Raw genomic sequence first — 41,746 nt, 5'->3', positions numbered from 1 at the left:
AGTGATGCCAATAATTACAACAAACTTTACCCCATGTTTTTGGGCTATCCGTGGTACATGCACGGGCTTTGGGGCAGAGCATTGAGTACGCAGACTTCGACCTTATCTTTAAGTGAAGAGCAACTCAAAGGCTCGCAAATGGGATTGGCAAATTTTGAAATAAGATTACCTTTTACAGGTGCAAAAAAACTATCATTGATAAACTTTCAGGATGTGCCTTCGGACCTCAATATATTTTTTGATATGGGCATAGCTTGGGACGATAAAAAGGCAATTGGCAAAGAATCGCAATATAGTTTTAGTGATGGTAGCAAACAAACGCTTAAACTCAATCCTATCATTAGTACGGGGATTAGCTTGCGGATAAATGCTTTAGGTTATTTGATTATTGAGCCTTATTTGGCATTTCCTATTTATAATGGTAAGCGACAATCAGCTGTAACAGGAATTAATTTTATGGTGCCTGGATGGTAAATAATGGTAAATGTCGAATGAACAATTAAGAATGGCTATCTATTATAAATTATGGTTTTAAGAATTCTACTCGCCGACGACCACCAAATGCTACTCGAAAGCCTTGCTGACTCCATTAATCAAAGTGCTGCTTTTGAAGTGATAGCGACGGCATATAATGGAACAGAAGTGCTTCAAAAATTGGAGATTTACACCATTGATGTGTTGGTTTGTGATGTTCAAATGCCTATTTTAGATGGAATCAGTACGATTTTACAAGTTCGCCAGCTTTATCCCGATATAAAAATACTAATGCTTTCGATGCTCGAAGATGCTCCGAAAATAACAATGGCGATTCAAGCTGGGGCAAATGGTTATATTTTAAAAAAAGCTAAAAAAGCAGAATTAGAAAACGCAATTTTGACTATTGCAAGAGGAGAAAAATATTTTGCCGATGAAATATTGCAAATACTCAAAATTCAAGAGCCAATCCAAGAAAATCTACCTTCAGGAATTACACAACGAGAAATTGAAATCTTAAAATTGATTGCCAATGAGTTTTCGAGCCAACAAATTGCTTCTCAACTCAATATTTCGTTGAATACAGTCGAATCTCACTGAAAAAATATCTACCAAAAACTCAATATCAAAAATCTGGCAGGAGCTATTCGCTTTGCCCTTCAAAATCATTTAATTGAATAGCAAATATCACGGCATACCGTGATTGACAACGACATGTAGGTGGTATAACTTTGCAAGAAAAATATACCATGAAAACCATTGAAAACATACATGTGGGGTCCAGAACCTATGTCCCTCCTGAAACAATCGTCATGATTCAATCAGATGCAAATTACTCTTTGATTTATCTTGTTAATGGGCAGAAATTTATCGTTTCAACCTGCCTCAAAATCCTCGAAAAACGATTCGCTGTTATTAATTCTTTTGCCAGAGTTCACAAATCTTTTTTAGTCAATCTTGATTATTTTAAATCTTATCAAGAAGGTCATTTTCTGCTCGAAAACGATTTAATATGTATTGTTTCGAGGCGAAAATTCAAAAGACTACGAGAAGATAACCGAGTAAATTTATTAAACGATTAATTATCAACCAATAAAACTCAACATACCATGAAAAAATTATTTATTTCAACAATTATTTTATGCTTGCTTGTAGCTGTAGGAGCTTTTTCTCAATCGGTACAGCTTACTCCTATCAATGATGAAATATTAGTAACCAAATATGGTGGTACCCCTCCTAATTTAGCGGGAAGGCGAACTGGTGGTTCAGTAGCTTCACCTACTGCAACAACTGCCAGTGGAGGTTTAGTTACTTTTAGTGGTAGAGGTTATACTGGAAGTAGTTTTACATCTGATAAAGCTCAAATTTCGATGACTGCCGACGAACTATTTTCACCTACTGCTAATGGTACAAGGATCACTTTTTCAACTACTTTGAACGGAACAACAAGTTTGACTGAACGAATGAGAATTGACAATAATGGCAAAGTGGGCATTGGTGCAACCAATCCTTTGGCAAGATTGCAAATTACGCATGATGGAACAGATAGTGACCCTCATTTAAGGTTACATACTACTGGTTCATTTTCAAGAATAAATTGGACTACTGCAACTAATGTCCATCTCTGGACAGCACAAAGTTATCTTGAAAGTGCCACTGCTGCAAGCAATTATTGGACATTAGAATATGATGGAATTCGACATTTATATGTTAAAGGTGATGGCAATGTTGGAATCGGGACAAGTACGCCTGATACGAAACTTCAAGTAGTTGGCAATGAAAATGATGGAATAGATGCTTCGCTAAAAATTACGAGTGGTGCACAAAGTATGTTATTTGATGGAAACGAAATTGATGCTTTGTCAACGGGTTTATATTTAAATAATAATACTGCTCTTAACGTGATTCTTGCCCAAGGTGGCGGAAACGTTGGTATTGGTACTACTACCCCTAACAATAAATTAGATGTTTTGGGAATTATAAGAGCAAATGAAGTAATTGTGGAAACAGGTTGGGCCGATTATGTTTTCAACGAAGATTATAATCTAAAACCTTTGGATGAAGTTGAGGCATTTATCAAGGCTAACAAACATTTACCTTCTGTGCCTTCGGCGGCAAGTATTCAAGACAAAGGAGCTCATGTAGCAGAATTAATGACCAAAATGATGGAAAAAATAGAAGAACTAACACTTTATTCGATTCAACAAAAGAAAGAAATTGATGCTTTGAAGAAACGTTTAGACGAAAAAAAGTAGTTTTTTTGAGTATTTTTCTAACATTTAATCATTTCTTGACATGAAAAAGATTTTAATTTTATTCTCCTTCTTAATATTTGGAAGTTTGTCTTTGAAAGCCCAAAAAGTTGAATGTACTACAAGAGCTGGAAATATTCCGTATATGTTTTCAAAAGAAAAACAAGACAGTATTAATACTATTTTGGCAATCAATTCTCCCTATTGCATCAGGGCTTATATTACCGTATTTGCCGATGATAATGGTTCAAACAGAGCCGACACCGATGCGAATATTCTTGCTAATTTTCAGTTTATGGTCAATTCTTTTCAAACTCATAGTATTTGTTTTATGCTCATAAACATTCGACAAATTAATAATACTGATTTGAATAACCATGATTCTGATACCGAAGAAGCAGAACTTAATCCGTTTAGAATAACCGATTGTTTGAACATTTTTATTCACCGTTCATTACCAGGTAACGGAACTGCTTACGCAATACCTAACACTTATTGTAGCTTAGATGGCGTAAGTTATAATATCGCAACTATGGGACATGAAGTGGGGCATTGTTTGGGTCTTTACCACACATTTCAAAAATTTGGAAACCCTTCAGTTCAAGAGAATGTTACAAGAAATAGTGGAAATGCCTGTTATAACTGTACAACTCAGGGCGATTTGCTCTGCGATACACCTGCCGATAATGATGGAGGAGTTAATGGCTCTTGTGTTTATACTGGCGGAGGAACCGACCCTTGCAATGGTTCATCATTTGCTCCAATGACTTCTAATATGATGGCTTATGGTAATTTTCTTTGTAGAAATGCCTTTACAACTGGGCAAGGTAGCCGCATGCGTTCAACTATCGTTGGCAATGCTACCATCAACGATTTAGCTACCAATGACATCGTTTATAGGCCTTCCTCAAGTAATAGTACGATTACTTGGACTATTAACGAAGGTTTTGAAACAGCAAGAGACGAATTATACATTAGTAATTATGTAAATGACGCTTATAATGTTTCGGGGTCGGCAGTGCGGCGGTTTGTATCTAAGAAAGTATATTTAAGACCTGGTACGCATTTTTATCCTACTACGGGAAGAGTTCATATCAAAACAAATCCTTACTGTAATTAATTGAAATTTAAAAAGTTTTGACAACGTCTTTTTTCAAATCCAAAAGCACTGAAACGACCAATTTAGTGCCTTTGGATTTTTCAGAATCAATATAAAACTCACCATCCATAGTTTCTAATCGGTCTTGAATATTTTTAAAACCAATACCCTTTTCGTTATTTTTATTTATTCCCGTACCCTTATCTACTACTTCCAACCAAAGGATATTTGCTTTTTCAAAAAGTGAAATAGTGGCATTTGTTGCCTTTGAATGTTTGATAATATTCTGAATTAATTCTAAACAAATAGCATAAATATTTAAATCAATGGCTTTGTTTTGATAAGCTAAATTATTGATTATCAGACTAAATCTAATTTTTTGATTGGTATTCATTTTTCCAATCATCATTCGCAAAGCATTCTCTAAGCCTTCTTTTTCTAATTCTTCAGGCATCAAATTATGAGATAAAATTCTGACTTCATCGTACGAATTTTCGGTCATAGAAAGGATATTAGCATAAATTTTTCGTTCACGCTCAGTCAATTGTTCAGTATTGATATTATCTAGTGAAATATTGATTGCTGTCAGCAAACTTTCCAAATTATCATGCAAATCTGCCGCCATGCGTTTACGCTCAATACTTTGTCCTCGTTGCATGGCTTCCTTACTTTCGTTGTATGATTTTTGCAATTCCGCCGTACGAGTTCTTACTTTTTCCTCCAATTGCTCGTTCAATAATTCGGTCTGTTTTTTTCGTTTTTGAATATTCCTAAAATTTAGTGTCAACGATAATAATAGAAGCCCCAACATCCCTAAGACAATCCAAAGAAATTGTTGCGTTTGTTGCTTTCTTTCTGCTTAAACATTTAGCGAATTTATATGGTTTTGCTGCAAAAGTTGCGTTTTTTCAGAAGTAGTTCTTAATTGTTCAATTTGGAGTTTTCGAGCCAATTCATCATTTTTATTTTTCTCAAAAAGAGCTTTTTTCTCAACTTCATTGTTCTCGGCTTTCAACAATAAAATCTCATTGGCTCGTTGTGATGAATCAATAATGACTTTTTGCAACAGTTGCCGCTTATCAAATTCAGCTTTTTCTTTTTCCGTTTCTAGCTTTCGTTGAAGATTCAACACTTGCGTTAATTTTCGTCGATTAGTAATCGAATCATTCAAAGTCATGTAATTTTCGTAGGCAATTAGTGCCAAATCGTACCTTTTTAGTTTTTTTAAAGACAAATATTGAATTTCTAAATTATCCATTTCATGCTTTATAGCCATCGAAGTCTGAGCCAAAAACTCCGATTTTTTGGCATAATTATAAGCTAATTGATAATACTTTAAAGCTTCCGAAAAGTTCTTTTGCTCGGCATAAATCACCCCAATATCATCGTATTTGTAGGCAAATGAGGTATTCGCTATTCTAAGTTTTTCTTTAGTAATACCCGTTTTAAAGTCGTTTTTTTTGCATAATTCAATAATATCTAAGGCTTTTAGATGAAAAATCAAGGAATTATCATAATCACGAAGCAGTTGATAACTACTCGCAATTCGAGTAAGCGAATAGGTTGTCAGAATCAAATCAGCACCCTCCAAATTTGCTGTCAGCTTATATGCCTCCAGACTAATATCGAGGGCTTTTTGGTAGTCCGTTTTGATAGCATAAACTGTTGCAATATAATCATAAGCCCTAAAAATATTTATGGTATAACCGCAATGTTTGGCATATTTGAGCAATTTTTGAGAATAAACCAGCATCGGATCGGGATTTTTCTGCGGGATTCGGGTACTATAATATAAATAGGCCAAACGCTCCGAAGCCAAAACAAGAAGAGTATCTTCTCTCTTGTTTCTCTGTTTTTTTTCGAGAGAAAAAAGCAGGTTTTTTGTAGCCATCAAAATACTATCGGCATTGACGGGTTTATGTGCCAAATCAGCCGCTTTGAAAGTATCATTCAGATTGGGCAGACGAACCTATTGTGCAAAAACAATATTAAAAGTGCCAATAAGAAGAAGTGAAAAATATGTAATTTTATTTTTCATATTTTGAATGAATTTCAAAAGTAATATGTAAAAATAGAAGATAAATTTTGGATATAACTTTTTCTCATTGCTATTTGCATTAAAATTTACTGAATGGTAAATTCGGGGGTGTAGCTCAGTTGGTTAGAGTGTCTGCATGGCATGCAGGAAGTCGTGGGTTCGAATCCCATCTCCTCCACAAACATTTCGAAAGAACTGCACAAAAAAGCCTTTGAATATCGCTAATAGCATTGTTCGAGGGCTTTTTTATTATAATTTATCGTTTTTTCTACATTGTATTGTGGCATTTATGTATTGTTTACATCTACCAAAATGAAAACACATTTTCATTTTTATGTGAATATTTCAAATTAAAAGTGGCAGAAAAAAGGCAATAAATCTTTTGTATATTTAACGTTAGCATTAGTCGAGAAACATTAACCATAACCAGCCGTAGCTTTAAAATTTGAAAGACAAAAATGAAAATTAAACTAACAATCGTAGCTCTATTCATTAATCTTTTAGCTTTTTCGCAAGCAAAACTAATCAAAGAAGAATTTATTAATCCTTCTCCCGAAGAAAAATCTTGCCACGCTTCCACTATTGTTGAGCTTTCAAAATCAAATTTGATGGCAGCATGGTTTGCGGGTGAACATGAAAATCATTATAAAGTTGGTATTTGGGCTTCTACTTTTAGTAATGGAATTTGGAGCAAAGCAGCCAAAATAGCCGATGGCATTGTGAATGGAAAGCAATACGCTTGTTGGAATCCTGTGCTTTTTAAAAATAAAGAAGGAAAATTGTTTTTGTTTTATAAAGTAGGCGTAACTCCAAGAGAATGGTGGGGAATGATGAAAACCTCAATAAATGACGGAGAAACGTGGTCGGAAGCTACAAAACTACCTAATAATATTCTTGGGCCAATCAAAAACAAGCCCATTCAACTGACATCGGGCGAAATTCTACATCCCTCAAGCACCGAAAGTTTAGATAGTAAAATATGGAAAACTCACGTCGAAATATCAGATTCCGACGCTAAAAATTGGAAGAAAATAGAAATTGAATGCGGAGACTATGGTGTAATTCAACCCACTTTTTTAACTCATGCTGATGGAAAAATTCAAATGCTTTTGAGAAGTCGGCAGAATCAAATTGTTCAATCGTGGTCGGTAGATAGTGGACAATCATGGAGCAAACTCTCCCCTATCAATTTACCAAATCCAAACTCAGGAATAGATGCTGTCACACTCGCAGATGGTTCGCATATATTAATTTATAACCCATTACCGTCGGGCAATAGGTGGTCGAACGGCAGAAATATATTAAAAGTAGCTATTTCAAAAGACGGCAATAATTGGAAAGATATTTACGAATTAGAAAATATTGATAAAAGCGAATTTAGCTATCCAGCAGTCATTCAAACCCAAGATGGGCTGATACACATCACCTATACTTTTGATCGAAAATTGATTAAACATGTTGTTCTGAAATATTAATTTGTAAAAAATTATAGCATGTTAAACCTCAAAAATTAATACTGTTTTTTCCAAATAAATGTTTGAAATTAGTAATTTTGTCATTTAACTAAAAATATTTATGCAAACCAAATACTATAAATACTTCATCATTTACATCTCGCTGACTTTGGTTACTTGGTCATGCGGAAAAGTAGCCACTCCAGACCCCGAACCAGTAGTTTTAGTAAGTTCAACTTTGGTAAAAGAATTAACTAAAGAACAATTAATAGCCTCACTTAGCTTAACATTAGGTTCACAAGTTTCATTATTTGTACAAGGAGGCGTAAAACAATATAAAATTGTTTACAAAACAAAAAATACTGATGGCACCGAAATCCAAGCATCAGGTGCTGTTATTATTCCAGTTGGTGCAACTCTATCCGGACCATTGCCTTTACTGAGCTACCAACACGGTACAATTTTTGACGATAAACAAGCACCTTCCTATTTATCAACAGACGGTGAAGGAGCAATTGCATCTTTTTTGTCAACGTTGGGTTATATCGTAGCCGCTCCCGATTATATTGGCTATGGAGCATCAAACAATTTGCCACATACATACGAACATCGCAACGGATTAGCCACTGCTGGTTTAGATATGCTTCGTGCCACAAAAGAGTTTATCACAAAAGAAAAAGCCAATTGGAATCAAAGTTTATATATTGCTGGCTATTCGGAAGGAGGCTATGCTACAATGTCGTTGCAAAAGAAAATTGAGGAAGAAGCACCAACAGAATTTAACTTAAAAGCATCAAGTTGTGGTGCTGGAGCTTATAATAAAACTTCAAGTTTCAAGACCTTAGTCTCGACAAAATCAAGTGGAGATTCACAACATAATGCTTCTTACATCTGGGTACTTTTAACTTATGACAGGATTTATAAACTTAATCGTCCGATGTCAGCGTATTTTATTGAGCCTTTTGCTACACAAATACAAAAAGAGCAACAAAATGCACGAATTTCAGGCAATTTCCTTACAATTTTAAATGATGCCGTAAAAAAGGGAATTACAGACGGAACTGATACCGCTTTACTAACCGCCGTAAAAGACAACGATGTATTTGATTGGAAACCTAAAACTCCTACTCGTTTGTATCACGGTACTGCTGATACTTATGTGCCTTTTATCAATTCACAAACAGCCTTTGATGCCATGCAAAAACGTGGTGCAACCAATGTAGCTTTATTTCCGGTTGCTGGTGGCGACCACGGCTCTACTATTCAATCATTTTTGTTGGGAACACTCGAGTTTTTTAGCAACACAAAGTAAGGCTACAATTCGCTGTTAGAAATCTCCAATTTTGATTAAATTATTGAATTGTGACGAATTGGAAGTAATTTCTGACAGAAAAAAAAATTATTTATTCTATCATTCACTAAATAAAAATTAATATTCAATGGCAAATTTAAGCACTGGGGTTGTTCACACAGTTTTTTTCTGGTTAAAAGAAAAAGACAACGAAGCACATCAAGCTGCCCTTCTCGCAGGTTTGAAAGAACTTTCAAAAATTGATTTAATTAAAACTGCTTATGTTGGCAAGGCAGCTAATACAAACAGATCAGTAATTGACTCTTCTTATAGTTTTTCTTTGACATTTGTATTTGACAATCCTGCCGACCAAGATACTTACCAAACACACCCTGACCACCTTGTATTTGTTGCTAATTGCTCTCATTTGTGGGAAAAAGTGCAGGTTTATGATGCCGAAAGTTAATTTTTAGCAAAATATTTCCAAAATCAGCTAATTTTTTAAAAAATTAGCTGATTAAAACTGCAAACGAAAGTTTGCCACGCCCCTTTCCCCATGAAAAAACTTCTAATTTCGATATTTTTTATAGTAAGTATTAATACATTTTCTCAAAAATTATCGTTCGATGCCAAAGCAATCATTACTATTTCTGATGCTGATATGGCTGCCTCTGCATACATTGACGGTAAATTCTTAAAAGAAAAAGGCACAAAAGATGCTCTTTCAGTAGTGAAATTTCCACTTGAGAAGTATTCCGAGGAAGTCAAAACTATTGGTGTATCTAATTCAGTATTGAATTGGACAAAAGGAATGGTGCTTTCTCCAAATAATCATATTGCTTATGTAGTTGAAACGAGAGGTACGCCACAAGATAATATAAGCGAACTTAAAAATGTCAATGCTGACTTTCCAGCAGGTGGCTTTATTTCAGTAGTTGATATTAGTGATTTAGCTCAGCCAAAGGTTTTATATAAATTTCCGACAGGCAAAAATCCAATTGCCGTTGAAATTAGTCCTGATGGTGAATATTTAGTCATTTGCAGTGAAGAATACGAGAAAGAATTACAGGTTTTGGAATTGGATACCACCGGAAAACCCATACGTATTATTAATAAGCCAAAAGACTTTCCAAGTGGGCGAATTACCGATGTAAGTTGGCACCCTAACAATAATTACATTGCTTTTACCTTAGAAGATTCAAAAGAGGTTGGACTAATAAAAATAGCACGTGATGGACCAACGGGTAAAATTATCCGTATGGACTTGTTAGGTCATCCCCTTAAAGTAGGGAATTTCCCCGGTGCGGGACAGTTTACTCCTGATGGAAAATATTACCTTGTACCTGACTTAAAGTGGGGAGCAGATGCAAAATCAGAGCAAGGTTATGATGGAAAAGGCGATATGTTTGTTCTAAAATTCAATTTAGAAGGAACAAGCGATCATTTCTTGATTACTAAAACTAAAGTAGGTGAAAGTCCAGAGGGTTTTGCAATTAGCCCTGATGGAAATATGGTTATAGTTGCCAATATGAAAAAAAGCTATTATCCGTGGGAAAGTCTTGAATTTTCGAAAAATTCTTCATTGTCTTTATTGACACTTACCACTGACGGTACACTTACAAATATTGGAGAATATGAATTTGAAGGAATATTACCTCAAAATATAGCTTTTGATAAAAGTGGTAATAACATTGCTGTAACAGTTTTTGACTACTTCAATTTTGGAAAGCATTTTGGTGGAATTGAATTTTGGAAAGTAATTAAAGGCACAAAACCAACATTGCAAAAACAAGATTTTAAACTATTTCTGCCTCGTGGCTGCCATGCACTCAGAATTGTAAAATAATATTTGTGTTTGACTAAAATAGCTTAATTTTAAAACCATTTCTATAATTCAAAAATTGTAGAACTATAACCCACTAAAACCATTGGATTCAACGAACAAAGTAGGTTTAAAAAGAGAAATCGGCGTATTAGGCTTGGCAGCCAATACTTTAAATAGAACCATTGGAGCAGGAATCTTTGTTTTGCCTGCTCTAGTTGCCAATATTTTGGGCGGTGCAAGCATACTCGCTTATCTACTTTGCGGACTGCTTATGATGACAATTATGCTGTGTTTTTCTGAAATTGGAAGCCAAATTACTACTACTGGTGGTGCTTATGCTTATATTCATTCTGCTTTCGGGCCTTTTGCTGGTTTTATTGCTAACTCAATGTTTTGGTTTGTCGGAGTTCTAGCCGATGCTGCGGTTGCCAATGCTATGGTCGATATGTTAACCATTCAGTTTCAGGTATTGTCAAACCCAATTTATCGAGGTATTTTCTTTTTTATTATTTTTGGAGGTTTTGCTTTCATCAATGTGCTTGGCGTAAAGCATGGCGATAATGTAGTCAAAATCAATACACTCATCAAATTAATTCCCTTAACAATTCTTATTGTTGCAGGATTTCTGGGCACTTCAACAGAAAACCTTCGCTGGGACTCTATTCCATCTTTAGAGAAATTAGGGGAAGCATCACTTCTATTATTTTTTGCTTTTGCAGGTGGTGAAGCATCGCTCAATGTTAGTGGCGAGGTAAAAAACCCAAAACGTGTTGTGCCTTTGGGCGTATTATCAGGCATGGCTGCGGTTGTGCTTATTTATATCCTTATCCAAACCATTTCGCAGGGCGTACTTGGTGCAGATTTAGCTTTGCAAAAAGAAGCTCCGCTTGCCGCCGTTGCAAACAAAGTTTTAGGGGAATTCGGTTCAACACTTATCATTGCGGGAGCAGCTTTCTCAATGTTTGCCGCTTTAAGTGGTTCAATTTTATCGTATCCAAGAGTAATTTTTGCAGGAGCAAATAAAGGTTGGATGCCCGCATTTATTGCTAAAATTCACCCCAAATTTGCTACACCCTATTGGGCTATTATAGTTTATGCACTTTTTGATTTTATTTTCTCAATTTCAGGCGGATTTAAAGAGTTAGCAATTATTGCAAGTGCCTCATTATTAAGTATTTACATGGGCGTTGTGTTGGCAACTATTAAATTACGATTGAAAAATAAAGCCACCAAAACTGACTCTTTCAAACTCCCTGGAGGCATTATTATTCCTGTTTTTGCCGCTATTGCTATTTTTTGGTTTCTTTCGCATTTAGCTCAAAAAGAATTTATCGCACTTGGGCTTTTTCTATTAGTGCTGTCAATCATTTATTTTTTGATAAATACTTTTGGAAAGAATAAAAATCAGGGTTCATCAATCTAAGTAGGTATGAATATACGTTAATATGTGTATCTATAACATAACTCTTATTTCCATGAAATACCTCATAATTTCATTATTTTTACTCGTTTTTTCATGCAAATCAAATTCTCAACCTACTGCAATGACAAATGGATTAACCTATTTAGCTTTAGGCGATAGCTATACAATTGGCGAAAGTGTTGCCGAAAGCAACCGTTGGTCTGTACAATTGGCAAAAAGTTTAAGTAATGCAGGAGTGGTAGTTGCCGAACCAAAAATAATTGCCCGAACTGGTTGGACAACCGATGAACTGAAAGCAAAAATAGTTTCTGAAAATATTACCCAAACATACGACCTCGTTTCTCTTTTAATTGGTGTAAATAACCAATATCGTGGACGAAGTGTGGAGCAATTTCGCATCGAATTTATTGACTTACTTGAAACTTCCCTCAAATTTTCACGAAATAATCCTGCTCACGTGCTAGTAGTTTCGATTCCAGATTGGGGAGTTACACCTTTTGCTTCAGACAGAAATCAAAAAGAAATTGCCGCTCAAATCGACCTTTTTAATGCTGTAAAGAAAGAAGAAACCGAAAAAAAAGGCATTTTATTTGTTGATATTACTCCTATTTCACGTCAGGCAGTAAATGATAAAAGCCTCATTGCCAATGATGGTTTACATCCTTCAGGAAAAATGTATCAATTATGGGTGGAAAAAATTACGCCAGAATTGTTGAAAAAGTTAAAATAAGTAGTCGATGGTCAATGGACAACAGTCAATATTTCTATAAACGACTTTTACAAAATTAAATATTACCAACTACTTAAATGAATTTCGAAGAATATTACCAAAAAGCACTCGAATTTGACAAAAATGATTCACTTGCTTCGTTCAAAAATCAATTTGAGTCGCACGACGAGATTTATTTAGACGGAAATTCTTTGGGGAAGCTTCCCAAACGGACAATGGAACTAACAACCGATTTGATTCAAAATCAATGGGGAAAACGTCTGATAAGAAGCTGGAACGAACATTGGATGGCACTTCCCAATAAAATTGCAGCCAAAATTGCCAAAATAGTTGGAGCAAGGGAAGACGAGATTTTTGTGGGGGAAAGCACTTCTATTAACTTTTATAAATTGGCTTATGCTGCACTAAATTTTGATCCTTCTCGTACCAAAATCATTAGTGATTCTCTCAATTTTCCTACTGATTTATATGTTTTGCAAGGTTTAATTGAACAACAATTTCAATCTCATTCTTTGAAAATCATCGAAAGTAAAGATGAAATTAGCATAACCGAAGAACAAATCGCTGCCCAATTAGACCAAAACACTGCTTTTCTTACACTAAGTCATGTTGTTTTCAAAAGTGCATTTATGTACGATATGAAAAAAATCAATGCTTTAGCTCATCAAAAAGGTGCCTTTGTTATTTGGGATTTAAGCCACGCAGCAGGTGCTGTTCCTATTCATTTGAACGAGGCAAATGCAGATATGGCGGTTGGTTGTACGTATAAATACCTCAATGGTGGGCCAGGTTCTCCTGCTTTTTTGTACGTACGAAAAGATTTACAAGAAAAACTTCTAAACCCCATTTGGGCTTGGTTTAGTCACCAAAAGCCTTTTGAGTTTAGTTTAGACTATGAAGCAAAAAATGATATTCAACGTTTTTCGACAGGTACACCATCAGTGATTTCGTTGGCAGCAATTGAACCAGGTTTAGATTTATTAATTGAAGCTGGAATATCAAATCTTCGTCAAAAAAGTATTTTACAAAGCAATTTTTTAGTTGCAATGATTCAAAATTGCTTAGTTCCACTCGGTTTTACTATTGCTTCTCCATTAAATATAAATGAACGAGGTTCGCATATTTCAATCCAACACGCCGAAGGTTATCGAATCAATCGTGCAATGATTGAGCCTTTTGATGGCTCAAAAAGTATTATTCCTGATTTTAGACCACCCAATAATATTCGCTTAGGCATTGCTCCGCTTTACAATACTTTTCAAGAATTATATGAAACAGTTACAAGAATCAAGCAAATTGTTGAAGAAAAACAGTTTGAAAAATATAGTGCAGAAAAATTGAATGTAACCTAAAAATTAAACCTTTGTAAAGTAGAGACGTTGCAATGCAACGTCTCTACCAACGTCTCTACCAAAATACTATTTCTTGGTTTTGTCTTTTATTACTGCCTGAATCACGTCCCACATTTCACTTGGAATTTGATTCAAATGATTGAATTCTCCTGCACCATTTATCCATTCGCCGCCATCAATAGTAACCACTTCGCCATTGATATAAGAAGAAAAATCGGACATTAAATAAGCTGCTAAATTAGCCAATTCTTGATGTTCCCCTACTCTTTTCAGAGGTACATTTCCGAAATCAGAGAAACGCTCACGTAAATGTTCAGGAAAAGCATCAACAGGAAAAAGTCTGTCCCAAGCACCTTTGGTTGGAAATGGGCCTGGAGCAATCGCATTGAAACGAATACCATATTTTGCCCATTCAACCGCCAAACTGCGAGTCATTGCCAAAACACCAGCCTTTGCCATTGCCGAAGGCACAACAAAAGCCGAGCCGGTCCAAGCATAAGTTGTCACAATGCTTAATACCGTAGCTTTCTGTTTTTGCTCAATCCAATGTTTGCCAAAAGCCAAAGTTGAATAATAACTTCCTTTCAAAACAATGTCCACAATCGTATCAATGGCTCGATGAGAAAGTCGCTCGGTTGGAGAAATAAAATTTCCTGCTGCATTATTTAATAAACCATTTACCTGACCAAATTCTGCCAAAGCCTTATCTTTCATTGCCTCAATTGCACCATAATCACGCACATCGCAAGCAATTGGCAGCACTTTTCCACCAGTTTCTTTTTCTAATTCATGAGCTGTTTCTTCCAAAACTGCCAGTTTTCTACTCGTAATAACCACATTTGCACCGAGTTCGAGAAAATATTTCGACATTGCTTTACCAAGACCCGTTCCGCCACCCGTAACCACAAAAGTTTTACCATCTAGCGATCCTTCTTTTAACATTGGTTGATTATACGCCATTTTATTTAATTTTTAGTGTTGAGTATTTTGTTGAATTAGTTGATTGTCAATAGACGATAGTCCAGAGAAATTTACTAATCCGCAAATTAAAGCAAAAAGCCACAAATGATTGATTCATTTGTGGCTTTTTTAACAAAAACTATCACTAAAATTATTTTGAAGCAACAATTTTAACATCAACTTGAAAATTATCGTTAATCATTTTGTCACCGATAGTATCAAAAAATGATTTTGAATTGTATTTACTACCAAATTTTGTACGATCAACTTCAAACTTTGCGGTTGCAGTTGTTGCACCTTTAGCAATTGTTACAACCGCTGGAAATGTAATTGATTGCGTAACACCGTTGATTGTCAAATCGCCGGTAATGTCATAATTAGTAGCCGTTTTTGCTATTGCTTTCTTGATTTTTAAAGTAGCTGTTGGATATTTTGCTACGTCGAAGAAATCAGGAGAAGTCAGATGACCAATCAATTTTGCATTATAACCTGCATCTGTCAAATCCAAACATTTAATAGATTTCATATCAATCGTAAACTCGCCGCCTGACAATTTACCACCGTTTACAACCAAACTACCATTTTGAACACCGATTGTGCCATTGTGTTCGCCCGTAAATTTCTTACCCAACCAGTTGAATGTACTCGCTTTTGCATCAACTTTTAATGCAACTGGAGCAACTGCTTTACCACCATCAGCCATTGCTGAAACACTTACCAATGCAGCTAAAGCTACAATCATCAAATTTTTTACAACTTTCATTTTTTACTTAATTTTGGTTTAATATTAAAAAACATAAATACTTACAAAAATCAATCGTTACTTCCTCTCAATTTATCTAATAAACAACTCAACGATTCAGCTTCTACTTCGGTGATTTTTTTCATGGCCTGCTCCCATTCAGATTGATGGCTATCTATCATTCCCAAAACTTCTTTCCCTTTTTCAGTAATTCTAATATCACACGCTCGTCTATCTTCAGCATTATCACATCTTGAAACAAAACCTTTCAATAAAAGTTTGTCAACCAAGCGAGAAGCATTCGACATTTTATCCAACATTCGTTCAATAATACCATTGACAGTGATTGGATTGGGGTATTGTCCCCTCAAAATCCTTAAAACATTATACTGCTGCGATGATAAATCGTAAGGTTTCAATAAACCTTGCTGCTCAAAATTCATCCAGTTTGATGTATAAATAATGTTTACCACCAATTTTTGGTACGGACTTTTAAATGGTTTTTGTTGCTTTATATCTTTTTCGATCGACATTCTTATATTAATTTTAAAACGCAATGCAAATATAATACATTAACAATAAATGTTGTTACATATATTACAAAAGTTTTTTTATTAAGTTCATTTTGTATTCAACAAAAATAGTGCTTGTGGTAAAAGTTCTCTTTATGTCTTATAATCCTTAAAATCAAGTTTCAGACAATTTACCTCAAAGGAACAATTGAAGGTGCTGAAATATCAAAATCTCTTAATCTTAACGGTTGAGAGCCATCAAAAGCAAATCTAAAAACTGAAGAAATATCTGGAATATTTGGATAATAACCCAAGCGAATCTGGAAAGTATTGATAGTCAAATTTTCATTTCTCAAGCGAAAACCAATTCCATAACCTTGATACAACTTACTATCTATTAAACTATTACCTTTTAAACTAACCATTCCGAAATTAGCAAATGCAAAATAGGCAACTCTAAAACCAATAATACTTTTGTGCGAAAACAAAACCGATTCAAAGCCTAAGGTTAATCTTTTATCTCCTCTTAAACCTTCACTATTTACACCCAAAATTCCATCACTACCACTAATATTTAGGTAGTCTAAAGCATCACGATTGAGTCCATAAGTAAAGCCTAAATTAACAAACTGTCGACCGTGCGATTTCCCAAGTTTCATTAATTTACTAAAATAAAAACTTTGCAAGCCTATCGTTCCCTGCTGAATTTCTTTTTGTTTAAGATAGCTACCTGCATTTGCCAAAACATAAAAATATCCTTGGTTTTTGGGCAAATATTTACCTTTAGCGAACTGAATTCCTGCATAATTTCGGTTACCAAATTCAGTATTCTCAGTGCCAAAAGTCAGAGAAAACAAATTTCCGACAGGTACATCTTCTGTCCGACCAAAGCCATAAACCAAAATATCACGCCGATAATTACGATTTGAATAGCCAATACTTCCTAACCAAGTAGTACGATTCCAATAAATCTTGTTGGTATCGGCTCTCACTTCTGGGCGTTTTGTATGATCAAAACTACTTCTGCGAACAGCCAAAATAACTCGTTTATTCCGATTTAAAGCATCAATTATGAACGAATGTCCATACCATATATCTGAATAAAAACTTCCAACTTGATAAACCAACGAACTATCTATCTTATTGATTATCAATCGTTTATATTCTCTTATTTTGATATAGCCCAATTCAAAAGAGCCAGCATTTCTGGTTTCAGCAGTCAGAAAAGGGCGATTTATTTTGGCAGCAAATTGTGTCAAATCTCGTTCGTCAATGGCTTTAATTTGCCCACTAATAAAGCTCCGCCCAATATAAGGAATTGTATAAATACTTCGGAAACCAAATTTTTGATAGGGGTCTTCGGCTCGCCATGAAACTTTGTTAAGAAACGAATGTCCACGACCTTGAAAATTTCTATCCTCTACGCCAAAAACAAAATTATTCAGTCCACTTGCCGAAACATCAAAATTGATTGACCAAACATCTTGAATCAGTATCAAAATATCCACCATCCAAGCAGCATCTTTTCGCTCAATAACTAAAATCCTTGCATCATGAATGATGGTGTTTGCCCTTAGTAATCGCTCATTATCTTTTAGGGTTTGTGGGTTAAGGTGGTCGCCTTCTTTGAAAAGCAGCAAAGATTGACGAACAACACGTTCTCGTGTATTATAATGAAATGTTTTACTTGCAAAATGCTCAATTTTATTTCCTTTTCTGGTCGTATCATTGACACTTGGACCAAAAATTTCGAGTCTTTTGATGGTAATTTTACCAATCACTTTACCATCATATTGCTCAAAAGGGTTAGTTTCTAATTTACTAATTTCAGTTTTCTGGGCATTAGAATTGTACACATCTCTAAACAACGCTCCATAAACTTTTCGTCCAATACGGCTTTTATTCATTCTTTGTTTCAAGTGAGCATACATCACGCTATCCTCAACAGATTTTCCACTGTCGAGGCTATCAGCTCTACTTTTTTGTCCAAAAATTAATTGTGGAAGAAACAATAATATGATAATGACAAACTTCATTCCGAAATTTACTTAATTTTTTGCATGAATCTATCCACTTTTAGACATATACGAAATTTAACTGTAAATCAGAATCAACATTTGTAATCATTTATTGACTAAAAATGGTTTATTTCGCCTTTTACAAAACAAATTATTACAAATGAAATTATCTAAACCCTTAGTTTTAGCATCCAATTCACCACGCCGCAAAGAAATCATGCACAATGCAGGATATGATTTTTCGGTGAAAGTTATACCAACCGATGAAAGTTTTTCGAGCGAAATGCCTGTTGAAGAAGTCCCTGTTTTCTTGGCAAAAGTGAAAGCCGAGTGCTTTAGAAAAGATATTAATGACGAGATTGTTTTGTGTGCAGACACAGTTGTAATTATTGATGCGGAACGCCGCCCGAATGAAATACTTAACAAGCCAATCAATGCGGTTGAAGCGACAGTAATGTTAAAATTATTAAGTGGTAAAATACATAAAGTAGTAACCGGTGTTTGTATTATGACAAAAGAAGAAACGATAACTTTTTCGGACACTACTTTTGTACATTTTAAAGAATTGAGTGATTGGGAAATTGATTATTATATCGAAAAATGTAAACCTTTCGACAAAGCAGGAAGCTATGGTGTACAAGATTTCATTGGTATGATTGGTATTCCACGCATCGAAGGGTCATTTTATACTGTCATGGGTTTGCCAATTCATCGAGTTTATGAGGCTTTAGAAAAGTACCTTGTCAGAAATTAGTAGTAAATTTGTAAATATACTTTAATCATACAAATTGGTGAAACGCATTTCTCTACAATGTTTGTTGCTATTTTTTATTCTACAAAACGCTTATAGTCAACTCATTACAACTGATTCTTACTTTCCAAATGGAGACAAGGAATTCACTATCGTATGTGATTTGAAAGAAGCAAAAGATATCCGTGCGGCTGGACTTTTGGGTAAAACTTCGGATGTTTATTTGTGGTCAGGTGCTGGAACTGGCGATAATGCCTTTGAATTTCAACCAACAGGACAAACAAATTTTAATGCTCCTTTTGAAATGGGACGAATGATTTCATTGGGCAATAATCGATGGAGTATTAAACTCAAGCCACGAGATTATTTTAAAGTTCCTGCTGATAAAATGATAAAAAAAATGGGTTTATTGCTAAAAAGTGGTGATGGAAAAGCTCAAACCGAAGATTTTATTTTGAATTTGTATGACGACAAATTGTATTATAAAGTGATTGAACCAGACTTAAATAAAGTTTTTGAAGAAAATCAAACGATAAATATCAAAATCAAGACTTCTAAAAAAGTGGACAAAATTATATTTAATAATGGCAAAACTCAAGAGTTTAATAATGTAGATTCTGCATCTACAAATACAAGTGTTAGTGTTATGCTACTTACAATTATTAGTGGAAATGAAACAATAACCGAAAAACTTCAATTTATCATCAAACCTAAAAATACAATTTTGAATATCCCTCTAAATACCAAAGACGGCATCAATTATATCAATGATAATACTGTTACGTTCTCATTTTATGTTCCTCAAAAAAGTTTTGTTTATCTTATCGGAGATTTTAACAATTGGCAAGCCGAATCAAAATATTTAATGAATCAAACGCCTGATGGCAACCGTTATTGGCTGACTATAAACAATTTAGAAAAAGGAAAAGAATATGCATTTCAATATTTGATTGATGGTAAAACTGCTGTAGGCGACCCTTTTTGTGAGAAAATTCTTGACCCAAAGTTTGACAATGCGATTTCGTCAACAACATATCCCAATCTAAAATCTTATCCTGCCAATAATTCTTATGGTGGAACAGTCTCTGTTCTACAAACTGCACAACCCAGCTACGACTGGAAAACAAAAGATTTTAAGCGTCCTGCTAAAGAAAAACTAGTCATTTATGAGCTTTTAGTTCGAGATTTTATTAATTCTAGAAAGTACAGAGAAGTGGCAGATTCGATTACTTACTTTAAGCGTTTGGGCATTAATTCTATAGAACTCATGCCTATTAATGAGTTTACGGCAAATGATTCGTGGGGCTATAACCCAACTTATTATACTGCTCCCGATAAAGCTTACGGCACAAAAGATGATTTGAAATATCTGATTGATAAATGTCACGAAAATGGTATTGCGGTAATATTTGATGTGGTTTTCAACCATGCTGACCTTGAATTTCCTTATGCAAAAGCCTATTGGAATGGTTCACAGCCTTCGGTCGATAGTCCGTTTTTGAATCCAAAAGCTACCCATCCTTATTCAGTATTTTTTGATTTTAACCATGAAAGCACTGCTACTCAAGCCTATTTTGACAAGGTTTTAGAGTTTTGGCTAAAAGAATACAAAATTGATGGTTATCGTTTCGATTTATCAAAGGGTTTTACACAGAAACTAAGCGACCCAAACGTCGGTCTTTGGGGTCAATATGATGCAAGTCGTATTAAACTTTTAAAGCGTTTTTATGATATAATTCGTACTTATGACAAAGATTGTTACTTGATTTTAGAGCATTTTGCAGAAAATAATGAAGAAATGGAATTAGCTGATTATGGTTTCATGCTTTGGGGCAACATGAATGGAAATATCAGAAATATTATCAAAGGGACTAACAATAGTCTAACTGGTTTAAGTTTTATTGACAGAGCTTGGAAAGAACCCAACTTGATAGGATACATGGAAAGCCACGATGAGGAGCGTATCGTTTATGATGCTTTGAATAATGGCAAAAATGAAGTAAAAAATCTAAACACCATACTTGAACGAGCAAAAGCCGCCGCAGCCTTGTTTTTTGCCTTTCCTGGGCCAAAAATGCTTTGGCAATTTGGTGAATTTGGCTACGACATAAATATAGATTTCAATGGCAGAACAGGCATAAAACCACAAAAGTGGGAATATTTGAAAAACGAAAATCGACTAAAACTATTTAAAGTTTATGCCGAATTGATTAAATTAAAGACAACTCAAGCAGCTTTTTTGTCGAAAGATTTTAAAGAATCGAGTAGCGGTGTGGTGAAACAAGTAGCATTGAATCATAATTCAATGAATGTTCGCATTATTGCAAACTTTGGCATAGGCTCTGAAAAAGGTATCATTAACTTTGAATCTACTGGGAAATGGTATGATTATTTTACAGGACAAGAAATTATTATAAGTGAAACAAATCCAGAAATAAGTTTGTCAGCAGGGGAATTTCACGTTTACACAAATATAAAACTACCAACTCCCGAAGCAAATTTAGTTCCTTGGCAAGGAATGGCAATAATTACAGCCAATGAGATTTCGGCAGATAATTCAAGATTTCATGTGTACCCAAATCCAACGACTGAACGAGTAACTTTGAAACTCAACGGAGAAAAAACGCAAATTTCATTGGAAGATTTATGGGGAAAAACATTGTTTTCGATCCAAACCAGAGAATTTGAACCAAGCATGGACTTATCAAATTTTTCGGCTGGAATGTATTTGATTAAGACTACCCAAAAAGGAAGAACAAGAACCACAAAAGTAATTAAACAATAAAATGAGCAAAGACGAATTAGTGATATATTATAACGAACCCGACGAAAAGGTATATGTAAAAGTACCGGCTGGGTTAGAAACACATTACCAGCTTTCTAATTTATCAGGTAAAATTTTGCAAGAAGCCATCCACGAAAAAGCCCTGCACGATTTTGATTTAGCAGGTCTTCCCGAAGGCATTTACTTCGTAATTGTCAATCAAGATGATGTGATTCGGTCGAAGAAGATTATTAAGGAATCTTGATTAGTTTTACTAAAAAAATCATACATTTGGTTTAAAATATTAAGATTATGACAGCAATAAGCGAACTTGAAAATCAAATTTCGGTCGGGCAGCGTCCTGTCGAGCAGCGTTCTGCATTGCCAAAAACCTTAGCTGAGTTTTTGGAATGGGAGCCAGAAGACGGCTTCAAATATGAATGGAATGACGGAGAAATAATACAATTTAATGGAATGGATAAGAAAGAAATGTATATGTTTGACCTTCTGCTTGATTTATTAATAGAAAAGGGTCTCAAAAAGAATGGTACGCTAATAGCCGAGCAAAATGTAATGCTAACTGGAATTCAAATGAGAAGACCAGACATTGCTTATTTTTCAAAGATACAAATGCAAAATGGTAGAAATGGCATAGATGAAATTCCAGAATTTGTCATTGAAGTCATTTCATCAAATGATAATTTGAACAAAGTAGAAGAAAAACTTACGGAATATTTCAAAGCAGGAGTAAAAGTAGTTTGGAAGATATTGCCTGAACACAAAATAGTTTATGTTTATACCTCTCGCAAAACTGTACAAATTTGCATGGACAATGATATTTGCTCGGCAAACCCTGTTTTACCTGAGTTTGAGATTAGGGTTGGGGAGATTTTTGGGTGAGAAATTAAAATCTAAAATTAGCACTTACAATTAAATATCTACTTAAAATATTATAGCTTCGGTAGCTTTTTTGATAATCATTGATATAATTATAAGAAAATGATGTATTATTTGTTAAATTTTTAGCCAATAAACTAAGTGTAAGACTATTCGACTTTACTTCATAATTTATCCCACTACTAAAAAAACAGGTTGTAGCAGTGGCAGAATTAGGAAAGCTATATTGTTCAATATCAATTTGTGCATTGACTTTTGACGAAAACGTTAAAATAAACCCAGCAAAACTGGATATAGTTTTGTTGTTAAAATTATTTCCTTTTGAAATAGTTTGAGTATTAGAATCAAACTCGGCTCCTAAATGATAATTAAAGCCTTTTTTCCAAGTAGAACGAATACCTATTTCAAATTTTGAACTGAGTGCTTTAATATTCCGTGTATCAGAAGTATTTAATTGATTTTGAAATTGAAATAATCCAATGTTACTTTTCAACTTAATGCTTGATTTAATTGGCGACAAGAATTTGGTAATTCCAACTGAAAAATTATAAAAATCATTGCCTAGATTAGAAGCATATAAGGTATTTATATTAAAATCCTTATTTATTTGTAAGTCAGAATTATATAGATTCAAACTTTTTGAATACGAAACATTTACATCAAAAAAAAGCTGGTCGAACAAATTTTTGTACCAATAATTGAGTAAAACAAAATGACCATTTTTTTGCAAAAACTCATTAGTTCCTTGTTGAAAATTTCGATAATTGCTTAAAATATAAAATCTACTTAAATCTGAAATTTGAGGAAGTTTTGAATTGTATGAGTATAAAAACCTATATCCATTGCTATTTTTTTTCAGTAATAAGTCTATTTTGGGAGTTACATAAAACACTCTTTTTGATAGGCTATTACTCAAATTATAGTCCAAATAATGCAGAGGAAGTTCTAAGTTGATTCTAAAATTAGCTATTTCTCGTTCATATTTGGCATTTAAAGCAAAGTCGGTTTGTTTTAAAATATTTTTATTTTCTCCAATAATAATTGATTTATTAAGTTTCAAATTTGTCGCCAATTCTTCCTCCGTACTATTCACTCCCGCTTGAAAAGCTAATTTACTTTTACCCATTTTCAAAAGATATTGCGAGACAATGCCCGAAGATTTATAAGGATTTTTAAGATATTGAGTTAGATTAGCCGTTGAATCACCAATAAATGATAAAAAACGCTTCTGTGAAGATTGTACCTCATAGTTTTGAATTAGATTATTGTTCAAGTAAAACATTTCGACATTAAATACAGCATCTGACTTGATGCGTTGCGTGTAAAAAAGTCTATTTTCAAATATTTTTTTTGTGTTATCCAAAAGTTGATTACTTTTTAGATTACTATTCATTACACTACCACTATTACTTGTAAAACCATTATTCCAATTACTCAAAAACCTAATTCTGGATTGTGCATTTGGAAGAAAAACAGCTTCAATATTTCCTTTATAGTCAGTTGGTTTCTTAATAATAGATTTGGTTTCCAAAATATCTATTGGTGGGGCGGTCAAATAGCTAAAAGAACTATTTTCCTGTAATTTGTTTCTGTCAGCATAGAAAGCACCACCGCCTTTGAGGATAAGTTTTGAAGATGGTTTCACAATAAAAGTAGGTGCAAACAATGTTGCTTTATTAAAATTCACTTGCTGAGATTGAAAATTTGGCAAGCTAATTTCATTGATATTAACAAATTCTTTCTTTTGGTTTCTTTCAAATAAATCATCATTAGTATTCATCATTTCATTTTCAGTCAAATCACCCATCGGGTTTTTACCAGTAGTATTAAAACTCCCTAAGGCATAAATCTTAGCTTTTTTTAGGAAAGAAATAAGATTTATTCTTTCATCAAAACGCTCAGAAGTACCAATACCTAAAGAAATATCGCCAAAAAGCGTACTTTTTCTATCAGCTTTAAAAGTCAAGTTTAATACTTGACGATTTGAACTAACAATACCTTTCATTAAAGGGTCTTCTACGTATTTATCTATTACTTGCACTTTTTCTATTAAATCGGCTGACAAATTACGAGAAATTATCTTATAGTTTTTATTCATCAAATCATCACCTTCCAATAAAATTTTATCAATAGCTTTACCATAAACCGAAATTGTACCACTTTTGGAAATTTCAAAGCCCGGTATTTTTTTTAATAAATCTTCTATTACTTTATCATTTTTATCTCGAAAAGCATCAGCACGATAACTCGTTGTGTCATTGGCTTCTTTGATAGCTATTTTTTCGCTAACAATAACTTCATTCAACAAAAAATCTTTAGGGTTTAAGACAATGTTTTTTACAGAATTTGATTGCTCAACATCAATATCAAATTTTAGAGTTTCGTAGCCAATGCTACTGGCAACAAGCTGAAATTTCGAATCTTTTTCAGTCGTAAAATCTATTTTATAAAAACCCTTTTCATCAGAATTAGAAAAGGCAATAACATTGTTATCGCCTTTTCGGATAGTTATACTAACCGATTTTAAGGAATTTTTGAGCGAATCTGTTATTTGCCCTTCGATCGAAATGTTTTTTTGACCGAAAGAATTGAAACATACACATACAAAAAAGCAACAAGCCAAACATCTATTTATCATAAGATAATTCAAAAAATACTCGTTTGTCAATATCAATTTTAACAGTAGTTCCTTTAGGTATATCAGTCATAGCTATTACTTTTTGAGAAGTTGATTCAAATATAGTTTTATGCTCTTCAAAAGTAATTCTTCTACCTTCTGTGCTTGGGAATACCATATTATCAGCTACATTTTCGGGCATCGAAATACTTTCAAATGCAAATTGAATCTGCAAAGTATCATCGAAAGCCTCTAATATGAGTCCAGGCAAACCATTTAACTTCCATGGACCCATCGAAATTGGTATTTCAGTCGTAAACCATGCGACATAATTTCTACCTCTAAATGTTGTAGTTGCTTTTTGGCATTTGAACTTACCAATGAGTTTGCTTTCATTTGATAATTTCCATTTGATGGCGGGCAATGACTCTTCATAAATAAAGGATTTTCCAACAACTTTCTCTCTTGCTAATAAGTTTTTTTTAGAAAAATCAATAAATGTTATTTCACCAAATTCGTCGGGTACTGTATCAAATTTAAGCTCAGTCGGCATACTAAGATTATCTTTTCGTAAAGATTTACGCTCAATCACATTATACTTATAAGCAGATTTTTCTGTAGTAAAATATAATTTGGATTTAAAATGATAGGTACTGTTTGTCTGTATGTAATTAACAATACCTTCAATTTTTTTTGTTTGACAATAACAAAAGGTATAACTTAAAAAAACTCCCATAAAGAGGATTATATTTTTCATATTTGGATTTAAATAAATGTTAAAAACAACCACTTTTATCTTTCGAAATATTACTCGAAATTTGAAAATTAGCTAAACAATAAAAGTAATTTTCGCTTTCAATAAAGTAAAGTACAATAAATTCACAAATTACTATACCTGATATCCTTTCCAAATATAATAAGCCGTAAGGAAAGCAGCATTACAATCACCTTCATAATTAGTAACTGTAACAGTTATACCATTACCTGAAAATGAACGAGTACAAGAATCAAATGTTTTCGGTGAACTATTACCTGCAATTGTACTCGTAAAGCAAGTAAGAACTAATGCGAAGATAAATACGATTTTTTTCATGTTTGATAAAATTTAAAGATTAAAATGATTAAATTTGTTTTTTTGATGAGCAATAAAAGTGGTTGCTTATTTTGCTTTAGTTTTGCCTCCCTTCGTCGGCTAAGATTGTTGGGAGGTTTAACTTTTACAAAGTAGAGGAGTTTTTCCCATAAAAAAAATTGCGTTTCCGCAAGAAAAAACTTGCAAAAACGCAATTAATGTACCGCTTAATCATTTTTACTTCTTTTTACCTCTTATTCTGCTCAATCCTTGTGGTGTCAAATTCAAATACGTAGCAATATGTTTTAGATGTACCCTATTTGCTAATTCAGGATGAAATTCATAAAACCAATTTAAGCGGTCTTCTCTTGGCATTCGTAAAGCTCTTATAAAAGCCTCATATTTTTTTAAGTTTTGCTCAATCAAAATTCTACTCATAAAATTTAGTTGGGGTAATTCTTCGTAAAGTTTATCTAATTTTTGTTTACTAATTGTCCAAATTTTGGCTTTTTCTATTACTTCAATGGCAAATTTACTTGGTGTTTGGTCTAAAAAACTATCTGATACATACTGAAAATTATTTTCAGGCATTATCCAATTTGTAATCGTTTGGTCTTGGTCTTGGTCTTGGTCTTGGTCGTCACCTTTCATCGAAAACTCTCTGAGAATTCCCGATTCAATAAAATACAGATTATCGTTTATTTGTCCAAAATCTAAGACAATTGTGCCTTCTTGGCAGACTTTAGGTTCAAATTGTGAGAGAATATGCTCAATTTCGGTAGTAGTAAAACGACCAAAAGAATTAAATAGGTTGTAAAGATAGAGAAGTGTAGTTTTCATTTACAGCAAGTAAGATTTAGAAAACAAATAAAAAGGTTTGCAATCGATATTGCAAACCTTACTTATTAAACGGTATATAAATGCTTCTCCTACCTATTCATTGTCAACAAAAACTCTTCATTGTTACGAGTTCCTTTCATTTTGTCCAACAAAAATTCCATTGATTCCATTGGGTTCATGTCTGACATATATTTTCGGAGTAACCAAACTTTTTGAAGCGTATCTTTGTCCATCAATAAATCTTCACGACGAGTACCCGAAGCCAAAATATCGATGGCAGGATACACACGCTTGTTAGATAATTTACGGTCAAGTTGCAGTTCCATATTACCCGTTCCTTTAAATTCTTCAAAGATAACCTCGTCCATTTTCGAGCCAGTATCAATCAAAGCCGTAGCAATAATGGTCAACGAACCACCATGCTCTACATTACGAGCCGCACCGAAGAAACGTTTTGGTTTGTGCAAAGCGTTAGCATCAACACCACCCGAAAGAATTTTACCCGATGAAGGAATAACAGTATTATAAGCACGAGCCAAACGAGTGATAGAATCAAGCAAAATAACAACGTCGTGTCCACATTCAACCAAACGTTTTGCTTTTTCCAAAACCACACCCGAAACTTTTACATGACGATCGGCAGTTTCATCAAAAGTTGAAGCAATAACCTCGGCACGCACACTGCGTTGCATATCGGTTACCTCCTCTGGACGTTCGTCAATCAGCAAAATAATCAAATAAATCTCTGGGTGATTGCGAGTGATTGCATTGGCTATCTCTTTTAAAAGAACAGTTTTACCTGTTTTTGGCTGTGCCACAATCATTCCACGCTGACCTTTTCCGATTGGTGCAAATAGGTCAAGTACTCGAGTAGAATAAATATCTGAGCGACTACTCAATTTAATTTGCTCTTCGGGAAAAAGTGGCGTTAGGTATTCAAAAGGAATACGGTCACGGATTTCTTCAGTAGTTTTACCATTGACCGAAAGTACACGAAGCAAAGCAAAATATTTCTCTCCTTCTTTGGGAGGACGAATCGCACCTTTTACTGTATCGCCAGTTTTTAGTCCAAAAAGTTTAATTTGTGAAGGAGAAACATAGATATCGTCGGGACTTGCCAAATAATTATAATCGGCAGAACGCAAAAAACCATATCCACCTTCTTGCATGATTTCAAGAACACCTTCATTTTCAATAATTCCGTCAAACTCTTTTATTAAATTATTGAATTGTTTTTTAATGTCTTTTGTATATGTATCGACATAGCGTTTGTCTTCTTTTGGCTCTGTGTTTTCAGGAATAATCTCATCTGTTAGCCTTGAAAATTCGCTCATTTCGGCATCAATTGCAGCCAAATCAAAGTCAACTGGTTCTTCTAAATTCAAAACAGGCTCTTCTTCATTTTCATTTACACGCATGTCGGTAAATGATTCAGTTTCTGTTTTCTTTGATTTTTCAAATGGTTTCCTACTTTCTAACTTCTTAGGTGCAACCACAACAGGCTCTGGGTCGGTTGGCAAAGGTTTACTTGGCAAAGCAATATCATCTGTTTTTGGCAAACGTTTACGATTTTTTACAATTTTATCATCATTGAAAAGTGGTTTTTCAGTGACGGCAGGTTCTAAAGGAGCAACCTCTCTGGGCATATTGAACGAAGCGTTAATAGTCTGCTGCTCTAAGATTTTGTCAATTAGCTCACTTTTAGAGGCAGTTCTGACATCTTTAATGCCAATTTCAATACAAATTTTTCTTAACTCTGAGAGGAGTTTGAGGTTCAGTTCTTCTGATGAGTACATACGAGAGAATTAACGATACGTTTCGATGCTAATGGTTAGCGGTTAGATTTTACAGGTGTATTAAGGAAAAGACACTTAAAAGAATTTATAGAATTTGTCCAAATACTTGGGGATCACTCGAAAAAACAGAAATTTTGTTGGATACAATTGGCTAATTCAAATAAAGTTGGTTCAGAGAACAGAAGAGCCGATTGAAGTGTTAGTTGGATTTGGATGCAATGATATAACTAATTTTTCAAATATCAATATAATTCTTAATTATTTTTTTCAAAAGTATGTCACAATTAGGTTCTGAGTTCAATAATAAAACCTAAGTTGTAGCCTATTTATCTAAAATATTCTATTTCAATAATCATCGTCAATGTTTTTTGGGTCGGTTTCGCTAATAAGTGTGATCGTTGGTTGAGCAAGTTCGACTTGGTGCTTTTCTAAGATTTCAGAAACTTCATAATTCATGTCTTCACGAATAGTTTTACTTTCCCAATAATCGGGAGTTGCAGCGAAGAAAACTATTAAAATATTGATTGAATACTCTCCTATTGAGTCAAATTTTACATGACTTTCGTGGTCACTCGTCAATTCATTTTTAATGAGTAATTCTTGAATTTCATCAATAACTGCTTTGATTTTTGTCAAAGGTGTTTCTAATTTTAATCGAATAAAAAACTTATGTCGTCGGTCTTTTCGTTGAGAAAGGTTATTTACAGTTTGCGAAACCAGCATTTGGTTAGGCACAAAAACTAAACTTCCATCTACATGGCGAATGCGAGTGCTACGGAAACCAACTTTTTCAATTTTGCCAATTAATTCACCTAATTCGATGTCATCACCAACAATGAAGGGTTGTTCGGTAAACAGTGTAAATGAAGCAAAAAGATTTTCTAAGGTTGCCCTTGCCGCCAATGCCAAAGCCACTCCACCGATACCCAAACCTGTGATAAGACTAATGACATCTTGCCTGAAAACAAAGCCCAAAATCAAGAAAAACGAACAAAAAACAATCAAAGCAATAATAATATCTCTAAAAAATGGGACTAAATGCTCGTCCGTTTTAGATTCACTTTCTTCAGCTTTTTTTACAAAAACTATAGCAAAAAACTTTATTAAACGAATAATTAGCCAAGTGATTGCGATAATAAATAGAGCATCCAACAATTTATCAGAAAAATCACTGACCCGCATTTTGCCAAAAGGAATGATTCGCCATTTTCGAGGAAACGAAACTTCATCAACCGCCATATAAATAATCAGCAAGCTCAAGATAAATTCTACAGGACGTTTCAGTAAATCAACAAAACTCGAAACAGGTACATTTTCGGTTTCTTTTTTAATAAGCCTAAAAGCAATATTACTAACTAAAACAGAAAAAACTCGCTTAAAAAGCCATCCAACAAGCAATATCGCCAAAAACCAAAGCCAGTTTTCGAGCGAATTATATAAAAAAGTCGTATTAATAATTTTATCTATTTTATTCATTTTTTAGTTTTCCTTACAATTTATTTTTCATTAACAAACTCCCAAACCCTTTGCTCTACCCAAGTTTCATTGGAATTGGGCAACATAAAACCTACGTGGCCGCCAAATTCGAGCAACTGTAAGGAAAGATTTGGATTATTCTCAGCATCTCCTAAATCGAGACATTCAGGTGAAAGAAAAGGGTCATTTTTAGCTTGTACGATCAAAGTTGGTATTTTTATGGTTTTAAGGTAAGGTTTCGCCCCTGCTTTTCGATAGAAATCAAGTGCATTTTTAAAACCAAACATCTTGGCAGTGTAACGGTCATCAAACTGCTCAAAGTTTTTTATTTTTTCATAACCTTCATAACTAACTAATTGGCTATTAGGATGTTGCGTAGATTTTAGCTTTATTTTCTTACCTAATTTGTTTATAAATCGCTTCATATAAAACCTTCGTCCAGGTTTATAAAGTTCAAAAACTGACGTAAACAAATCTAAAGGTACTGAAACTGCTACACCAAATTTTACTTGACTTGGAATCGTTTCGGGTTTTTCTCCCAAAAGTCGAAGTGTCATGCTGCCACCCATGCTGAAACCAACCAAAATCACTTCTTCATATTTATACTTTTCAATGGCATAATTCATCACAAAACGTATGTCATCAATATCGCCGTGGTGATAAAATCTTGGTAAACGGTTCATTTCTCCGCTACAACTTCGGCAATTCCAGCCAAGTCCATCATAGCCATTGTCATTAAATTTTTTTACCATCCCTGTTACATAATGCCTCGTCGAATCTCCCTCCAAGCCATGCGTAACAATCACTAGTTTTTTACCGTGCGATTTTCTCACAAATGACCAATCCAAATCTAAAAAGTCGCCATCAAACAACTCTACTCGCTCACGCTGATAAGGTACTGGTATTTTTCTAAAAATGCTGGGATAAATAGTTTGAATATGGGCGTTGAACTGCCATTTTGGAGGACGATAATCTGTATTTATTGGTAAAATGGGCATCAAAAAAAATAATTAAAGAGCGATATTCCGCCCAAGTTATCACTATTTTGCAAACAATTTTTCGATAACTTCAGGAAAGTATTTATGTTCGAGTAGCTGAACTTTATGGGCAACATCATCGGGCGAATCGCTTGGTAAAACTTCGCATTTTGCTTGAAAAATTACTTTTCCTTCGTCATAACGTTCATTTACAAAATGAATTGTGATGCCCGATTCTGTTTCCCCATTCGCCACTACAGCCTCATGTACAGCATGTCCCCACATTCCTTTTCCACCAAATTTGGGTAAAAGTGCAGGATGAATATTAATGATTTTATTAGGAAAAGCTTTTATCAAATTTTCAGGAATTAGCCACAAAAATCCTGCTAATATTACAAAATCAATTTGTTGATTTTGTAATAAATCAACAATTTTATTAGTTTGAGAAAAAATCTTTTTATCAAACAATACTGTGGGGATACCCAATCTTCTTCCCCGCTCAATCACGCCAGCATTTGGATTATTCGATAGAAATAAATCAACACTAACATGCTGACTATCAGCAAAATAGCTTGTAATTCTTTCGGCATTACTTCCCGAACCAGAAGCAAAAATAGCAATTTTTTTCATTAGAAAGTTCTGAATTCTGAACGATATGCCGTTGCGGCTCTGAATTTTCATAAACTGAAATACAATTATAGTTTGTAATTCACTCACTACTTATTCTACTTTTCGCTCATTAATTTGCGAATCACGTTATTTTTTTTCAAAAAAAGCAGGCTTTCTGAAAATAAAAAAAACCTCTGAATATAAAATTCAAAGGCTTTTTTATAAAACTTTTCTACTTCAAAGTTTCCCTTTGTAAAGTTCATCTTGCCATTTTTTCAACTCGTCCCATTTACCATCTCGAGCCAAGGCACTTTGGTCTGCCCAAGTAGTTGGGTTATGTATTTGAAAACGAGAGCCTGCAGTCTCTAAAATAGACTTCATTTTTTCAACCGATGTATCTGCCAATTGTGCAAAAGTATAGATACCTGCTTTATTGAATAGTTCTTCAATTTTGGGCCCAATTCCTTCTACAATTTTCAAATCATCTTTTTTCGTGCTAACAGTAGTAGCTTTACCAACAGTACCAGCAACAACACCAATTGAACCAGAAACTTTGGCAGATCCTTCAAGAGAAACTTTTGTTTTACGACAAGCATTTAATTCGCCTTCTAAGAAATTGTTTTTATCTTGCAATTCAGCCGATTGAGCTTTTAAACGATTGATTTGGCGAGTTAGCCACCACCACAATAAAAGCAAAGGCAATAGCCAGAAAAAAAATATATCCCAAGGAAAAGTGGTAATTAAGCTTTTAAAGTTTTCCATTATTTTGATATTTTTTTAATGTCGTGAATTCAATTTTAATGTTTTTTTAGCTATTAGACTTCTTGCGAAAGTATTTTAAGTCGAAAAACACCATCTTTTCGGCTACAAATTGAGCGAATTTTTCAACCGTAGCGGTGCTATGCTTTCAAAATTTCCTCAATTTTCGCTTGAAAATCTACTATTTTTCAATCATAAAATACTTTCGCAAGAAGTCTATTGAAATAAAGTTTTCAACTTCAGCATTTTTTATGATACTTGATTTGTTTACATTAAAATAAACATCAAGTATCATAAAGAGAATTTGCTCTTCGGCACTTACTACTTTTACGATGTTGGTAGTTTTTTCAACACCCATTTCGCCAGAGCAATAAGATTTACGGTTACAGTTCCAAAACCAACTATACACCACTGACCAAAATAGAATCAGCAAGGGTAAAAAAATCTGTGCATTTTTTTATTCGGGTTTTGTAGGGTTTTATTAAAGACACTTTAGTTTAATGATACGAAAAGTAAGGAAAAGTAACTAAAAAACAAGCTTTTTTATGACTTATGGTATAAATTTATTGAATATTTAACAAAAAAGTACTTTGAAAGGTTTTAAGCAATTTTATGGTTTTCATTTAAATAATAATTTAGAAGAGTATATATAAATTGTGAGAAACTCCTAATAAAACAAAATTAAGCACTTTAAAGTCAATTGGTATCAAATTATAACTAATTCAGATAGGATTCGAGATATATGGTATTGATAAAACAAAGAATAAATTTCAATTAATGAGCTAAATAAGCTAAATTTGGGACTACATTACCAATAATTTATTTTCCCTAAGTTTGATGGAATCAATTAAAGTTTTTGCACCTGCCACAGTTGCCAATGTTGCCTGTGGTTTCGATATTTTTGGATTTGCCGTTGATGCACCGGGCGATGAAGTAATAGTTCGTAAAAGAACAGATCATCAAATCATTATCACTAATATTACGGGTGAAGATGGCAAACTTACTTATGATTCAAGCAAAAATGCCGTAACGGTTCCTATAATAAAATATTTAGCCCAACTTGGCATAACACAAGGTTTCGACGTAGAGCTTCATAAAAAAATGCCACTTGGTAGTGGGCTTGGTAGTAGCTCGGCGAGTTCGGTTGCAGGAGTTTTTGCGGCAAATGAATTATTGGGTAAGCCATTGACAGCCAAAGAATTGTTGCCTTTTTCGATGGAAGGAGAACGCATTGCCTGTGGTTCTGCTCATGCCGATAATGTTGCTCCTGCCTTATTGGGCGGCTTTGTAGTGGTACGAAGTTATAGTCCTTTAGATGTTTTTAAAGTAAAAACACCAGACGAACTCTACGTAACGATTGTTCACCCTGATATTGAAGTAAATACAAAAGATGCTCGGCATATTTTGCGAAACGAGGTTTCGATGAAAAATACCATTGCTCAAATGGGAAATGTGGCAGGAATGATTGCAGGTTTGATGCAGTCTGATTATGAACTGATTGCAAATTCGATGGTAGATTTTATTATTGAGCCTGTAAGAGCAATTTTAATTCCTGAATTTTGGGAAGTAAAACACGCTGCTATAGAAGCTGGAGCTTTGGGATGTAGTATTTCGGGAGCAGGTCCATCGATTTTTGCTTTTAGCAAAGGCCGTGAAACTGCTGAAAAAGTGGCAATCGTAATGAAAAATAGCTTTGAAAAAGTAGGAATTCATGGAGTTTCTTATGTTTCGGGCATTAATCAATTTGGTCCAAAAATAATTGGATAACTTAATTTTAAAGTAGTCATTAATTTTAAAGTAAAACAAATCATCAAACAAAATATGAGTAGAATAGCCCTCATTACAGGTGCAACATCTGGTATCGGTAAAGCAACCGCCGAAGCATTTGCAAACAGCGAAATTAATCTAATTCTTTGTGGTCGTCGCCAAGAAGTATTAGGTGAATTGAAGACATATTTTTCATCAAAAGTGAAAGTAATAACTCTGACTTTTGATGTTCGTAACAAAGAATCTGTGTTTTTAGCAATCGCATCATTACCAGAAGAGTGGAAAAACATTGATATTTTGGTCAATAATGCAGGAAATGCTCACGGATTTTCGCCAATACAAGATGGTGATGTGGACGATTGGGATGCAATGATTGACGGAAATGTTCAAGGACTTTTGTATGTTTCAAAAGCCGTGATTCCTCAAATGGTTGAACGCCAAACTGGACATATTGTTAATTTGAGTTCGGTCGCAGGCAAACAAACTTATGCCAACGGAGCAGTTTATTGTGCCTCCAAAGCCGCAGTTGAAGCTTTAAGCGAAGGTATGAGATATGACCTTACAGCACACGGAATAAAAATCACGAACATCGCTCCAGGTGCAGTAGAAACTGATTTTTCTTTGGTAAGATTTAAAGGTGATGCCGAGCGTGCAAAGAAAGTTTATGAAGGTTTCGAGCCTATTCAACCTGAAGATGTTGCCGATGCAATTTTATACTCCATAAATACCCCTGCACGTGTAACCATTGCAGATATTGTACTTTACGCTAAAGCCCAAGCTGCTCCAACGGTGATTTACAGAAAATGAGGCGTGGGATACGAGATTTGAGATAGGTGATTATATTGAAAAATATTCATCCTCAGCTTGTGTATTCTACATCATATTAAGCATTATATTTCTCGAATCCTGTATATTGTATCCAGTCTCGCCTATTAAAAAAGTATGGATAATCTTCTTCAAAGAGTAAAAGACATAGACATTCGGCAAGTTGCACGAGATTTGGGCTTTGACATTGTGCAAAGCCGCCGAATGAATTGTCCTTTTCATGTGGAAGATTCTCCTTCTTTGGTGTTTTACCCACCTCCTCAAAACGAATTTCATTGTTTTGGCTGTGGCAAACACGGCGATGTGATTAATCTTTATGCCGATGCTTGTCAAATTGATTTCAAAACCGCTTTGGAAGAATTAGGCACTCGCTACATTCCTGCTTATGATGGTGCATCAAAGAGTAAATTTCGCAAATTAGATATAAAAAGTATCTATACTCGCAAACCTCTTGAAGTTAAATCATTCATTTTCAAAGAGTTATATTCAGAAATCTACGAAAGTTTTCAGAAATTTTGTTTGGAACAACCAGCTACCGAATCTGCCAGAAAAGCTGCCGATTACCTGCGAGGCAGAGGTATTGACGATTGGACAATTCGACATTTCAAACTATTTGTGATAAAAAACTATGGTTTAACAAATGAATTCTTAAAATCAAAATATGCAATTGAAGACCTAAAAGCCTGTGGAATTATGAATGATAAAGGCAATTTGGTTTTCTTCGTTCATCCAATCATTATTCCTTATTTTCAAGATGGGCGAATTGTCTATTTACAAGGTCGAACCACTAGCGAGCCACCCGAAGGTGCGAGCAAATATCAATTTCTTTCGGGCGTACCTCGTACTATTTTCAATATAGATTCTATCACAAAACTCCGTCCAAATGCCGATGTTTACATGACCGAAGGAGCGTTTGACTGCATGACTTTGGTCAAAAATGGTATGATAGCAGTAAGTCTGGGAAGTGCCAAAATCTTCAAAAAAGAATGGATTAAATATTTCAAAAAATACAAAATTTGGGTGAGTTTCGATAATGATTCAGCTGGTACAAAAGGTGCTGACGATTTGGTTGAAGAATTGCTGGAAGCAGGTATTTTAGCAAAACAAAGAGATTGGAACAAGGGTTTTAAAGATATTAATGAGTATTTTGAGAGGAAGTAAATAGTTTATAAACAATAGTCCATAGAATTAAAATGAATACATTTTTTTAAAATCTATAATTTGCTGATTATCAACAAACTAATAAATATATTGAACCGTTTTCTGTTGTCCGTAAACTTTCTTACAATCAAAATCTTGCTCAAAATCTTGCTTTCTTAAAAATCACATAGCATCTTTGCATTATCAATTCTTCTTCATAGAAAATTGATTTATACAGACGAGGGGAGAGAATAGGCTCTGCGAACCTCGGGCAACCTGTCCCGCTACATGCGATAAGGTGCCAATACCTACCGAAATGGTCAAAACCATTCGGACTTATAAACCAATCAACGACAATCGTTTCAATATTGGTTTTGTTTGCAGTGTGTTCAAAAAAACACTTTGTCATTTTCCATGCTCAAACTTTGAATAAACGAATATTTTTCACAAATAAACTTTATTTACCATGTCAGAATTACGCTTTGAAACACTTCAGCTTCACGCTGGACAAGAAATTGACCCCACTACTCAATCAAGAGCAGTGCCAATTTATCAAACCACTGCTTACCAATTTAAAGACTCCACACATGGAGCGAATTTATTTGCTTTGAAAGAATTTGGGAATGTCTATACCCGAATTATGAACCCTACCAATGATGTTTTTGAAAAAAGAGTTGCAGCCCTTGAAGGTGGCGTTGCTGCATTAACGGTAGCATCGGGCCACGCCGCTCAATTTATTGCGATTAATAATGTGACGAGTATAGGCGATAACTTCGTTACAACTTCATTTTTGTATGGTGGTTCGTATAATCAGTTTAAAAATTCGTTTAAAGGCATTGGAGTAGAAGCTCGTTTTGCAGACGGTAATGATATTGAAAGTTTTGAGAAATTAATTGATAAAAAAACAAAATTATTATATGTTGAAACCATAGGAAACCCTGGTTTAAGTGTACCCGATTTTGAAGCATTAGCAGCTCTTGCAAAGAAATACGACCTTCCCCTGTTTGTCGATAATACTTTTGGTGCTGGCGGAGCTATTTGCCAGCCACTTAAACACGGTGCCAATGTAGTGGTAGAGTCTGCAACCAAATGGATTGGTGGACATGGCACAACTATGGGTGGTGTAATTGTTGATGGCGGTACATTCGACTGGGGCAATGGAAAATACCCACAATTTACCGAACCATCACCCAGCTATCATGGCTTAGTGTATAATAGCGTTTTTGGCATTGGTGGATCTTTCGGCAATATTCAATATATCATCAGATGTAGGGTTGAAGGTTTGAGAGATTGGGGAGCCTGCCAGTCGCCATTCAACTCATTTTTGTTGATTCAAGGACTTGAAACACTCACTTTGAGAGTTGAACGTACTTGTGAAAACGCTTTGACTTTAGCACAATGGTTAGTGACACATCCTGAAGTGGAATCAGTAACTTACCCTGGTCTTGCTTCACACCCAACCCACGAATTAGCAAAAAAATATTTACAACGTGGTTTTGGTGGTGTTTTATCGTTTAAACTAAAAGGTGGACGTGATAGAGCTGAGAAATTTGTAAATAGCTTAAAATTGATTTCTCACTTGGCCAATGTTGGTGATGCAAAAACTTTGATAATTCATCCTGCTTCAACTACGCACTCTCAACTTTCAGAAAACGAGCAGGTTTCGGCAGGAGTCGATGTAAATATGTTGAGAATTTCGTGCGGTTACGAACATATTGAAGATATTAAAGCCGATATTTCACAAGCATTATAAAATTCGATTAGGTCTTTAGTTTCTTGTTTTAAGAGCTAAAGACCTAATTTTATTTAAAGTCTATGCCAAGCAAAGTCGTTCATTTCAAGGAGATTATCAAGAAAATGCCACCAAGTCTGGCTGGTTCATGGAATTATATTAATTTCCCCGAAGATGCTTATGCCATTTTTGGCAAGCGTGGTTTTGTAAAAGTGAAAGGATTTATTAATGAGAAGCCTTTCAAAAGTAATCTATTTCCAAAAGGAAATGGTTTTCATGCAATAACTATTCCTTTAAAATTGCAAAAACAGTTAGGCATAAAGCTGAATGACGAAATTACGATTTCAGTTGAAGAGGATTTTGAAGAAAGAGTGGTAGACATGCCCACAGAATTGCAAGAAGCTATTGATTTCGATGAAGAAATGGCGGAGTTATTCAATAAACTTTCACCATCAAATCAAAAGAATTATAAAACTTGGATAAACAGTGGTAAGCAGATAGAAACTCGCATTAAAAGAGTTGTTGAGCTTTTTGAAAGATTGAGAAAAAATCATTAATAAAAATAAACTTATGAAAAAAACACTTTTACTATTTTTAACTTTTTTTTCAATACAAACTGCCGATTGTCAGACAAGTTCGGCAAAACAAACTATTCTGAAAATCGCAGCAGATTTAGAAAAATTCAATAGTAAAGAGTTTCCACGAGATACAATCAGCAACCATCCTTTGGGTTCTTTCACCGAAGCTGATTTGTTGAGAAGATATAATTTTCAATTAGCTGCTTATAAAAATTTGGAGAAAATAGACAGTAAAAAACTAGCATTCAACGACCTCATAAACTTAGAATTATTGATTCATGAAGTAAAAAATCAGTTGACTTTTTATGAATATAAAGAATACCTCAATCCGATTCTCTCAGACGATGGCTTTCATATCGATTTTGCATTTATTGCCAGTAACAATTATAAAACCATAAAATCGCTCGATTTATATATTCGAAAACTAAAAGCCTTTCCGCAATATACAGACCAGCATTTGGCATTGATGCGAAAAGGTTTGCAATTAGGCATTTCGCAACCAAAAGTAGCTTTGAAAGGCTACGAAAGCACCTATGAGCAGCACATTGTAGAGAATATCGAAAAATCAGTTTTTTGGAAACCTTTTGTAAGCAAACCTTACGGCGTCAATGATAATGATTGGAATAATATTATTATTGAAGGCAAAAAAGCCATTGCAGAAAACGTTATTCCAACTTATCAAAAAATAAAAACTTTCTTCGAAAACGAATATTATCCCAATACTCGTACTACGCTTGGAGCAAGCAATTTTCCAAATGGCGATGCTTTTTATAGTGAAAAAGTGAAGTTTTTCACAACTACCAATCTTTCGCCAAACGACGTTTATAACATTGGCTTATCAGAAGTTGAGAGAATTAAAAAAGAAATGTTGGAAGTGATGAAAGAAGTCAATTTTAATAGCCCGATAAAAGATTTTATTCAAATTTTAAGAACAGACCCAAAATTCTATCCAACTTCGGCAGAAGGCTTATTAAAAGAAGCTTCGTACATCTCAAAAAAGATTGATGGGAAATTACCACTGCTTTTTGGAAAACTACCTCGACAACCTTATGGCGTTGTTCCAGTGCCTGATTTTTTAGCTCCCTCATACACGGCAGGACGTTATTCGGGTGCTTCTATTAATAGCAATCGGTCGGGAAGTTATTGGGTAAATACCTATAATCTTAGTAGTCGAACTTTATATACTCTTGAAGCCCTCACGCTACATGAAGCAGTTCCAGGGCATCATTTACAGAATGCGTTGACTCAAGAATTAACTCATTTACCCAAATTTAGACAAAACCTTTACATCAATGCGTTTGGCGAAGGTTGGGGTTTATACGCTGAATATTTGGGTACAGAATTAGGTTTATACAAAGACCCTTACAGCCATTTTGGAAGATTAACTTACGAAATGTGGCGTGCATGCCGCTTAGTAATAGATGTAGGTATTCACCAAAAAAGTTGGACAAGAGAGCAAGCAGTTAGTTATTTAGCCGATAACACTGCTTTGTCGTTGCACGAAGTAAACACTGAAATAAACCGCTATATATGCTGGCCTGGGCAGGCTTTGGCTTATAAAATGGGCGAAATAAAGATAAAAGAATTACGAAAAAGAGCCGAAGACCAACTGAAAGACAAATTTGACATAAGAGCGTTCCATGACCTTGTGCTTTCGCAAGGAACACTCACTTTATCAATTTTGGATAAAATGGTTGATAGATATATTGCGGCAGAGTTGAAGAAAATTAAGAAATAAAAATGGAGAATAAAGTATTTCATTACGACGAACCTTTTAAGTTAGAATCTGGTCAGTGGCTACCCGAATTTGATTTGGCATATACAACTTATGGAAAGCTCAATGAAGCAATGGATAATGTGGTGTGGGTTTGTCATGCTTTTACAGGAAATGCCAATCCGTCGGACTGGTGGAATGGCTTAATTGGTGAAAAAAGATTATATAATCCGAACGAACATTTTATTATTTGTGCCAATATTTTAGGTTCGCATTATGGCTCGACCAATGCTTTGAGTAAGAACCCGATTTCTGGCGAGCCATATTTTCATGATTTTCCATTTTTGAGTATCCGAGATGTGGTAAGTGCCATTGATTTACTACGTAAAAGTCTGAATATCAACAAAATACAAACGCTTTTAGGCGGTTCGCTTGGTGGACAACAAGCCATTGAATGGGCAATTATAGAGTCCGATTTGATTGAAAATCTGATACTTTTTTCAACAAATGCCATACATTCGCCGTGGGGAATTGCCTTTAATGAGTCGCAACGAATGGCGATTGCATCAGACCCAACTTGGACTGAACGCCACCCAAAAGCTGGAATGAATGGTATGAAAGTAGCCCGCTCGATTGCACTTTTATCGTACCGAAATTATGCAACTTATGGGCGTACACAGTCAAGAGATGAAGGACAAGTGGATTTTTTTAGGGCAAATACTTACCAAAATTATCAAGGCGAAAAATTGGGCAAACGCTTCAATGCTTTTTCGTATTGGATGCTTTCCAAAATGTTTGATTCGCACGATGTGGGGCGTGGGCGTGGAAAAGTTGAAGAAAGTTTGAAAGCAATTACAGCCAAAACTTTGGTCATTGGCATAAGTTCTGATGTACTTTTCCCCCCCGAAGAACAAGAGTTTTTAGCGAAACATATCCCCGATGCTCAATACGCCCTAATTGATTCTATTTATGGGCATGATGGCTTTTTGATTGAATTTGAGGCAATGACGGAGACGATAAAGGGGTGGTTGAAATAATATTTGGCTCTGCGAAGTTTGCAAACTTCGCAGAGCAGAGACGATATTACAGGTAATATTCGATTAATTTAAAATTCACTCGGCAAGGAAACAGAAATAAGCCATTAAAAAACCAAATTAAATCGCTTAAGCACTTAATTAAAAGTAATCGTGTATTTGTGTTTTACTTGTGATAGAATCTCATCAACCGCATTTTTGATGGTATCAGCAGTTTTATAATGCTCA

Annotated in this window: 38 protein-coding genes, 1 tRNA gene, 1 pseudogene and 1 riboswitch; of the genes and pseudogenes, 24 read left to right on the top strand and 16 right to left on the bottom strand. The window is 34.5% G+C overall.

The window, feature by feature from the left end; translation table 11 throughout:
- The 5 genes and pseudogenes from ACH2CJ_RS06020 to ACH2CJ_RS06000 form a co-directional block, all read left to right on the top strand.
- Positions 1–474 (top strand): annotated as a pseudogene (locus ACH2CJ_RS06020) (tolB protein precursor); the annotation flags it as partial.
- 51 nt (positions 475–525) lie between these two features.
- Complete coding sequence (locus ACH2CJ_RS06015) at positions 526–1,074, top strand: response regulator (RefSeq protein WP_394991346.1); 549 nt, start codon at positions 526–528, stop codon at positions 1,072–1,074.
- Positions 1,075–1,223: 149 nt separating this feature from the next.
- Positions 1,224–1,556, top strand: coding sequence for a LytR/AlgR family response regulator transcription factor (locus ACH2CJ_RS06010; RefSeq protein WP_394991345.1), 333 nt, complete (start codon positions 1,224–1,226; stop codon positions 1,554–1,556).
- Positions 1,557–1,583: 27 nt separating this feature from the next.
- Complete coding sequence (locus ACH2CJ_RS06005) at positions 1,584–2,729, top strand: hypothetical protein (protein WP_394991344.1); 1,146 nt, start codon at positions 1,584–1,586, stop codon at positions 2,727–2,729.
- A 40-nt stretch (positions 2,730–2,769) separates the two neighbouring features.
- Positions 2,770–3,846 (top strand): M43 family zinc metalloprotease, encoded by a 1,077-nt coding sequence (locus tag ACH2CJ_RS06000; RefSeq protein WP_394991343.1) that lies wholly within the window; start codon positions 2,770–2,772, stop codon positions 3,844–3,846.
- A 7-nt stretch (positions 3,847–3,853) separates the two neighbouring features.
- On the opposite strand, the gene ACH2CJ_RS05995 is transcribed toward ACH2CJ_RS06000, so the two are convergent.
- Both ACH2CJ_RS05995 and ACH2CJ_RS05990 read right to left on the bottom strand, forming a co-directional pair.
- On the bottom strand, positions 3,854–4,612 hold the full coding sequence (locus ACH2CJ_RS05995) for a sensor histidine kinase (RefSeq protein ID WP_394991342.1): 759 nt from the start codon (positions 4,610–4,612) through the stop codon (positions 3,854–3,856).
- Positions 4,613–4,684: 72 nt separating this feature from the next.
- Complete coding sequence (locus ACH2CJ_RS05990) at positions 4,685–5,752, bottom strand: tetratricopeptide repeat protein (RefSeq protein WP_394991341.1); 1,068 nt, start codon at positions 5,750–5,752, stop codon at positions 4,685–4,687.
- Positions 5,753–5,967: 215 nt separating this feature from the next.
- On the opposite strand from ACH2CJ_RS05990, the gene ACH2CJ_RS05985 reads away from it, so the two are divergent.
- The 8 genes from ACH2CJ_RS05985 to kynU all read left to right on the top strand — a co-directional run bounded on the left by ACH2CJ_RS05985 (position 5,968) and on the right by kynU (position 13,938).
- Positions 5,968–6,041, top strand: a tRNA-Ala gene (locus ACH2CJ_RS05985).
- Between the two features lie 280 nt (positions 6,042–6,321).
- On the top strand, positions 6,322–7,338 hold the full coding sequence (locus ACH2CJ_RS05980; protein WP_394991340.1) for an exo-alpha-sialidase: 1,017 nt from the start codon (positions 6,322–6,324) through the stop codon (positions 7,336–7,338).
- A gap of 100 nt (positions 7,339–7,438) precedes the next feature.
- Entirely contained in the window at positions 7,439–8,629 is a 1,191-nt protein-coding gene (locus ACH2CJ_RS05975; RefSeq protein WP_394991339.1) for an alpha/beta hydrolase family protein, read from the top strand.
- Between the two features lie 127 nt (positions 8,630–8,756).
- Positions 8,757–9,074: a Dabb family protein gene (locus ACH2CJ_RS05970; RefSeq protein WP_394991338.1), complete on the top strand. Its 318-nt coding sequence runs from the start codon at positions 8,757–8,759 to the stop codon at positions 9,072–9,074.
- 90 nt (positions 9,075–9,164) lie between these two features.
- Positions 9,165–10,454, top strand: a complete 1,290-nt coding sequence (locus ACH2CJ_RS05965) for a YncE family protein (protein WP_394991337.1) — start codon at positions 9,165–9,167, stop codon at positions 10,452–10,454.
- Positions 10,455–10,536: 82 nt separating this feature from the next.
- Entirely contained in the window at positions 10,537–11,856 is a 1,320-nt protein-coding gene (locus tag ACH2CJ_RS05960; RefSeq protein ID WP_394991336.1) for an APC family permease, read from the top strand.
- A gap of 52 nt (positions 11,857–11,908) precedes the next feature.
- Entirely contained in the window at positions 11,909–12,586 is a 678-nt protein-coding gene (locus ACH2CJ_RS05955) for an SGNH/GDSL hydrolase family protein (protein ID WP_394991335.1), read from the top strand.
- A 77-nt stretch (positions 12,587–12,663) separates the two neighbouring features.
- A complete protein-coding gene (gene kynU, locus ACH2CJ_RS05950) occupies positions 12,664–13,938 on the top strand; it encodes a kynureninase (protein ID WP_394991334.1) in 1,275 nt (424 codons plus the stop codon).
- A gap of 66 nt (positions 13,939–14,004) precedes the next feature.
- Here the strand turns inward: kynU and ACH2CJ_RS05945 are convergent, their stop codons facing one another.
- The 4 genes from ACH2CJ_RS05945 to ACH2CJ_RS05930 form a co-directional block, all read right to left on the bottom strand.
- The gene (locus tag ACH2CJ_RS05945; RefSeq protein ID WP_394991333.1) at positions 14,005–14,898 is read right to left on the bottom strand and encodes an SDR family oxidoreductase; all 894 of its coding nucleotides are present in this window, start codon (positions 14,896–14,898) and stop codon (positions 14,005–14,007) included.
- Positions 14,899–15,049: 151 nt separating this feature from the next.
- On the bottom strand, positions 15,050–15,661 hold the full coding sequence (locus ACH2CJ_RS05940; RefSeq protein WP_394991332.1) for a YceI family protein: 612 nt from the start codon (positions 15,659–15,661) through the stop codon (positions 15,050–15,052).
- 50 nt (positions 15,662–15,711) lie between these two features.
- On the bottom strand, positions 15,712–16,173 hold the full coding sequence (locus tag ACH2CJ_RS05935; protein WP_394991331.1) for a MarR family winged helix-turn-helix transcriptional regulator: 462 nt from the start codon (positions 16,171–16,173) through the stop codon (positions 15,712–15,714).
- A gap of 170 nt (positions 16,174–16,343) precedes the next feature.
- Positions 16,344–18,188, bottom strand: a complete 1,845-nt coding sequence (locus ACH2CJ_RS05930; RefSeq protein WP_394991330.1) for a hypothetical protein — start codon at positions 18,186–18,188, stop codon at positions 16,344–16,346.
- Positions 18,189–18,330: 142 nt separating this feature from the next.
- On the opposite strand from ACH2CJ_RS05930, the gene ACH2CJ_RS05925 reads away from it, so the two are divergent.
- The 4 genes from ACH2CJ_RS05925 to ACH2CJ_RS05910 are packed head-to-tail and all read left to right on the top strand — an operon-like array spanning position 18,331 to position 22,585.
- Positions 18,331–18,924 carry a Maf family nucleotide pyrophosphatase gene (locus ACH2CJ_RS05925; protein ID WP_394991329.1) on the top strand — a complete coding sequence of 198 codons (594 nt, stop codon included), beginning with the start codon at positions 18,331–18,333 and terminating at the stop codon, positions 18,922–18,924.
- Positions 18,925–18,961: 37 nt separating this feature from the next.
- Complete coding sequence (locus ACH2CJ_RS05920; RefSeq protein WP_394991328.1) at positions 18,962–21,706, top strand: alpha-amylase family glycosyl hydrolase; 2,745 nt, start codon at positions 18,962–18,964, stop codon at positions 21,704–21,706.
- 1 nt (position 21,707) lies between these two features.
- Complete coding sequence (locus ACH2CJ_RS05915) at positions 21,708–21,950, top strand: T9SS type A sorting domain-containing protein (RefSeq protein ID WP_394991327.1); 243 nt, start codon at positions 21,708–21,710, stop codon at positions 21,948–21,950.
- A gap of 47 nt (positions 21,951–21,997) precedes the next feature.
- Positions 21,998–22,585 carry a Uma2 family endonuclease gene (locus ACH2CJ_RS05910; protein WP_394991326.1) on the top strand — a complete coding sequence of 196 codons (588 nt, stop codon included), beginning with the start codon at positions 21,998–22,000 and terminating at the stop codon, positions 22,583–22,585.
- Positions 22,586–22,589: 4 nt separating this feature from the next.
- Here the strand turns inward: ACH2CJ_RS05910 and ACH2CJ_RS05905 are convergent, their stop codons facing one another.
- The 10 genes from ACH2CJ_RS05905 to ACH2CJ_RS05860 all read right to left on the bottom strand — a co-directional run bounded on the left by ACH2CJ_RS05905 (position 22,590) and on the right by ACH2CJ_RS05860 (position 33,161).
- Positions 22,590–25,220, bottom strand: a complete 2,631-nt coding sequence (locus ACH2CJ_RS05905) for a carboxypeptidase-like regulatory domain-containing protein (RefSeq protein ID WP_394991325.1) — start codon at positions 25,218–25,220, stop codon at positions 22,590–22,592.
- A complete protein-coding gene (locus ACH2CJ_RS05900; protein WP_394991324.1) occupies positions 25,210–25,956 on the bottom strand; it encodes a GLPGLI family protein in 747 nt (248 codons plus the stop codon). Before ACH2CJ_RS05900 ends, ACH2CJ_RS05905 begins: the two co-directional genes overlap by 11 nt.
- A gap of 132 nt (positions 25,957–26,088) precedes the next feature.
- Entirely contained in the window at positions 26,089–26,292 is a 204-nt protein-coding gene (locus ACH2CJ_RS05895) for a hypothetical protein (protein WP_394991323.1), read from the bottom strand.
- Between the two features lie 216 nt (positions 26,293–26,508).
- A complete protein-coding gene (locus tag ACH2CJ_RS05890) occupies positions 26,509–27,111 on the bottom strand; it encodes a Crp/Fnr family transcriptional regulator (RefSeq protein WP_394991322.1) in 603 nt (200 codons plus the stop codon).
- 89 nt (positions 27,112–27,200) lie between these two features.
- Positions 27,201–28,907 (bottom strand): transcription termination factor Rho, encoded by a 1,707-nt coding sequence (gene rho / locus ACH2CJ_RS05885; protein ID WP_394991321.1) that lies wholly within the window; start codon positions 28,905–28,907, stop codon positions 27,201–27,203.
- Positions 28,908–29,252: 345 nt separating this feature from the next.
- Positions 29,253–30,383, bottom strand: coding sequence for a mechanosensitive ion channel family protein (locus tag ACH2CJ_RS05880; RefSeq protein WP_394991320.1), 1,131 nt, complete (start codon positions 30,381–30,383; stop codon positions 29,253–29,255).
- A gap of 20 nt (positions 30,384–30,403) precedes the next feature.
- Positions 30,404–31,381, bottom strand: a complete 978-nt coding sequence (locus ACH2CJ_RS05875; RefSeq protein WP_394991319.1) for a YheT family hydrolase — start codon at positions 31,379–31,381, stop codon at positions 30,404–30,406.
- A gap of 42 nt (positions 31,382–31,423) precedes the next feature.
- Positions 31,424–31,990, bottom strand: coding sequence for a phosphoribosylglycinamide formyltransferase (purN, locus tag ACH2CJ_RS05870; RefSeq protein WP_394991318.1), 567 nt, complete (start codon positions 31,988–31,990; stop codon positions 31,424–31,426).
- 216 nt (positions 31,991–32,206) lie between these two features.
- Positions 32,207–32,731 carry a hypothetical protein gene (locus ACH2CJ_RS05865; RefSeq protein WP_394991316.1) on the bottom strand — a complete coding sequence of 175 codons (525 nt, stop codon included), beginning with the start codon at positions 32,729–32,731 and terminating at the stop codon, positions 32,207–32,209.
- A 178-nt stretch (positions 32,732–32,909) separates the two neighbouring features.
- On the bottom strand, positions 32,910–33,161 hold the full coding sequence (locus ACH2CJ_RS05860) for a hypothetical protein (protein WP_394991315.1): 252 nt from the start codon (positions 33,159–33,161) through the stop codon (positions 32,910–32,912).
- A gap of 404 nt (positions 33,162–33,565) precedes the next feature.
- On the opposite strand from ACH2CJ_RS05860, the gene ACH2CJ_RS05855 reads away from it, so the two are divergent.
- The 7 genes from ACH2CJ_RS05855 to metX all read left to right on the top strand — a co-directional run bounded on the left by ACH2CJ_RS05855 (position 33,566) and on the right by metX (position 41,521).
- Positions 33,566–34,495, top strand: a complete 930-nt coding sequence (locus ACH2CJ_RS05855) for a homoserine kinase (protein ID WP_394991314.1) — start codon at positions 33,566–33,568, stop codon at positions 34,493–34,495.
- A gap of 54 nt (positions 34,496–34,549) precedes the next feature.
- A complete protein-coding gene (locus tag ACH2CJ_RS05850; protein WP_394991313.1) occupies positions 34,550–35,302 on the top strand; it encodes an SDR family NAD(P)-dependent oxidoreductase in 753 nt (250 codons plus the stop codon).
- 135 nt (positions 35,303–35,437) lie between these two features.
- Entirely contained in the window at positions 35,438–36,481 is a 1,044-nt protein-coding gene (locus ACH2CJ_RS05845; protein ID WP_394991312.1) for a CHC2 zinc finger domain-containing protein, read from the top strand.
- A gap of 206 nt (positions 36,482–36,687) precedes the next feature.
- Positions 36,688–36,805, top strand: a riboswitch (SAM riboswitch).
- A 121-nt stretch (positions 36,806–36,926) separates the two neighbouring features.
- A complete protein-coding gene (locus tag ACH2CJ_RS05840) occupies positions 36,927–38,213 on the top strand; it encodes an O-acetylhomoserine aminocarboxypropyltransferase/cysteine synthase family protein (RefSeq protein WP_394991311.1) in 1,287 nt (428 codons plus the stop codon).
- A 62-nt stretch (positions 38,214–38,275) separates the two neighbouring features.
- Positions 38,276–38,749, top strand: coding sequence for a YdeI/OmpD-associated family protein (locus ACH2CJ_RS05835; RefSeq protein ID WP_394991310.1), 474 nt, complete (start codon positions 38,276–38,278; stop codon positions 38,747–38,749).
- A 13-nt stretch (positions 38,750–38,762) separates the two neighbouring features.
- Positions 38,763–40,508: a DUF885 domain-containing protein gene (locus ACH2CJ_RS05830; RefSeq protein ID WP_394991309.1), complete on the top strand. Its 1,746-nt coding sequence runs from the start codon at positions 38,763–38,765 to the stop codon at positions 40,506–40,508.
- A 2-nt stretch (positions 40,509–40,510) separates the two neighbouring features.
- Positions 40,511–41,521: a homoserine O-acetyltransferase gene (gene metX / locus ACH2CJ_RS05825; protein ID WP_394991308.1), complete on the top strand. Its 1,011-nt coding sequence runs from the start codon at positions 40,511–40,513 to the stop codon at positions 41,519–41,521.
- Positions 41,522–41,746 lie beyond the last annotated feature (225 nt).

This window comes from Emticicia sp. (assembly GCF_043780375.1).
Lineage (GTDB): Bacteria > Bacteroidota > Bacteroidia > Cytophagales > Spirosomataceae > Emticicia.
This window is presented reverse-complemented; position numbering and strand designations above follow the sequence as displayed.

What these genes read in the sequence shown, in the direction of transcription:
- ACH2CJ_RS06015 (WP_394991346.1), top strand. Translation starts at nt 526, where the DNA reads ATGGTTTTAAGAATTCTACTCGCCGACGACCACCAAATGCTACTCGAA.
- ACH2CJ_RS06010 (WP_394991345.1), top strand. Translation starts at nt 1,224, where the DNA reads ATGAAAACCATTGAAAACATACATGTGGGGTCCAGAACCTATGTCCCT.
- ACH2CJ_RS06005 (WP_394991344.1), top strand. Translation starts at nt 1,584, where the DNA reads ATGAAAAAATTATTTATTTCAACAATTATTTTATGCTTGCTTGTAGCT.
- ACH2CJ_RS06000 (WP_394991343.1), top strand. Translation starts at nt 2,770, where the DNA reads ATGAAAAAGATTTTAATTTTATTCTCCTTCTTAATATTTGGAAGTTTG.
- ACH2CJ_RS05980 (WP_394991340.1), top strand. Translation starts at nt 6,322, where the DNA reads ATGAAAATTAAACTAACAATCGTAGCTCTATTCATTAATCTTTTAGCT.
- ACH2CJ_RS05975 (WP_394991339.1), top strand. Translation starts at nt 7,439, where the DNA reads ATGCAAACCAAATACTATAAATACTTCATCATTTACATCTCGCTGACT.
- ACH2CJ_RS05970 (WP_394991338.1), top strand. Translation starts at nt 8,757, where the DNA reads ATGGCAAATTTAAGCACTGGGGTTGTTCACACAGTTTTTTTCTGGTTA.
- ACH2CJ_RS05965 (WP_394991337.1), top strand. Translation starts at nt 9,165, where the DNA reads ATGAAAAAACTTCTAATTTCGATATTTTTTATAGTAAGTATTAATACA.
- ACH2CJ_RS05955 (WP_394991335.1), top strand. Translation starts at nt 11,909, where the DNA reads ATGAAATACCTCATAATTTCATTATTTTTACTCGTTTTTTCATGCAAA.
- kynU (WP_394991334.1), top strand. Translation starts at nt 12,664, where the DNA reads ATGAATTTCGAAGAATATTACCAAAAAGCACTCGAATTTGACAAAAAT.
- ACH2CJ_RS05945 (WP_394991333.1), bottom strand. Translation starts at nt 14,898, where the DNA reads ATGGCGTATAATCAACCAATGTTAAAAGAAGGATCGCTAGATGGTAAA.
- ACH2CJ_RS05940 (WP_394991332.1), bottom strand. Translation starts at nt 15,661, where the DNA reads ATGAAAGTTGTAAAAAATTTGATGATTGTAGCTTTAGCTGCATTGGTA.
- ACH2CJ_RS05935 (WP_394991331.1), bottom strand. Translation starts at nt 16,173, where the DNA reads ATGTCGATCGAAAAAGATATAAAGCAACAAAAACCATTTAAAAGTCCG.
- ACH2CJ_RS05930 (WP_394991330.1), bottom strand. Translation starts at nt 18,188, where the DNA reads ATGAAGTTTGTCATTATCATATTATTGTTTCTTCCACAATTAATTTTT.
- ACH2CJ_RS05925 (WP_394991329.1), top strand. Translation starts at nt 18,331, where the DNA reads ATGAAATTATCTAAACCCTTAGTTTTAGCATCCAATTCACCACGCCGC.
- ACH2CJ_RS05915 (WP_394991327.1), top strand. Translation starts at nt 21,708, where the DNA reads ATGAGCAAAGACGAATTAGTGATATATTATAACGAACCCGACGAAAAG.
- ACH2CJ_RS05910 (WP_394991326.1), top strand. Translation starts at nt 21,998, where the DNA reads ATGACAGCAATAAGCGAACTTGAAAATCAAATTTCGGTCGGGCAGCGT.
- ACH2CJ_RS05905 (WP_394991325.1), bottom strand. Translation starts at nt 25,220, where the DNA reads ATGATAAATAGATGTTTGGCTTGTTGCTTTTTTGTATGTGTATGTTTC.
- ACH2CJ_RS05900 (WP_394991324.1), bottom strand. Translation starts at nt 25,956, where the DNA reads ATGAAAAATATAATCCTCTTTATGGGAGTTTTTTTAAGTTATACCTTT.
- ACH2CJ_RS05895 (WP_394991323.1), bottom strand. Translation starts at nt 26,292, where the DNA reads ATGAAAAAAATCGTATTTATCTTCGCATTAGTTCTTACTTGCTTTACG.
- ACH2CJ_RS05890 (WP_394991322.1), bottom strand. Translation starts at nt 27,111, where the DNA reads ATGAAAACTACACTTCTCTATCTTTACAACCTATTTAATTCTTTTGGT.
- rho (WP_394991321.1), bottom strand. Translation starts at nt 28,907, where the DNA reads ATGTACTCATCAGAAGAACTGAACCTCAAACTCCTCTCAGAGTTAAGA.
- ACH2CJ_RS05880 (WP_394991320.1), bottom strand. Translation starts at nt 30,383, where the DNA reads ATGAATAAAATAGATAAAATTATTAATACGACTTTTTTATATAATTCG.
- ACH2CJ_RS05875 (WP_394991319.1), bottom strand. Translation starts at nt 31,381, where the DNA reads ATGCCCATTTTACCAATAAATACAGATTATCGTCCTCCAAAATGGCAG.
- purN (WP_394991318.1), bottom strand. Translation starts at nt 31,990, where the DNA reads ATGAAAAAAATTGCTATTTTTGCTTCTGGTTCGGGAAGTAATGCCGAA.
- ACH2CJ_RS05865 (WP_394991316.1), bottom strand. Translation starts at nt 32,731, where the DNA reads ATGGAAAACTTTAAAAGCTTAATTACCACTTTTCCTTGGGATATATTT.
- ACH2CJ_RS05855 (WP_394991314.1), top strand. Translation starts at nt 33,566, where the DNA reads ATGGAATCAATTAAAGTTTTTGCACCTGCCACAGTTGCCAATGTTGCC.
- ACH2CJ_RS05850 (WP_394991313.1), top strand. Translation starts at nt 34,550, where the DNA reads ATGAGTAGAATAGCCCTCATTACAGGTGCAACATCTGGTATCGGTAAA.
- ACH2CJ_RS05845 (WP_394991312.1), top strand. Translation starts at nt 35,438, where the DNA reads ATGGATAATCTTCTTCAAAGAGTAAAAGACATAGACATTCGGCAAGTT.
- ACH2CJ_RS05840 (WP_394991311.1), top strand. Translation starts at nt 36,927, where the DNA reads ATGTCAGAATTACGCTTTGAAACACTTCAGCTTCACGCTGGACAAGAA.
- ACH2CJ_RS05835 (WP_394991310.1), top strand. Translation starts at nt 38,276, where the DNA reads ATGCCAAGCAAAGTCGTTCATTTCAAGGAGATTATCAAGAAAATGCCA.
- ACH2CJ_RS05830 (WP_394991309.1), top strand. Translation starts at nt 38,763, where the DNA reads ATGAAAAAAACACTTTTACTATTTTTAACTTTTTTTTCAATACAAACT.
- metX (WP_394991308.1), top strand. Translation starts at nt 40,511, where the DNA reads ATGGAGAATAAAGTATTTCATTACGACGAACCTTTTAAGTTAGAATCT.